Consider the following 54965-nt stretch of genomic DNA (forward strand, 5'->3'; position numbering starts at 1 on the left):
GCGGCCACCCCGTGAGGAGCGCTCCCGTCTGGGGGGGGGGGGCGGGGCCGCCCCCCCCCCAACCCCTGGGCCCCACCACACCCCGCGGCCCCCCGGCCCCCCCCCCCCCCCCCCGAGCCGGAAAGTTGAGATCGTGGACCGGGATAGCCGTCAGCTCACGCCGGCAAAAGTGCCTCGCATGAGCAGATCCGGCAGATAGCTTGCCGGCTTACCGCCAACCGCCTGCCCACCGGTCAGGCCGCCTTGTATTTCAGGGCCGAAGAACGAATACGGAAAGGGCGTGACCGGCCGGCTCACCGCATCGAGCCGTGCCCGAAGATCTTCGGGAATGTCGAAATCAAGCGCGCCGAGATTGTCCTTGAGCTGGTCAAGCCTGGTGGCGCCGACGATGACGGATGCAATGCCTGGCCTGTTTGCCGTCCAGTTCAAGGCGATCTGGGCCATGCTGCGGCCGAGCTGGCCGGCAACCCTCTCCAGTTCGGCGACGATTTGCCAGTTGCGATCGGTGAATTTCTGGAAACCGGGATTGGTCGAACCACGCATTGTCTCCAGCCGGCCACCATCCTCGACGATTGTATCGAAACGGTATTTTCCGCTGAGCAGGCCGCTGGCCAATGGACTCCAGACCATGATTCCGGCGCCATAGCGCGTGCCGAACGGCACGAACTCGTGCTCGATGTTGCGCTCGGCCAGCGAATATTCGAGCTGAAGCGCCGAAACCGGTTCATAGCCGCGATGCTCGGCGACGGCCTGCGCCCGGCTTGCGTACCAGGCCGGCACGTCGGACATACCGACATGCCGGATCTTTCCGGCGCGCACCAGATCGTCCAGCGTCCGCATCACCTCCTCCGGCGGCGTCAGCCTGTCCCAGGTATGGAGGATGTAGAGGTCGATGTAGTCGGTGCCGAGCCGCTTCAGCGAACCGTCTATCGCCCGCAGGATGTTCTTGCGGCCGTTGCCCCCGGCGTTCGGGTTGCCCGGTTCGGCGTTGTAGGTGAATTTGGTACTGATCACCGCCTTGTCGCGCAGCCCACGCTCGGCGATGAATTCGCCGAGCCAGGTTTCGGCCGTGCCACCGGTATAGAGATCGGCGGTATCGAAGAAATTGCCACCGGCTTCGACATAGGCATCAACCAAGGCGCGCGCGGTTTCCTTCTCCGCGCCCCAGCCCCATTCCGTGCCGAACGTCATGGTGCCGAGCGCCAGGCGGGTGACACGCAGCCCGCTGTTGCCGAGCGTGTAGTAGGACATGGTCATGGATTTCTCCTGAAGTTTGAAAAGCGGGATTGAGGTCTTGCCTGGGATACGCAGTCAGGCCTTGGCCAGCGCATCGACCACCACCTGGAAGCGGCGCGGATCGAAATAATCGTGGTAGGTGCTGATCAGACCGCTCTTGAAGTGGAAAATCGCGATATTGCTGTTGGTGTATTCAGTGCCGCCGATCAGCACCGCGCGGTTCTTGTACTCAACGACGATCGCGTCCGAATCCGCTGCCGGATAGATGGCTGTCAGCTGCGAATCGAAGGATTCGAAATTACCGAAGAGGCCTCGGAAGGCCGCCAGGATCGCGGCTTTACCATCGATGCTGTTTCCAAATCCTGCCGGCGGGTAGAAGACAAGTATACGGCCATCTTCAGCCCAAAGGTCGCCCCATGCCTCAATGTCCTTGCGGTGCATCAGATCAAAGAATTTACGCACGGTCTCGAGATTACGGGTTCGTTCGGAATCGAGGTCGGTCATTAGACGTCTCCTTGGCTGCTCGGCGATTGCCGTGTGATGCAGCCAAAGATGCGCCCTCCTTTCTCCGCCGATAAGATTGCATTATCCGAATGGACTATGCGATATCATGCATGAATGGACCGCGATCTGCTTAGCCACCTACCTGTAATCGTTGCCGTCGCGCGGCGTGGCGGCTTCGCGCCGGCAGCCGCCGAGCTCGGCATGAGCCCGTCAGCGGTCAGCCATGCGGTTCGGCTGGTAGAGGAGCGAATCGGCCAGCCGTTGTTTGCCCGCACCACGCGCAGCGTCTCGCTGACCGAGGCTGGCACCGCGCTTGTCGCTGCGGCGGAGCCGGCGCTGGAAGACATTGCCGACCGGATCGAACGTATCCGCTCTGTCAAAGGCCGGGCAAGCGGACTGCTCAGGATCAACGCGCCGCGTTTGGCGCTGCCTCTGGCGCTGATGCCCATCCTGACGGCGATGGCGGAACGTTACCCTGACGTGACGGTGGAGATCGTCACCGACGAACGTCTGAGCGATATCGTCGGCGAGGGTTTCGACGCCGGCATCCGGCTGGGCGAGATGATCGCCGAGGATATGGTGACGGTGCGACTGACAGGGCCTTTCCGCAGCATCATCGTTGCCTCGCCGGCCTATGTCGGCCGGCGCGGGCGGCCATGGGCGTTGGCCGATCTCGCCGCGCACAACTGCATCGGCTATCGGCTGTTGCGATCACGTGCGCTCTATCGCTGGGATCTGTCCGATCAGGGCAAGGATATCAGCGTCGAGACACGCGGCAGCGTGGTCGTCAGCGATCCGCTGTCGGCAAGGGAAATGGCGCTTGCCGGCATCGGCCTCGCCTATCTGTTCGAGCCGCTTGTCAAGCCCGACATCGAGGCAGGCCGGCTGGTCGAAGTCCTTGGCGAGGCATCGATCGAGGAACCGGGACTGTTCCTCTATTTCCCGCGCCGCGCCGCGATGGCCCCGAAGCTCCGCGCCTTCATCGACACCGCGCAAGAAATCGGCCGGGCATCCTCGCGGATACCCGGCCGAAAAAGCCTTTCAAACGAATAGTTACTTCTTGACCGCTGCCGCGACTTCCGCCGCGAAATCGGTCTCTTCCTTCTCGATGCCCTCACCGAGCGCGAAGCGCAGATAGGCAGCGATTTTGGCTGGCGCCCCGATTTCGCTTTCGGCATCCTTCAGCGCCTTCTCGACGGTAATGTCGGGATTGAGCACGAAAGCCTGCTTGAGCAGCACGACCTCTTCATAGAACTTGCGCAAACGGCCTTCGACCATCTTCTCGATGATCGCTTCCGGCTTGCCGGACTGGCGCGCCTGGTCGGCGAAGATCGCCTTCTCGCGTTCCACTGCGGCCGGATCGAGCTCTTCGGTGGTCAGGGCCATCGGATTGGTGGCAGCGACATGCATGGCAACCTGACGGGCGAAGGCGTTGGCGGCATGCGCGTTGCCTGTCGTCTCGATGGCCACTAGCACGCCGAGCTTGCCAAGGCCGTCGGCGACTGCATTGTGAACGTAGGTTGCGACAGCGCCGTGCTCGACGGTGAGCTTGGCCGAGCGGCGGAAGCCCAGATTCTCGCCGATGGTGCCGACAGCGTCCTTGATGGTCTCGGCGACCGACTTGCCCGAGCCCGGATAGGGAGCGGCGGCAACGGCCTCGGTCTTGCCGCCATAGGCAAGCGCGACCTTCGCGACATTGGCGACGATCTCCTGGAACGCAGCATTGCGGGCAACGAAGTCCGTCTCGGAATTGACCTCGACAATCGCTGCCTCGCGGACGCCGGAATCTACGCCGATCAGGCCTTCGGCAGCGGTACGGCCAGCCTTCTTGTCGGCCTTGGAAATGCCCTTCTTGCGCAGCCAGTCGATGGCTTCTTCCATATTGCCGTTGGTCTCGTTCAACGCCGCCTTGCAATCCATCATGCCCGCGCCGGTCAAGTCGCGGAGTTCTTTGACCTGTGCAGCCGAAATGCTCATTGTCGCCTCTTTGTCTAAATGCACTGACGCACCATCGATTTTCGATGATGCGCCTGGTGCCGGTAGCGCTTACCGCGCCAACATATTGGAAAGATGAAGGCCGCAGCCGGCCTTCGCTACTATGCTTCCGGGGTCTGGGCTGCCGGGCTCTCGGCGGCCGGGGTCTGATCGAGCGCCGGTTCGACCGGAGCCTCGACCGATGCGCCGATATCGACACCGAGCGCGCCCTGCTGACGGGCGATGCCGTCGATAGCTGCCTTGGCGATCAAATCGCAATACAGCTGGATGGCGCGGGCCGCGTCGTCATTGCCGGGGATCGGGAAGTCGATCTTGTCCGGGTCGCAGTTGGAATCGATGATGGCAACGACCGGGATGCCGAGACGCTTGGCCTCGAGAATGGCGATCGCTTCCTTGTTGGTGTCGATCACGAACATCAAATCGGGCGTCGAACCCATATCCTTGATGCCGCCCAGCGCCTTGTCGAGCTTCTCACGCTCGCGGTCGAGGTTGAGGCGCTCCTTCTTGGTCAGGCCCTGAGCCTCGCCGGCCAGCATTTCGTCGAGCTTGCGCAGGCGCTGGATGGAATTCGAGATCGTCTTCCAGTTGGTCAGCATGCCGCCGAGCCAGCGCGAGTTGACATAGTACTGGGCCGAGCGCTGCGCGGCATCGGCGACGATGTCGGAGGCCTGGCGCTTGGTGCCGACGAACAGCACGCGGCCGCCCTTGGCAACAGTGTCGGAAACCTGCTTCAGCGCCTGGTGCAGCAAAGGCACCGTCTGCGAGAGGTCGATGATGTGTATGTTGTTGCGGGCGCCGTAGATATAGGGCGCCATTTTCGGGTTCCAGCGGTGGGTCTGGTGGCCGAAGTGAATGCCAGCTTCCAATAGCTGGCGCATGCTGAAATCAGGCAGAGCCATTCTTATTTCCTTTCCGGTTAGCCTCCACGGACACAGGCATTTTTGGACTTTGTCCTCGAACGCCACCGGAGGTTTCAGCCGGATTTCTCCCGGGCAGACACCAAAGTCCGTGTGTGGAATGAGCGCGCATATAGAGGGGAAGCGCGACAAACGCAAGCGTTGTGGCGTCTTGTGGTTCAGCGTGCGGCGATCAGCGCACCGGTGTCATCGCCGCATCTTCCCCTTCGGCACCCGCACACGCCGGAAAACGGCGACGATCTCCTCGCGGCTGCATTCGATGGCGCCTAACCGCACTGCGCGGTCGCGCTCGAACCCGGTTATGTCATAATGCGGTGCCGATGTCTTCGGCGGTCCTTGGTAGGACGCGCGCTTGATGCCGAGCTGCCCGGCAAAGCGATGCAGCTCGTCGGTGTCGTCTGCCAGCAGATGGCACCAGCGGTGGCCGATCCATTTCCAGATCGCCGCATCGACATAGACCGCCATGAGATTTGCCGCACTCCTTCATCTTGCGCCGACCAACACGCCGCTAACGATGATAGAAGGGATTGGCATAGAAAATGAAGCCGCCGCCGGCCTCGAGTTGCGTCATCGTCCTGGTGACGGTCTCCTGCATCCGGTCGTGCAGTTCGGCGAGTGCCTCCTCGACGGAGCCTTGATAGGCGTGCAAGCCTAGCGGCTCCGGTACCCGGACATAGGCGCGGCGTGGGCCTGCCGGCTGCGGCACGAAACGGTTGATCGTATCGCGCAGCGTACCCTTGCAATAGTCGTTGCGGATCCGCTTCAAATGTTCGGCGATCTCCTCCTGCGTGATGCGCGGATTGGCTGAAGCCCACGGCCCGACACGCTGCAGGCGCTGGATTGTATCTGCCAGCGTTCGGACCTGCTTCTGGATTTCGGTGCCGTCCATGTTCTCCCCCAGCCAGCGCCGCGACCGGCGCAAAAGCTCGGCAGTGTCGAGCGTGCCGGCGTCGACCGAGACAAGTTCGGCAAGGCGACGGCCGAGTTCGGTCAGCAGGTCCTTTTGACGTGCGTCGTACGAAGCCCGCTCATCGGACCGCAGGCCATATGCAGCCTCATCGCGCGACAGCAAGGTCGCATAGATATGATGGATGCGCTCCGGCAGCGAATTGGCGGCACGGCGTTCGATCTTCAGGCTGTGCTCGACATAGGCGCATTCCTTTGCCAGCGCTGCCTCGACATTCCCCGTGAAAGCAAGCTTCCAGATCACGGGCGCGATCCAAACCTTGAAGTCCGGATCCGTCAGGCGGCCGCGCTTCAGCGCCTCGAACCCCATTTCGACCGCGCCCGGCAGCAGCGGGGCAATGATGTTGGCATGCCAGCCGACACCGCCTTCGGGATGCAGGAGCACGCCGTGCCCCTTCAGCGCCCAGGCCACCGAATGTTCCTTGGCGGCCGCGCTGTTGCCCGGGATTTGCGCGATCAGATTGTTGGCCAACCAGAATTTCTGCATGAGCCGGCCAAGCCCGTTGACGACGCCGTGCGTGGCCCAGGATGCCGCCAGCGGGCTTACCCGCGAGACGACCTCCTTGTCGATCATCCAGTCGGTAAAGAATTCGGGATGGTTGGGCGTGATGAACGTCGCCTTGCCCGCGCCGCAACAAGCCTTCAGCCTTTGCCGGTCATTCTCCGGAAAATCGATGTGGCGGACATTGGCGACGCCGCGCAAACCGGCCAGACGGTTGAATGGCAACAGGTCGCGAAACCCCGGAACGCCGTGCAGCATGACAATCCGGTTGACGAATGTCATAGCGTTGATCAGCGTCGCATTGGGCCGCGGCGCCACAAAAACGTCGATCCTGCTCAACCTGCTCCCCCGCGGCCCATACTGTCATAAGACGTTGATAGGCAATTGCGGCATGCTCAAGTCGATGCGACTTGCCCCGCAAGATTAAGCGCTACCATCCCGGATAGCGGCCGGCGGCTTGCCGTTCACTCGAGCTTATTTAGACGGGCAGGTCTTTGGCTGATCGAACAGCGACAGATTGACCAATTTGCCGGTCATTGAGAACTCGCCATAGTCCATGACGAGATCGCGCGTGATGCCGTTCTTGTGCAGCTTGAAGCTGATCCGGTATTCCGGCACCTCCTCGCCGCCTTTGTCGGCATCATCGAAATAGGCGATGTCGACCGGCCAGTATTTGTCGGTGGCGAGCTTGGCCAGCGCCGGCGCTTCCGGATCGGCATTGTCGGCATCGGCTTGCTTGCCGACGACGACGGTGGTGGTCACCACCTTGTTGGCATCCTCAGAGCCGTCGAACAGGTTGGTTTCGTAGAAACGCTCGCCCTTTTCCGCCTTGCCGATCATTTCGACCATTTGCTGGGTCGGGAACTGGGTCGGCGCGAGTTCCAGGCTGTTCTTCTCGGGCTTGTCGATATCGACCTTGAGACCGTTGGCTTCCTTCGTTGCGGTACCCTTGACCTCCTTGTCGAGGTTCTGGTCGACAAAGGATTTGTTCACGAAGGAGAAGGTCTTGCCCTCGGCATCCTCGAAGGTGGTCATCTGCTGGTCGGTCAGCCTGGTGTTGTCGCTGGTTACGATCTGGGTCACCAAACGGAACTTTACTGTATAGCCCTCGCAAGGCGAGCCGTTGAACTCGTAGACCATGCGGCCGGTGATGCCGGTAATACCGGAACGGTCTGAAGCCTTGTCGAGTGAAATGTCGTAAACAGCACGATGCGCCTGCAGCGCAGGCACCGCAAAAGCGGGAGCCGCCCAGGAAGCCGCTGTCAAGAGAACGGCGTTGAATGCGAGGCGCGTTGCGCGCATGGGGTGCTCCGATCATCGCGGCTAATGGCAGGCCGCATGGAAAGATGGTCCAGCTTAAAAAAAGTCGTGGCGGAAGCGAGGCAAAAATAGCAATTTCGGCCCGGCCTGCGCGGCACCTTCAAGCAATAGGGAAATAGCATGAGCGAAACAATCGAAAAGCGGCTAAGCGATCTCGGCGTGACGCTGCCGGCCGCCGCCGCGCCCGCCGCCAATTACGTGCCCTATTGCCGGACCGGCAATCTGCTGTTCACCGCCGGGCAGTTGCCGCTCAAGGACGGCAAGCTCCAGGCGAGCGGACTGCTTGGCCGCGATGTCGACACCGCGACCGGCAAGGAAGCCGCAAAATACTGTGCGATCAACATATTGGCCCAGGCTCAGGCGGCACTTGGCGATCTCGAGAAAATCCGTCGCTTGGTGAAGATCACCGTCTTCGTCGCCTCGGCACCGGATTTTGTCGAACAGCATCTGGTTGCCAACGGCGCCTCGGATTTTCTCGCCGCCGTGCTCGGCGATCGCGGCAAGCACGCTCGCTCCGCCGTCGGCACCGCCTCCCTGCCGCTTAATGCCGCAGTGGAAATCGAAGCGATCTTCGAAGTCGAATGACCGGGACTGCAACCATGACCGATCTTTCCTGGCTGACCGCCCGGCCCGTCGCCCATCGCGGCCTCCACGACATGAACAAGACGCGCTGGGAGAACACCCTTTCCGCCTTCGCTGCGGCGGCCGAGCGCGGCTACGCGATCGAATGCGATGTGCACCTATCATCCGACGGCGTCCCCGTCATCATCCACGATGGCGATCTGCGGCGGCTGACCGGCGAGGACGGCTTCGTCTGGCAGCGTACGGCTGCAGAGATCACGGCGCTGAAGGTCGGCGGCACCGCCGACCATTTGCCGACGCTGCAGCAGGCGCTTGATCTGGTCGACGGCCGTGTGCCGATGGTTGTCGAGCTGAAAGGTGCTGCCGGGCACGACGAAGGCCTGGTCGAAAGCGTCGGCAAGATGCTCAAGCATTACAAGGGCAAGACCGCGATCATGTCGTTCGACCATTGGCTGATCCGCGAGTTCCCGAAATATGCACCCGGCATACCCGGCGGGTTGACCGCCTACGGCAACGACAACCACCTGATCGAGGCGCATTTCGCCATGCTGGCGCATGACATCGCCTTCACCTCCTACGCTGCCGGCGACCTGCCGAACCGGTTCGTCTCCTTCGTGCGAGAGAGACTCGGTATGCCGGTGATCACCTGGACCGTGCACGACCAGCCTGCCGTCGACCTGACCTTCAAATATGCCGACCAGATGACATTCGAAGGATTCGAGCCCGATCTGGTACGGCTTGCCTGAGCGGGCTTGTATGGGTCCGCAGCGAGCTTAAGTAAGCCTCATGGATCAAGGGGACGACTGCGAAAGACAAACGGCGAATGCGGAGCTGTCGATCCGCATCGCCGCGGGCATCGGCGCCTTTACCAGCGCTGAATGGGACAGCCTCGGCGGCACTACACGCGGCGATGCAGAATACGGCTACAACCCGCTTGTTTCATTGGCCTTTTTGAGCGCGCTGGAAGATTCCGGCTGCGCTGTTCGGCGCACCGGCTGGCAAGGCCATCACCTCAGGCTGGAAACCGCGCGAGGCAAGTTGCTCGGAGCGGTCCCCTGCTATCTGAAGTCGCACAGCCAGGGCGAATATGTCTTCGACCATGGCTGGTCGGACGCGTTCGAACGCGCCGGCGGGCGCTACTATCCGAAGCTGCAATGCGCGGTGCCGTTCACACCCGTCACCGGCCCTCGCCTGCTGGTCGGCAGGGGCGAGGACAGCCCCACCGTCAAGGCCGGTCTTGCGGCCGGTCTGAAGGCGGTGACGGATAAGCTCGGCGTGTCTTCCGCGCATGTTACTTTCGCGCCGGAGGACGACGTCCAGATATTGGCGGCGGCCGGCTTCCTGCATCGCACCGACCAGCAGTTTCACTTCTTCAACGAAGGCTTCTCGAGCTACGACGATTTTCTCGCAACGTTAGCCTCGCGCAAGCGCAAGGCAATGAAGAAAGAGCGGCGCGAGGCCCTCGCCGACGGCATCTCGATCGACTGGCTGACCGGCAAGGATCTGACCGAAAAGGCCTGGGACGACTTTTTCGCGTTCTACATGGATACCGGCAGCAGGAAATGGGGCCGGCCCTACCTCAACCGCGATTTCTTCTCGCTGATCGGCGAGCGCATGGCCGACGACATCCTGCTGGTCATGGCCAAACGCAACGGGCGCTACATTGCAGGTGCCATCAACTTCATCGGCTCAGACGCGCTCTACGGCCGCAATTGGGGCTGCATCGAGGACCACCCATTCCTGCATTTCGAGGTCTGCTACCATCAGGCAATCGATTTCGCCATCTCGCGCAAGCTGAAGGTGGTTGAAGCCGGTGCGCAGGGCGAGCACAAGCTGGCGCGCGGCTACCGGCCCGTGACGATGCATTCGGCGCACTACATCGCCCATCCAGGTCTGCGCAATGCAGTGGCCGACTACCTCCAGCGCGAGCGGCGCGAAGTCGAGCGGATGAGCGAATATCTGGAAGAGCACACCCCGTTCCGCAAGGACATGGCGGAGTAGGGTAGCGAGCCCAATCGCTCAGCCGAGCGGGCCGGCACGGCCGATGTCGACCGATCGTCTTGCCCGCCCGGAACAGCTTCGCTACACGAGACAGCGAGCCAAGAACCGGAGCGCGCGCCATGGCCGAAGCAACCTATGACAGCAGCAACATCTTCGCCAAAATCCTGCGCGGAGAAATCCCTTCGCACCGCGTCTACGAAGATGACGCGGTCATCGTCTTCATGGATGTGATGCCGCAAGGGCAGGGTCACACGCTAGTGGTGCCGAAAGCGCCGTCGCGCAACCTGCTTGACGCGGATCCGGCGGCGCTTGGCCCGCTCTTCGCTCACGTCCAGAAAATTGCGCGGGCCGTAAAGAAGGCCTTCGATGCCGATGGCGTCACGGTTATGCAGTTCAACGAACCAGCTTCGGGGCAGACTGTCTTTCACCTTCACGTCCATGTCATTCCGCGCTTCGAGGGCATTCCCCTGAAACCGCACAGCGGACAGATGGAAAAGCCTGAAGTCCTGGCCGAGAACGCCGGCAAGATACGGATGGCGCTGGCAAGCTGAACCGGCGCAAACCGCTCCGGCGGGCGCCGGGTGCTTAATCGGAAGGTGTCACAAAAAAAGCCCCGTTTCCGGGGCTTTTTTTGACTTGCGGATTCGTCAGTTCTTACGCGGCAGTTGCGGCACAAGGCTGCGCTTGCCACCATCCTTGCCTTTCGGCTCCGGCTTCTGCGCCACCGCCTTTTTCGCGGCGGGCTTTTTCGCCACCGCCTTCTTGGCCTTCGGCGCGTCGTCCGGCTCTTCCTTCTTCGGCTTCACCGGCGCCTCGTCGGCGAGCGATTCGAGCTTCAGGCCGGTCTCGCCGGTTTCCTTCTTCTCGACAGTGACACGTACTGTGCCGCCCTTCTTGAGCTTGCCGAACAGCACCTCGTCGGCCAGCGGCTTCTTGATGTGCTCCTGGATGACACGGCCAAGCGGCCGGGCGCCCATGCGCTCGTCATAGCCCTTGTCGGCCAGCCATGCGATCGCCTCCTGCGACAGGTCGAATGTCACGCCGCGCTCGGAAAGCTGTGCTTCCAGCTGCATGACGAACTTCTGCACCACCTGATGGATGACCGGCACCGGCAGCGAGCCGAACGGAATGATCGCATCGAGACGGTTGCGGAACTCCGGCGTGAACAGCCGGTTGATCGCCTCGACATCGTCGCCTTCGCGCTTGGTCGAACCGAAACCGATGGCCGCGCGCTGCGCGTCGGACGCGCCCGCATTGGTGGTCATGATCAGGATGACATTGCGGAAGTCGATCTGCTTGCCGTTGTGGTCGGTCAGCTTGCCGTGATCCATGACCTGCAACAGGATGTTGAACAGATCCGGATGCGCCTTCTCCACTTCGTCCAGCAACAGCACGCAATGCGGATGCTGGTCGACGCCGTCGGTCAGAAGGCCGCCCTGGTCGAAGCCGACATAGCCGGGAGGCGCGCCGATCAGCCGTGAAACGGTGTGGCGTTCCATATATTCCGACATGTCGAAGCGGATCAGCTCCACGCCGAGCGAGGCGGCGAGCTGCTTGGCCACTTCCGTCTTGCCGACACCGGTCGGACCCGAGAACAGGTACGAGCCGATCGGCTTTTCCGGTTCCCGCAGGCCGGCCCGCGCCAGCTTGATGGCCGAAGTCAGCGCGGTGATCGCGGTGTCCTGGCCGTAGACGACGCGCTTCAACTCGATGTCGAGACCTTGCAGCACCTTCTCGTCGTCGGCGGAAACCGTCTTCGGCGGGATACGCGCCATCGTGGCGATCGTCGCTTCGATCTCCTTGATGCCGATGGTCTTCTTGCGCTTGGCTTCCGGCACCAGCATCTGCGAGGCGCCGGTCTCGTCGATCACGTCGATCGCCTTGTCCGGCAGCTTGCGGTCGTTGATGTAACGCGCCGAGAGCTCGACCGAAGCCTTGATCGCCTCGCTCGTGTAGCGAACCTTGTGGAACTCCTCGAAATAGGGCTTGAGGCCCTTCATGATCTCGATGGCGTCCTCGACGGTCGGCTCGTTGACGTCGATCTTCTGGAAGCGCCGCACCAGCGCGCGGTCCTTCTCGAAGAACTGACGGAACTCCTTGTAGGTGGTCGAGCCGATGCAGCGGATCGCGCCGGACGACAGCGCCGGCTTCAACAGGTTCGACGCATCCATGGCGCCGCCAGAGGTGGCCCCTGCCCCGATCACGGTGTGGATCTCATCAATGAACAGCACGGCGCCGGGATAATCCTCGAGCTCCTTGACGACCTGCTTCAGCCGCTCCTCGAAATCGCCGCGATAGCGGGTGCCGGCCAGTAGCGTGCCCATGTCGAGCGCGAAGATGGTGGCATTGTGCAGCACTTCGGGAACGTCGCCCTCGACGATACGCTTGGCGAGGCCTTCGGCGATTGCCGTCTTGCCGACGCCGGGATCACCGACATAGAGCGGGTTGTTCTTGGAGCGGCGGCACAGCACCTGGATGGTCCGGTTGATCTCGCTCTCGCGACCGATCAATGGATCGATCTTGCCGGCCTTGGCCTTGTTGTTCAGGTTGACGCAATAGGCAGTCAGCGCGTCCTGCTGCTGCTTCTTCTTGCCGCCTTCCTCTTGCGGCTCGGCCCCGCTCTGGCCGCCTTGCTCGTCGTCGGCGCCGCGCGGCGTCCGCGTCTCGGAAGCGCCGGGGCGCTTGGCGATGCCATGCGAGATATAGTTGACCGCGTCGTAGCGGGTCATCTGCTGTTCCTGCAGGAAGTAAGCGGCGTGGCTCTCGCGCTCAGCGAAGATGGCGACGAGCACGTTGGCGCCGGACACCTCCTCGCGACCTGACGACTGCACATGGATCACCGCGCGCTGGATGACGCGCTGGAAACCGGCAGTCGGCTTGGAATCTTCATCGTAGCCGGTGACGAGGTTGTCGAGCTCGGTGTCGATATAGGTGAGGACCGTATGCTTCAACTCGTCGAGATCGACGTTGCAGGCACGCATGACGGCCGCCGCCTCGGTGTCGTCGATCAGGGCGAGCAGCAAATGTTCAAGGGTTGCATATTCATGGTGCCGCTCATTGGCGAGCGTCAGCGCTTGGTGAAGCGCCTTTTCCAGGCCTTGGGAGAAAGCCGGCATGTTACCTCACTTCTTCTCCATCACGCATTGCAGCGGATGCTGATTCTGTCGGGCGAAATCCATGACCTGAGCCACTTTGGTCTCGGCCACCTCGAATGTATAGACCCCGCACTCGCCCACCCCATGATTGTGAACATGAAGCATTATGCGTGTGGCGGCTTCGCGGTCCTTCTGGAAAAAGCGCTCCAGCACGTGGACCACGAATTCCATGGGTGTGTAGTCGTCGTTAAGAATGAGGACCCGATACAGACTGGGCTTCTTGGTCTTGGTTTTTGTGCGCGTGATGACGGCCGTGCCGCGACCGGCCTCATTGCCGTTGCTGCCGTTCTGCATTCGCACCACGTAGCTCGTGGCAGTCAAACCTGTAGTCACGTAGTCCTGCCTCTTTCGAATCCTCATGCATGCTCGACATGTAGGTGTTCGATGGACGATTTTAAGCCCTTCTGTTTAGCTGACAATATGGCTAGGTGGCCAAACTTGACCGATTTTTCAAATCGTGAAGACCGCAGGCCCCCGATTTCGAGCTGGCATGAAAAAACCCGGCCGCGCGTTCGCGACCGGGTCTGTCTTTGCAAGCCCAGGGGCCGGCTCGGAATGTTCGTCGAATTTACTTCGCCTTGGCGACGATCGATTCGAACGGCTTGTAGGCTTCCTTGGCGAGTTCGGCATAGAGATCGCCAAGCTTGGTGGCTTCGGTGACGAAGCTCTCATAGGACTGCTTGGCATAGTCGGACTGGATATCGATCGCCTTGTCCAGCGACTTGGCGGAAAAGAGCTTCTCAACAGCGGCGCTGCCGGCTTCGAAGCTTTTCTTGGTGTACTCGCCCGCCTCGGCGGCGATAGCCTGCGCACCCTTGGACAGCGAGGCGAAGCTCTTCAATCCGGTGTCCGCAAATTCCTTGCCGTATTTGCTGAAATCTTCATAGGTCTGGGTCATTTCACGCATTCCCTTGAACGGTTGCCTTGGACGATAGACGCGGCTTGTCCGGGCCGCGTTGTGCAATGCGTGTAAATATATTGTGCAGTGCACAAAAGTCAAGATTCCCGCGGCAATGCGGATCGTGAGCTGCCGGCAATCGCTAAGATTCGAATAAAGAGAAGCTCAATCCCACAGAAAATGGTGAACGCGGCGGTTACCATAAACGGATTGGTAACGCTGCCCGCGTTAGCGTGGCCGGAGGTGAGGCAGGACCCTTTGCCGCCTCCAAGGCAACGGAAATTCAAAGGAACTATCAGTGCGTAAGGCGTTGTCGGGCTTCGTTTCCAAATCCGCGTCCCCCCTCAAAACGATCATGATCCTCGCCATGGCGATGAGCTTCGTCGTCGCGGACGCGGCCTCATCCATGGCGGCCAAGTCGGCGGCCATCGTCATCGATGCCAAGACCGGCAAGGTGCTTTATTCGTCGGACGCCGATGGCCGGCGCTATCCGGCGTCGCTTACCAAGATGATGACGCTCTATCTGACGTTCGAGGCGTTGGCGAAGGGCAGGATCAGCAAGAATTCCCCGGTCGTGTTCTCGGCCAATGCCGCTGCCGAACCGCCGACGAAGCTCGGCGTCAAGCGGGGCGGCTCGGTCACGGTCGAGACCGCGATCCTGTCGATGGTGACCAAATCGGCAAACGATTCCGCAACAGCGCTTGGCGAGATGCTCGGCGGCAACGAAGCCAATTTCGCCCGCATGATGACCGCCAAGGCGCGGGCGCTGGGCATGAGGGGAACCGTTTTCCGCAACGCCAACGGCTTGCCTGATCCCGGCCAGTTCACGACCGCGCGCGACATGGCGATGCTCGGCATCGCCCTGAGAGAGCATTTCCCGCAATATTACGGCTATTTCTCGCAGCGCTCCTTTCTTTACGGGCGGCAGCGCATCAACGGCCACAATCGTCTGCTCGGACGCATCAAGGGCGTCGACGGCATCAAGACCGGTTACACCCGCGCCTCCGGTTACAATCTGGTCTCCTCGGTCTCGGATGGCGATCGGCGCATCGTAGCGGTGGTCATGGGCGGCAGGTCCGGCGGCAGCCGCGACAGCCAGATGGCCGGGTTGATCAATGCCTACATGCCGCAGGCGTCGTCGCGCGGCGGCGGCGTGCTGGTTGCCAAGGCCGGCGGCAATCCGATTTCAGCCTTGGCCAAGGTGCTTCTACCGAAGCATGACGCGCCGACACCGGACAGTAAGCCGGACGACGATGCCGTTGCCTCTCTTGTCGAGGAAAATGCGCCCGTCGTTGAAGAGACCGCTCCGGTCGTTCAGGCCAAGAGGGTCAAGACGACGGCTGTGTCGACGGTGGACGACGTGGCGACAGCCCGGGTCGCCGCAGCCTATGCCGAACCGGCGGCAGAGGTCGATCCGGTCAGCACGGCGTCGGTGCCATCCGGCTGGGCAATACAGGTCGCCTCTTCGCCAAAACAGGCCGAAGCGAAGGCTTTCCTCGACAAGGCGACGAAGCAGGCGCCCTCCGTTCTGACCGATGCCTCCGGTTTCACCGTCGCCTTCGACAAGGACGGTGTCACCTACTACCGCGCCCGGTTCGGTGGTTTCGGTTCGAAGACGGCTGCCTGGAAAGCCTGCAACGCTTTGAAAAAGAAGAAGATCGAGTGCTACGCCGTCCAGCAGTAAGCGGCGCGCGAAACGATATCTTTCCCGAAGTTCTGCGTCGAAGGAGACTAGTTGTGATTGGAGAGCAAGACGTCCTTGGCTTCATTGATCCGCGCCGCCAGGAAAGACGTGCCACCGATATCGGGGTGCAGGCGCTGCATCAGGCGGCGGTGCGCCTTGCGGACATCCGCCGCGGCAGCCCCCGCTTCAAGACCAAGGATCTTGTAGGCCTCCTCCTTAGTCATGGCGCCAGAACCTGGCGCAACACCCAGCCCTTCGCCACCATTCGCATCAGCGTCTTTGCGCCAGATGGGAAATCTGCCGTCAAGATACGTCTCTAGCAATTGGCGGCTCTCCGGATCGCCGGAGAGTTCGCGATAGAGTTGCTGCAATTCGGCAAGCCCCATCGAGCCAAGCATCTTGCCTTCATGGCGCCCAGCCAGCACAAGGCCTTCGAGGCCGCCGGTATCGTGATCGAGTTCCATCTCAAGCGCCGCCGTACGAACTGTGGAACGCTTGCCTGGTGCCAGTTTTGCCGCCGGCCGATTCATGCGCATGGAGCCGTACCAGGCGAGCGCAGCCGACAGGATCAAGCCGCCGATGCCCTCGCGCCCGACCAGCAGCACGGCGACGCCGACCAGCCCGAGCAGCACAGGTCCAAGCGTCCTCATGCCGCCTGCAAGCTTCGCCGGATCGGCGCGCAGGAAGACAGTGACCGTGCCGAGAAACACCAGAAGCAATGCTACGAAAGCGATAATCGCGCCCATCAGTTTCCGCCGCCCCGCATATGCTCGATCATCAGCCGATCCTCCGGCCTGCCCCGGGCCTCCAGTGCTTTCAGCCCGCCGGTCGCAAACACGGCGACAGACGAAAGCAGGCCGGCCAACGTCGCGGCAGCCCGCCGATCGAACCGGAACCAGGCCCCTTTCGACAGCCGCGCAATTTCCTTGAACGCCTTTTCCGCAGCGGCATCATGGCCCTCCTGAAAGACGAAGACAGGAACGCCGTGCAGACCGAGGCTGCCGGCCTTTTCGGCCAGATCATCTATGTTTTCTTCCATCGCGTCGCCGATATAGACCAGCGCGTTGACCTTGGCCGCCGCCGTCTGTTTCAGCGCATGGGCGAGCACCTTGCCGATCTGGGTATGGCCGCTGCGGCAGTCGATGCGCGTCATCAGCTGTTTCAGAGCTTCGGTATCGGTGACGAATGCGGACGAGCGGCACTCGCCAAGGCCGCGAAAATAGACAAGTTGAACCTTGAGCGCCCCGGCCTTGCCGACGGCGTCGAACATCTCGGCCTGCAGCGCACAGGCGAGATCCCAGGTCGGCTGGCGGCTCATCGTCGCGTCGAGGGACAGGATCAGCCTACCTGAACCGGTGGCGGATGCAGCGAGCGTCCTTGCCTGACGGAGAAACGCGTCGATCTCGCCGGTGCTCGATTGAGACTCGACCGGCGCAGGATTGGCCTTTGCAGACACGGGCTGCTTCTTGTCGCTCATGACATTCAAGATGTGGCGTTGTTCCCCGGCTTGCAAGCCCAGATGAGGCGACCTGGAGGACCGGTGATGATGGCACCTGCGGACAACGCTTCGGCTGGTGGTCTTGGCGTTGCGTTTCTTGGCGTCAGAGCAGGCCGAGATCGGCAAGCTCACGCCTGAGCTTCGGCGGCATCTCGATCAGCCCGGCTTTGCCCTTGCCGAGATCGGCCGGCGCGTCCGCCGGCTTCAGGTAGCGCCACCCCTGGAATGCACGGCGCGGTTGCCAGTCAGTGCGCACGACCTCGGGATCGAGGATCAGATGGCAACGGCCGATGCCCTCGTCATCGGTGAAGGGCCGGATTTCGGTGATCAGCTGGCGGCATTGGACATTGCCCTTGATCACCCAGTAGAGCGAGCCGCCGCCGGTAATCTCGGCGCCACGCGTCGGCACCATGCGGGTGGTGTGGTAGTGCTCGGCCGGTTCGCCGGCGCGGCGCCGCTCGTCGAGACGGAAGGCAATCCACTCTTCCAGATCCTCGACGCTGTCACAGCCGACGCAAAGCTTTATGAGATTGAGAGACATCGTTTAAGGTTTAGTCCAACACGCGAACGCGTCAACGGCCTGATCGACTTCTCCACAGTGGTGGTCCATGCCGCCAGATTGGCGCTCAACACTCCACGACATTGACGGCCAATCCGCCAAGGCTGGTTTCCTTGTACTTTTCGTTCATGTCGAGACCGGTCTGGCGCATCGTCTCGATCGCGGCATCGAGCGGCACGAAATGAACGCCGTCGCCCTTGATGGCCAGCGAAGCGGCGGTCACCGCCTTGACGGCACCAAGCGCGTTGCGCTCGATACACGGCACCTGCACCAGGCCGCCGACCGGATCGCAGGTCATGCCGAGATGATGTTCCAGCGCGATCTCGGCAGCATTCTCGACCTGCTCGGGCGTGCCGCCCATGACGGCGCACAATCCCGCCGCAGCCATTGCCGAAGCCGAACCGACCTCGCCCTGGCAGCCGACTTCCGCCCCCGAGATCGAAGCATTGGTTTTGATGATGCCGCCGACCGCCGCCGCCGTCAGCAGGAAATCGCGGATGCTGGGCTGGTCGGCTTCGGGATGGAAATGCAACCAGTAGCGCAGCACTGCGGGCAGAGTGCCGGCCGCCCCATTGGTTGGCGCGGTGACGACACGGCCGCCGGCAGCGTTCTCCTCATTGACCGCCATCGCATAGATCGACAGCCAGTCGTTGGCGAGCAGCGGGTTGGGCCGGTTCTGCTGCCATTGCTCCTGCAGCTTGTCGTGCAGCATCCGGGCACGGCGGCGCACCTTGAGTCCGCCCGGCATGATGCCGTCTTGCGACAGGCCGCGCTCGATGCAGCCCTTCATGGCGCTCCAGATGCCGTCGAGGCCGGCGTCGAGCTCCCCGCGCGACATCTGCGTCTCCTCGTTGACGCGCTTCATCTCGGCAATGGAAAGCCCGCTTTTCGCTGCCATGGACAGCATTTCGACGGCGTTCTTGAACGGATATGGAACCTTCTTGCCTTCGGTTGTCGCCGAGCCCCTCGCCTTCATCCGCTGCAATTCTTCCTCAGAAACGACAAAGCCGCCGCCGATCGAATAGTAGACGCGCCTCAGCAGCAACCGGTCGCCGGCATCATAGGCAGAGAAGGCCATGCCGTTGGCGTGACCCGGCAGTGGCGTCTTGCGATCCAGCACAAGATCCGTTGCCGGGTCGAAACGGTAGGACGAATGGCCGCGCGGCGAAATCCGCTTCTCGGCGGCGATGCGAGCGACGATGCCGTCTGCTAGGTCGGGATCCACCGTCTGCGGCGTCTGGCCGGCGAGGCCGAGCACCACGGCACGATCGGAGCCATGGCCGATGCCGGTATAGGCGAGCGAGCCATGCAGGCTGGCCGCGATCCGGTCGACCTTGGCGCCGGCCGGGCGCGGCCAGTCGTCTCCCGCAATCTCGTCGAGAAACCGCCGCGCGGCCGTCATCGGCCCCATCGTGTGCGAACTCGATGGGCCGATGCCGATCTTGAACAAGTCGAAAACCGAAAGGAACACGTGGGCGTTTTCTCCTGGGACCCTGTTGAGGTCTACATATAGGAATTCCCATGATGTTTTCCGCTGTTTTAAGGACCGCGGCGCTGCACCTGCCGACCTTGTTTGCTCCGGCAGCGACATTCCAGCTTCGGCCATCGAAGCGTTACCGCCGCCTGTGGTAAAAGCAACGCATGAGCGATTCCTTTCACCTATCGACGTCCGACCTTGCGGCGCTGGGGTTCTTCCTTACCGCGTGGGTGCTGCATACGCTCGCCGCCGACGGAATGCTGGTCAGCCGCATGTCGCTGACGAGGGCTATGAACGCGCAGCGCGAGGCCTGGATGCGGACAATGGCCGAACGCGAGATCCGCATCGTCGACACCGCTATCATGAGCGGGCTGCAACAGGGGACCGCCTTCTTTGCCTCCAGTTCGCTGATTGCGATCGGCGGCTGTTTTGCCCTGCTCGGCGCCTCCGATCAGGTTCTGACCGTGCTGAGCGACCTGCCGTTTGGCGACACGTCCTCACGCGCGGCCTTCCAGACGAAGGTGTTCGGGCTGGTGCTGATCCTGGCCTTTTCCTTCTTCAAGTTCGGCTGGGCTTACCGGCTGTTCAACTATTGCTCGATCCTGATCGGCGCCGTGCCGATTCCACATGGCGAGGCGTCGCGCAATCCGGTCACCGAAACGGCGGTGTGGCGTGCCGCGCGCATGAACATGCTGGCCGGAAAGCATTTCAATTCGGGCCTGCGCGGCGTGTTCTTCTCGATCGGCTATCTTGGTTGGTTCGTCGATCCCACCGTCTTCGTGCTATCGACGCTGCTGCTTCTGGCGGTACTGGTGCGCCGCCAGTTTTTCTCGGCGGCGCGGCAGGCGGTGCTCGGTCAGCCGCCCGGTCCGGGGAAAGGCCGATCGATGCGGCCCGACAGCCAATAGGCGGTGAGCCCTATCCATTCGCGGATCGCAACAGTGGTGACCTCCAGCCAGTCGCCGGGATAAGGCAAGGTGCCGATGCTTTCCTTGCCGGAAGTGCGATAGTCGACCGGCCACGGAACGGTCGAAAAACCGGCTTTGTCGAACAGCGCCTTGGCGCGTGGCATGTGGAAGGCCGAGGTCACCAGCAACCAAGTCTCGCCCGGTTTCGGCGTCACCAGTTCCCTGGTAAAGACAGCGTTCTCGTAGGTGTTGCGGGATTTGTTCTCGAGGATCAGCCGATCGGCCGCCACGCCGAAAGCGGCAAAAAGACGCGGCGCGGTATCTGCATCGCCTTCGCCGCCGCGGAACGTTTCGATGCTGCCACCGGAGATAACGACTTTCGCTGTCGGGAACCGCCGCGCCAGCACGGCCGCCTCGACCATCCGGTCGCCGCTGGAGTTCATTTCATAGCCGCCACGCACCAGATTGACGGCGCCATCCAGACTGCCGCCAAGCACTATGATACCGTCAACCTTTTCCGGCAGCGGCGGCCTGGGGAAACGTTCCTCCAGCCGATTGAGCATCATGGGGCCGAGTGGGCTCCATATCGAAACCGCCAGAATGAGGAAGGCAAGAGCGCTGCCGGCGGTCGCCAACCGTCGCCGCCCGAACATCGCCGCGATCAGCCCCGCCAGCAGCAGGAAGATCGCGAGATTCAACGGCTCGACGAAGAACCCGAGAACCTTGGAGACATAGAAGAACATCCCTCACCCCCCTCAAGATGAGAAACGATCCTACCACCATTTTTCCGGCTGAAATGTGCCCGCCGCCTGTTCGATGACATGGGCGGTCTGGAACAGCGTTTCCTCGTCGAAGGGCCGGCCGATCAGCTGCAGGCCGAGCGGCAGCCCCTTGGCGTCGAGCCCGGCCGGAACCGCTATGCCGGGCAGGCCGGCCATGTTCACCGTCACCGTAAAGATGTCGTTGAGATACATCTTGACCGGGTCGGCGGCCATGTCCTCGTCGGCGATGCCGAAGGCGGCGGAAGGCGTTGCCGGCGTCAGGATGACGTCGACGCCTGCGGCAAACACATTTTCGAAGTCACGCTTGATCAGGGTTCGAACCTTCTGCGCCTGTAGATAGTAGGCATCGTAGTAGCCGGCGGAAAGCACATAGGTGCCGATCATGATACGGCGCTTGACCTCCCGCCCGAAGCCGGCGGCGCGGGTCTTTTCATACATATCGACAATGTCCTTGCCGGGCACGCGCAAGCCATAGCGGACGCCGTCGTAACGGGCGAGGTTGGACGAGGCTTCGGCCGGCGCCACGATGTAATAGGCCGGCAGCGCATATTTGGTGTGCGGCAGCGAGATATCGACGATCTCGGCACCAGCATCCCGCAGCCAGGCAATGCCTTTCTGCCACAGCGCCTCGATCTCCGCGGGCATGTCGTCGACACGATATTCCTTGGGAATGCCGACCTTCATGCCCCTGATCGGGCGGCCGATCGCCGCCTCGTAGTCCGGCACCGGCAGGTCGACGGACGTCGTGTCCTTCGGGTCGACCGAAGCCATCGACTTCAACAGGATCGCGGCGTCGCGTACGTCGCGCGCGATCGGCCCGGCCTGGTCGAGCGACGAGGCGAAGGCAACGATGCCCCAGCGCGAACAGCGGCCATAGGTCGGCTTGATGCCGACTGTGCCAGTGAAGGCGGCGGGCTGGCGGATCGAGCCGCCGGTATCGGTGGCGGTGGCGCCGGCGCACAGGAAGGCCGAGACCGCTGATGCGGAGCCACCGGACGAACCGCCCGGCACCAGTTGGGCATTGTCCAACGTGCGCGCGGTCTTGGTGCCGCCCGCCGAAACGAAGCCACCCTCGCCCTGATGCGTCGTCGGCATTACCACCGGGTCGAGGCGCGAACGCCGCCACGGGTTGATGACCGGCCCGTAATGCGAGGTCTCGTTGGACGAGCCCATGGCGAACTCGTCCATGTTGAGCTTGCCGAGCATTACGGCACCATCCGCCCACAGATTGGCGGTGACCGTCGATTCGTAGCGCGGCTTGAAGCCGTCCAGCACATGACTGCAGGCCTGGGTGTGGACGCCTTCGGTGCCGAACAAATCCTTGATGCCGAGCGGGATACCCTCGAGCGACCCGCCCTCGCCCTTGGCCAGTTTCGCGTCGGAGGCCTTGGCCATGTCGCGCGCCTTGTCGTCGGTGACCACGACGTAGGCATTGAGCGCCGGATTGGCTCGCTCGACCGACGATAGATAAGCCTCGGTGATTTCGGTGGCGGTGATCTCCCTGGAGCGCAATTTGGCGCGGGCCTGCGAAATCGTCAGCTGGGTAAGGTCGCTCATCAGGCAAGGCTCTTTTCGTAAAACACCGACCACTCGGAATCGGGATAATCCAGTACCGGGCCGCAACGCGAAAAACCGGCGCGTTCGTAGACGGTCCAGGCGGCGGGATGACGGTCGCCCGTCTCCAGCACCAGACGCTTAAGCCCTTCTTGGCGCGCCAGCGCCTCGATACGCTCGACAATCTTCGCGCCGATCTTGTGGCCGCGATGCGAAGGTCGCGTATACATGCGCTTGACCTCGCCTACGACAGCATCGTGGCGCTTCAGTGCGCCGCAACCGATGGCAAGGCCGTTGTCGCGGGCGATGAAGACGGTCGTGTCGCGGTCCGCCATCTGCTCGACCGTCAAATGGTAGCAATGCTCCGGCGGCGTCAGCTCCAGCAATGTGGCGTTGAGCTCCTCGACCAGCCCACGCACATCGTCCTGCAGCGGCGTCTCAGCCGCGATGTCGATTGCCATCGGCCTGCTACTCCACGACCTTCGGCACAAGGAAGAAATTCTCTTCGGTCGCCGGCGCGTTGGCGACGATGTCGGCTGCCTTGCCGCCGTCGGTGACGACGTCCTGGCGCTTTTTCATTGCCATCGGCGTGACCGAGGTCATCGGCTCGACGCCGGAAACATCGACCTCGTTCAACTGCTCGACAAAGCCCAAAATGGCGTTCAATTCGCCGGTCATGCGCTCTGCATCCTCCTCGCTCACCGCAATACGGGCAAGATGCGCGACGCGCTTCACGGTTTTTATATCAACGGACATGTTCGTGCCTCGGGGAAAACCAGCGCTATAGCGGCGCGGCGCGTGCCGCGCAACATGCATCGTGCCTTCAACTGCCCTATGGCATCGCCACGCCGTCGCAGAGGAAATAACTGCCGCCGTTGCCGCTCTGCTCGCCTTCGTCGGCGGCAGGCCGAACCGATACCAGGTCGATCTGCTTCGGGCTCATCTGTGTCAGTGAGAGAACATCGGGAAAGACGTAGCCCGGCTCCTGGCATATAGCGGTCACCGCCCAGCTTGGTGAGCGTGTCGCTTTGGTGATCTGCAGGAATTCACAATTATATTCGATGCTTTCCAGGCCATTTGCCGACAGCACGATATTGCCGCCCTCGATCACCGTCTGCAGCGTATCCTTTTTGGCCTGCGCGCAGAGGTCCTCCGATTGCAGATAGACGCCCTCGATGAAATTTTCCGCGGCCAGCGTCGGCGACGCGGCAACCAGCATGGAAAGGCAAAGAGAATTTCTCAAGCGCATCGTATCGTTCCGGACCGGCTTTCTTTACAGCGTAATCGTCTCGCCGATCTTCGGCAACGCAACTTTCACACCCGATCCATCCAGCCCGGCCACGAATTTGTCGGCGGTCTGATCGATCATCGGAAATGTGCCGAAGTGAGCGGGAACGACCGTCTCGAACTTGAAGAAACGCTGGCAGGCAAGGGCTGCTACCGCGCCACCCATGGTGAAGCGGTCGCCGATCGGCACGATGCCGATCTTCGGTTCGTGCAACTCGTTGATCAGCGCCATGTCGGAAAAAATATCGGTGTCGCCCATATGATAAAGCGTCTTGTCCTCGGGAAAGTGCAGGACGAACCCACCAGGATTGCCGAGATAGGTATTCTGGCCACCCTCGCCCGGAAAGGACGATGAATGCAGAGCCTGAACGAAGGTGGTGGTGAAGCCGCCGCAATCGACGGTGCCGCCGATATTGCCGGGATTGATCTGCTTGTCACCGACGCCCTTGCCGACCAGGTACATGCAAATCTCGAAATTGGCGACCAGCATCGCGCCGCTCTTCTTGAGCACTTCGATGGCGCCGCTGATGTGGTCGCTGTGGCCATGGGTGAGCAACACGTGCGTGATCCCTTCGGCCGGCCCTTCCCAGCCGCCCGTCCATGACGGATTGCCGACCAGATAGGGGTCGATGAGGATTTTCGCGCCTTCGATTTCGATTCGGAATGCCGAATGTCCGTACCAGGTCAGTTTCATCAATGCTTTCCTCGATTTTTGCTTCGGTAGAGGATAGAACGCCGACGGCGAAATTAAAGTGCCGCGCACGCTTTGCGCGTATAGGACGTGCGGCGTCGCGGTCAAAGGAAAAGCCGTTGGGCATCATCACCATCGAGGAGTTGCCGGCCCGGCTTGGCGGCGGCAAGACCCTGGCCGGTCTCGACCTCGGCGACAAGACAATCGGCGTGGCGGTTTCCGACCGCGGCTTGTCGTTCGCCCACCCGCGCCCTGTCATCATGCGCAGGAAATTCTCGCTCGATGCCGCAGTGCTGCTCGCTCTGCTACAGAAGGAAAATGCCGGCGCCGTGGTGATCGGCCTCCCCATCAACATGGACGGCTCCGAAGGCCCGCGCGCCCAAAAATCCCGCGCTTTCGTGCGCAACATGGCTGGATTGACCGATCTGCCCTTCCTCTTTTGGGACGAACGGCTGTCGACGGTGGCGGCCGAGCGGACGCTGATCGAGATGGATTTTTCCCGCAAGAAACGCGCCGGCAAGATCGATTCTGCGGCGGCCGCTTTTATGCTCCAAGGTGTTCTCGACCGGCTTCAGGCGCTCGGCGTCGATGCCTGGTCGAAATAGCGGTTGCGCATCGCCGTGATCCAGCCACCAATCGCCTTGCGGCGGCGAAATGCCCAGAACGCCACCAGCAGCAGCCCATCGAACACGCAAGCTTTCGCCACCATGCCCGGAATAAGCGCCGGATCAACGCCGAGCATCTGTCCATAGAGCTGGAAGACGAGATCGTGTAATTGGCGGCTCAGGATGACATAGCCGAAATTGATGTCGTTGAGCGACAGAAAGAACCAGCCCCAAAACAAGAGGAGCGGAGCCGCCCACAGCGCGAACAAGGTGCGCATCAGCGGTCATCCCTCGAATCCAGCCGGCCGGAAATGCGGGCAAGCGAGGAATTATGCGCCGCTGCCTTGGCCATGACATGCGCGGCCGCTCGGATTTCGCCGGTCCCTGGAACTGCCGCGGCAACGGTCGACCGCCGCTCCGCGAGCATCGCGACATAGGACGCCAGAAGTGCCGCCAATTGCACCGCGACAATCATGAACAGCCCATTGATGCCTTGCGCGGCGCCGCCGATGACGATCAGCGACAGCACGCCCAAGGCGGAAATGAAGGCGATTCGCATGACGCTATCGGCGGGATCCGGGTTGGTCGTGTCGCTGGTCAGTGCTTCAACAAAGGCCCAGCAGAACAGCACCGCGACGACAAGCAGTGCCACGGCGAGCGGCGCCACGACGACGGCGTTTTCGAGATCGGCAGATCGAGTGTTCTGGACGGGAACGCCCAGTACGCCAAGGGCCGTCGCCACGCCTCGATTCCCGTCGATGCAAATGAACGCCAGCAGGGCGAAAACGGTCGCCCAATGCAATGCCAGAAAAGAGCTCAGAATATGCCGCATGACGCTCCTGCTTCGCAGGGCAAAGCCGCTCAAGCTGAACAATCCTTGCCTTAACCATAACACTGGGCTTTGCCACCGGCCGCCGCAATGGAAACCATTCGTTAAGGTTAACGGCCATTCACAGGGTCGCGAGAGCGGCAGCGAATTGGGCGACGGCCCTTAGTTGATCGGCGGGTAGAGCGTATCGATGATCATGCGCGCATCATGGCGGGAATCGATCATGCCATAGGTATTGCGCCACTGGCCGGCGAGGCGCGTTTCGACGAAGGCGTCGGCGATCCGCCCTGCCCCCAGCCTGCGAAGCTCTGCCGCCGCCGCCGACAATGCCAATTGCTCGGTCAAGAGCCGCGCCGAGCCCTCGTCGGTTGCTGCGACCTGCATTGCTGCCTTGAGCACGCCGACGGTGCCGCGTCCGCCGGCGCCGAGATCGCGGTCGATGCCGGCCAGCACGTCGTCGAACAGGCCTGGCGCGCGGCCGAGCACGCGCAACACGTCGAGCGCCATGACGTTGCCTGAACCTTCCCAGATCGCGTTGACCGGAGCTTCGCGATAGTAGCGGGCGAGCGGCCCCTCCTCGACATAGCCATTGCCGCCGAGGCACTCCATCGCTTCATAGAGCAGCGGCGGCGCAATCTTGCAGACCCAGTATTTGACGACCGGCGTCATGGCGCGGGCGAAGGCCGCCTCGCCGCGGTCGCCGGCCGCCTCGTCGAAGGAGCGCGCCAGCCGGAACGACAGCGCGGTAGCGGCGGCAACGTCGAGCGCCATATCGGCCAGCACACGCTGCATCAGCGGCTGCTCGATCAGATTGGTTCCGAACACCTTGCGGTGGCGCGTGTGGTGGACAGCCTCGGCCAGTCCGGCCCGCATGATCGCTGACGAGGCGACGGCGCAGTCGAGCCGCGTCAGGGTCACCATGTCCATGATCGTCTTCACGCCCGCGCCGGGCTCGCCGACCATCTCGCCGATGGCATTGACGAATTCCACCTCCGACGAGGCATTGGATCGATTGCCGAGCTTGTCCTTCAGCCGTTGAAAACGGAAGCCGTTGCCGGATCCGTCGCCGAGCAAGCGGGGCACGAGAAAGCACGATAGTCCCTCCGGCACCTGTCCGAGCACCAGGAAGGCATCCGACATCGGCGCCGACATGAACCATTTGTGGCCGGTCAGGCGATAAAACCCGCTGCCGGCGCGCTCGGCGCTGGTGACGTTGGCACGGACATCGGTGCCGCCTTGCTTCTCGGTCATGCCCATGCCGAGCGTCAGCCCGGCTTTTTCGACCGGAGGCTTCTGGCTTTGATCGTATTTGCGCGTCGTCACCCGAGGCGCCCATTCGCGAAACAGCTTCGGGCTGGCCATCAGCGCTGCCAGCGAAGCGCTGGTCATGGTGATCGGGCAGAGATGTCCGGTCTCGAGCTCAGCCGTGAGGTAAAAGCGTGCAGCGCGCACCTGGTGGCGGCGGCCGATCTCGGCGTCGCCATTCTCCCAGACCGACGAATGCAGCCCGTTGGCAACAGAGCGGCGCATGAGCGCGTGATAGGCGGGATGGAACTCGACCTGGTCGATGCGCCGGCCCTGGCGGTCATGGGTCCTGAGCTTCGGCATCTCGACATTGGCAAGACGGGCCAGTTCCTGCGCCTCATGGGTCAGAACGAAACGGCCAAGCCCGTCGAGGTCCTTGCGCACCGGATCGGAAAAGCGCTCGGCAAGCTGGATCAGCAACGGATCGCCCCGCCAGGCGTTGCCGCCGGCCAGCGGCGGCGGCTGGTTGGTCACGTCGTCAGTCACGCTTCGTCCTTATCACCTGAAGGCTGCGAATCCAAAGCCAAGGCGGTTTATAGCCTATGGCCAGCGGCGCGCGACGAAAATACCGGGGAGAACCAATCCAATCCCAAGCCGGTGCTTGCAGCCGCGGAGCCTCCCCCCTATAGCAGCGACTTGAGATGACCGACGCATCGTCCCTGCCGCTTTATCCCCACCGCCATCTTCTGGGCATCCGCGATCTTTCCCCTGCCGACATCGAGCTTCTGCTCGACCGGGCGGACAGGGCCGTTGCCATCTCGCGGCAGTCGGACAAGAAGACATCGACGCTGCGCGGCCGCACCCAGATCAATCTCTTCTACGAAGCCTCGACCCGTACGCAATCGTCATTCGAGCTGGCCGGCAAACGGCTCGGCGCCGACGTCATGAACATGTCCGTAGCGAGTTCGTCGGTGAAAAAGGGCGAGACGCTGATCGATACGGCGATGACGCTGAATGCCATGCGTCCCGACATATTGATCATCCGCCATCAATCGGCCGGCGCGGCAGCACTTCTCGCCCAGAAAGTCGGCTGTTCGGTGGTCAATGCCGGCGACGGCGCCCATGAGCACCCTACCCAGGCGCTGCTCGACGCACTGACTATCCGCCGCGTCAAGGGTCCGTTGCCGAAGCTGATCGTGGCGATCTGCGGCGACATCCTGCATTCGCGCGTGGCCCGCTCCAACATCATCCTGCTCAACGCGCTTGGTGCCCAGGTCAGGGTCGTCGCCCCTTCGACGCTTTTGCCCGCCGGCATCGAGAAGATGGGCGTCATCGTCACCCGTTCCATGGCCGAGGGTCTGAAGGACGCCGACGTGGTGATGATGCTGCGCCTGCAGCGCGAACGCATGGAAGGCGCTTTCGTACCGTCGGTGCGCGAATATTTCCGCTATTTCGGCCTCGACGCGGAGAAGCTGAAGGCGGCCAAGGACGGTGCGCTGGTCATGCATCCCGGCCCGATGAACCGCGGCGTCGAGATCGCCTCCGAGATCGCCGACGGCCCGCAAAGCGTTATCCAGGAACAGGTTGAGATGGGCGTCGCCGTGCGCATGGCGGTTATGGAAGCGCTGCTCGACCCCCGTCGAAACCACGAGGGCCGCGCCTGATGAGCATAACGGTCTTCCGCCGGGCCCACATCGTCGACCCGTCGCGCGGCGTCGATGAGGTCGGCACCGTCATCGTCGAAGGCCGCAAAATCGTTGCCGCCGGCAAGGCGGCCTTGAACCAGGGCGCGCCCGACGGCGCCACCATCATCGACTGCGCCGGCAAGACTATCATCCCCGGATTGATCGACGCGCGCGTCTTCATCGGCGAACCCGGCGGTGAACACCGGGAGACCATTGCTTCGGCGAGCATCGCTGCGGCGGCCGGCGGCGTCACCTCAATCGTCATGATGCCCGATACCGACCCGGTGATCGACAATGTCGCACTGGTCGAGTTCGTGCTGCGCACCGCCAAGGACACCGCAATCGTCAACATCTTGCCGGCAGCAGCGATCACCAAGGGGCTGGAAGGCCGCGAGATGACCGAATTCGGCCTGCTGCGCGAGGCCGGCGCGGTCGCCTTCACCGATGGCCGGCATTCTATTGCCAGCGCGCTGGTGATGCGCCGCGCGCTGACCTATGCGCGCGATTTCGGTGGCGTCATCGCGCATGAAACCCAAGACGCCAACCTCGCTTCGGCCGGCGTGATGAACGAAGGCCTTTACGCAAGCTGGCTTGGCCTTGCCGGCATTCCGCGCGAAGCCGAATCGATCCCCCTGGAGCGCGATCTCGCGTTGGCTCGGCTGACCGGCGGCGCCTATCACGCTGCCAAGATTTCGACGGCTATGGCGGCAAGCGCGGTAGCACGCGCGAAAGCCGATGGCGCCAATGTCACATCAGGCGTGTCGATCCACAATCTGTCGCTCAACGAGAATGATGTCGGCGAGTACCGCACCTTCTTCCGGCTGACGCCGCCGCTGCGCGCGGAGGAAGACCGGCTGGCGATGATCGAAGCGATCAAGGACGGCACCATCGATCTCATCGTCTCCTCGCACGACCCGCAGGACGTCGACACCAAGCGCCTTCCCTTTGCCGATGCCGCGGCCGGCGCCATCGGCCTGGAAACGCTGCTAGGCGCAGCGCTGCGGCTCTATCACAATGGCGACGTGACGCTGCTCCGGCTGGTCGAGACACTGTCGACCGCGCCGGCAAGATTGTTCGGCCTGCCCGGCGGCACGCTGAAACCGGGGGCATTGGCCGACCTTTCGCTCGTCGATCTGGACGAGCCATGGGTCGTCAGCGAGAGCGGCATCCGCTCACGCTCGAAAAACACCTGTTTCGAAGGCGCACGACTGCAAGGCAAGGTCTTGCAAACGATGGTGGCGGGCCGCACAGTGTTTTCGGCCTAGGACGAAAACAGGCGTCACGGCTTAAAATCCGCTCAGCCAAGGAAAGTTCGGGGGAACAATGGCTTACAGTCCCGTCTTGGCATTGGTGTTCGGCTATCTTCTCGGCTCGATCCCGTTTGGCCTGCTGATCACCCGTGCCGCCGGCCTCGGCGACGTGCGCAACATCGGCTCCGGCAACATCGGCGCCACCAATGTGCTGCGCACCGGCAACAAGAGCTTGGCCGCGGCCACGCTTCTGCTCGACGCCCTTAAAGGCACCGCGGCGGTGCTGATCGCAGGCCGCTTTGCGCCCGAGCTCGGACTTTGGGCCGGCTTCGGCGCGTTTTTAGGTCATCTCTTTCCGGTCTGGCTCGGCTTCAAGGGGGGCAAGGGTGTCGCCACTTACCTTGGCGTGCTGATCGGCCTTGCCTGGCAGGCGGCGCTGATCTTCGCCGTCGTCTGGCTGGCGGTGGCCTTCCTGTTCCGCTTCTCCTCGCTTGCGGCACTGACGGCAGCAGTCGTGGTGCCCATGGCGCTGTATTTCCTGAGCACGCCGCAGATTGCCGGGCTTTTCGCGGCGATGAGCCTAATCGTCATCGTAAAGCACCGCGCCAACATTGCGCGGCTGCTTGCCGGCACCGAGGGTAAGATCGGGGCCAACGAGTGAGCGAGCCCGACGCCGGGCCGCGCCTCAGCGACCGGCAGCGGCTGAGCTGGCTTCGTCTGATCCGCACGCCGAATGTCGGCCCGGCTTCCTTTCGCGACCTGATCAACCGGTTCGGTTCGGCCGAAGCAGCGCTATCGATGCTGCCCGAGCTGATGATTTCGGGTGGCGCCAAAAAAATCGTCCGCATCCCGTCCATTGCCGAGACCGAGGCGGAGCTGGAGACCGCCCGGCGGGCTGGCGCCCGCTTCGTCGGCATCGGCGAGGCGGATTATCCGCCGCTGATGAAAAGCATGGATCATCCGCCGCCGCTGCTCGCGGTCAGGGGCAATAGCGCGGTGTTCCGCTTGCCAGCGGTCGCCATCGTCGGCGCTCGCAACGCATCGCTGGCCGGCATCAAAATGGCGCGGATGCTGGCGGCGGATCTCGGCCGCGACGGCTATGGCATCGTCTCCGGCCTGGCGCGCGGCATCGATACGGCCGCGCACCATGGCAGCCTTGCGACTGGCACAATCGGCGTGCTCGCCGGCGGCCTCGATTTGCCCTACCCGCCCGAAAATGCCGGCCTGTGCGACGAGATCGCCGAGTGCGGCGGCGCCATCATTTCCGAAATGCCGTTTGGCTGGCAGCCGCGCGCACAGGATTTTCCGCGCCGCAACCGGCTCGTCGCCGGTGCTGCATTGGGATTGGTGGTGGTCGAGGCCGCACAGCGCTCCGGCTCACTGATCAGCGCCCGGCTTGCCGGCGAGATGGGCCGGCTGGTCTTTGCCGTTCCCGGTTCGCCGCTCGATCCGCGCGCTGCCGGCGCCAATGGCCTGCTCAAGGACGGCGCAACCCTTGTCACCGAGGCCGCCGATATCACCAGTGCGATCGCCCCGCTGGTCGGCGCCTGGGCCCCAAGGACATCGCCGCTTGAGGAGCCGCCCGACTTTTCGGCAACGCCGCCGCCGCGCGAGGACGACCGCGACCGCGTCGTCGAGGCGCTCGGCCCGACGCCAGTGGCGGTAGACGAGATCATCCGCCACACCGGCCTGCATCCCGCCCAAGTGTTCATGGTGCTGCTGGAGCTCGACCTCGCCGGACGGCTCGAACGCCATCCCGGCGGCAACGTCTCACTGATCTGACCGAGAGCTTGCGCATGTCACGGCAAGCAATCCCGACGTGATCCCGATGGCCGATCCGAGCAACAAACCAAAGCAGACGCTGTTCACTCGTACGACGGCCCTCGTTTGGGCAGCGTTGAGCGTCATGCTGGCGCTGAAATGGTCGATGGATCTCGGCATGCTGGGTTTTCCCGACGGCTACATAACGCCCTTCGCAAGAGCGACCAGCACGCTTTTGGGCATTCTGACCGCAGCCTGCATGGCCCAGGGTCTCTACTTTTCTTGGCCGGTGTGTTGGGCAGGAAGGTAAGCACTGCCCGTCTCGGTGTACAAATCCTTGCCGCAGCAGTTCTCACCGTGGCGCCAGTGCTTATCGTGAAGGATTGTCCGCATTCACAGCTGTGCAGCAGAGCCTATGAGGCGCTCACCGGCACGATGATGGACGATGGAGCGGGCGGCTAAAGCCACTGCATGCGTTCGGCACGAGGTTGTCACCCATGTCTTAGGTACAAACTGTTACCCATGTCTCCGGGCCGTACAATCTTGATTTTGGTGAGCGCGATGGGATTCGAACCCATGACCTACTGATTAAAAGTCAGTTGCTCTACCGGCTGAGCTACGCGCTCCCGCGGGCTCAGAAAGGCCGCCCTCGAAATTGCGCGGAACATAGGGAGAGTGCCTCTGCCGGTCAACCAGAAAAAGACGGCTCGCACACCGGGCTTTCCAGCAGTGTCGTCATGCCTTGCGAAGCGCCTCGGCGTCGAGGGAACGGCCTCCCTCCCGCGCAAGGCCGAAGCTCGCGCTTTTGCGGGACAAGCGCAAGCAACGAATCGGAAGAACCTTTGCGGATCAGCAACTTGGGATTTTTGGCGGAACAATTTGCGCAGCCTGCCCGTTTCCCGCGATAAGGGACATGCGTTTCAAGGAGAAGACTATGAATAGGATCATGTCGGGCCTGCTGGCGACCACTCTTTCGATCTCATTCGCTGCCGCGGAGATCGTGCCAGTCAACGCTCAGCCCAGCTATGCGCCCCCGGCCCAGGGGCTCACCTCGAATGTCCAGACCGTCCAGTACGAGCCGTGGCGGAGGCACCGGAGTTTCAATCGCGATTTCTCGCGTCGCGATTTCTCCCGGCGCAGTTTTGCGCGTAACGACGGCATGTATTGGCGCGGCCATCGCGGCTATCGCGAATATCGTCGCGGCTATCGCCGTCACGGCGATTTCTGGTTCCCGCTGGCTGCGTTTGCTACCGGAGCGCTGATTACCGGCGCGATCGTCAACCAGAATCGTGTCTATCGTGGCGATGCCCACGTGCAGTGGTGCTATGACCGTTATCGGAGCTATCGCGCTTCTGACAACACTTACCAGCCCAACTACGGTCCGCGCCGGCAGTGCCGGTCGCCTTACTGAGTCCTAGATTAGAGGCTGCAAGCCCGCGCCCGAAACGGCGCGGGTTTTTCATTAGTGCGAATCCGGTGGCATCCCTGCCTGCGTACTTAGCGTCCTGCGCACAGCGTGGCGCCAACCTGCCAGCTTGGCGGCACGTGTCGAAGCATCCATGTCCGGCTTGAACCGGCGCTCGAGCGCCCAACTCCTGGCGAATTCCGCGGCCTTCGGCCAGACACCCGCCTTCGAGCCGGCCAGCCAAGCCGCACCGAGTGCTGTCGTCTCGAGAATTGTCGGCCGGTCGACCGGCGCATCGAGAATGTCGGCCAGCCGCTGCATGGTCCAGTCTGACGCCACCATGCCGCCATCGACCCTGAGCACGGTCTTGGCCGAGGCGCCCTTCCAGTCCTTGCGCATGGCATCAAGCAGGTCGCGCGTTTGGAACGCGACTGATTCCAGTGCCGCGCGGGCAAATTCCGCCGGCCCCGAATTGCGGGTCAGCCCGAAGATGGCGCCGCGCGCTTCGGCATCCCAATGGGGCGCGCCGAGCCCGACGAAAGCCGGCACCAGATAGACGTTCTGCGTCGGATCGGCTTCCGCTGCCAATTTGCCGCTATGCTCGGCCTTGCCGATTACCTTGATGCCGTCGCGCAGCCATTGCACGGCGGCGCCCGCGATAAAGATCGAGCCTTCCAGAGCGTAGGTGGTCTTGCCGTTCAGCCTGTAGGCGATGGTGGTCAAAAGCCGGTTCTTCGAACGAACCAGATCGCTGCCGGTGTTGAGCAGCGCGAAGCAACCGGTGCCGTAGGTGGATTTCATCATGCCTGGCTCGAAACAGGCTTGGCCGATCGCCGCCGCATGCTGGTCGCCGGCCACACCGAGGATTCTGATCTGTGCACCAAACAGGCTTTTGTCGGTGATTCCAAAATCATCGGCACAATCTTTCACCTGCGGCAGCATTCTTGCAGGTATGCCGAAAATGGCCAGCAGCTCGTCGTCCCAGGCGTTTTGTTCGATGTTGTAGACCAGTGTGCGCGAGGCATTGGTGGCGTCAGTGGCGTGGACCTTGCCGCCAGTCAGGCGCCAAATCAGGAAACTGTCGATGGTGCCAGCCAGCAGTTCGCCCTTCTCGGCGCGTTTTCTGGCGCCCTTCACCTTGTCCAGCATCCAGGCGATCTTGGTGCCGGAGAAATAGGGATCGAGCAGCAGGCCGGTCTTTTTCGTGAATTTCTTCTCCAGCCCCAGCTTCTTCAGTTTCTGGCATAGCGGCGCGGTGCGGCGGTCCTGCCAGACTATCGCGTTGTGGATCGGCTTGCCGGTCTCCTTGTCCCAGATGACGACGGTTTCGCGCTGGTTGGTGATGCCGATCGCCGCGACATCCGCCGCATTGCGGCCGGCTGTCTTCAGCGCAGCCTCTACCGTTTCCACGACACTCGACCAGATCTCCTCGGGATCGTGCTCGACCCAGCCGGAGGCCGGATAATATTGGGTGAATTCCTTTTGCCCGCTGCCGACGACCATCATCTTGTCGTCGAACAGGATCGCCCGGCTCGATGTCGTCCCCTGGTCGATTGCAAGGATATATCCGGTCATTCTCTCTCCCGTCGAAGCGAATTCAAGGTGCTACGATGTCTCGACGCCAGATGGCGCGGAGCCGTTCACGCAAACAGGGGAGACGGCAACATGCCGCCTCCCCTGAGCATGGCGATGCGGGCGCGGACGCCCGCATCAAACGGTCCTATTGCTGCCAGCTCTTCACCAGCTCGTCGTAGTTGATGGTGACCGGCTTTTCCTTCTCGTTCTCGATCTTGAGCTGAGGAGCGAGATTGCCCTTCTTGACCGCGTCCGCATTCCAGTAGGCGAGGTCATGCTCTTCGGCCATCTTCGGGCCAATATCGCCCTGGACGCCCGACTTCTCGATGCGGCTCATCACCTTTTCCTGCTCGCCGCAGAGCGAGTCCATTGCTTCCTGCGCGCTCTTGGCGCCCGAGGAAGCGTCGCCGATCGCCTGCCACCAGAGCTGCGCCAGCTTCGGATAGTCCGGCACGTTGGTGCCGGTCGGCGACCACTGGACGCGTGCCGGCGAGCGGTAGAACTCGATCAAGCCGCCGAGCTTTGGCGCACGTTCGGTGAAGCTCTTGTCGTGGATCGTGCTCTCGCGGATGAAGGTCAGGCCGACATGGCTCTTCTTCACGTCGACCGTCTTCGAGGTGACGAACTGCGCGTAGAGCCAGGCGGCCTTGGCGCGGTCGGTCGGCGTCGACTTCATCAGCGTCCAGGAACCGACGTCCTGATAGCCGAGCTTCATGCCGTCCTTCCAGTAGACGCCATGCGGCGACGGCGCCATGCGCCACTTCGGCGTGCCGTCGTCGTTCAGCACCGCCTTGGCGCTGGCGTCGACCATGCTGGCGGTGAAGGCGGTGTACCAGAAGATCTGCTGGGCAACCGCGCCCTGCGCCGGAACTGGCCCCGATTCGGAGAAGGTCATGCCTTGGGCTTCCGCCGGTGCATAGGCCTTCAGCCAATCGAGGTACTTCTGGATGGCATAGACGGAAGCCGGACCATTGGTGTCGCCGCCGCGCGCCGTGCAGGAACCGACCGGACGCGAATTCTCGTCGACCTTGATGCCCCATTCGTCGACGGGCAGACCGTTCGGAATGCCCTTGTCGCCATTGCCGGCCATCGACAGCCAGGCGTCGGTGAACCGCCAGCCGAGCGACGGGTCCTTCTTGCCATAGTCCATATGGCCATAGACCTTCTTGCCGTCGATCTCACGCCCGGTGAAGAACGCTGCAATGTCCTCATAGGCCGACCAGTTCACCGGCACCCCGAGGTCGTAGCCGTATTTGGCCTTGAAGTCCGCCTTGTTCTTCTCGTCGTTGAACCAGTCGTAACGGAACCAGTAGAGGTTGGCGAACTGCTGGTCGGGAAGTTGGTAGAGTTTCTTGTCGGGCGCGGTGGTGAACGAAGTGCCGATAAAATCCTTCAGGTCGAGATTCGGGTTGGTGACATCCTTGCCGTCGCCTGCCATCCAGTCGGTCAGGTTGCGCACTTGCTGGTAGCGCCAGTGCGTGCCGATCAGATCGGAATCGTTGACCCAGCCGTCATAGAGGTTCTGGCCGGTCTGCATCTGGGTCTGAATCTTCTCGACGACGTCGCCTTCCTGGATGACGTCATGCGTAACCTTGATGCCGGTGATGGCCGTAAAGGCCGGCGCCAGCACCTGCGATTCATACTGATGCGTGGCGATGGTTTCGGAAACCACCTTGATATCCATGCCGGCGAAAGGTTTCGCGGCATCGATGAACCATTGCATCTCGGCTTCCTGGTCGGCGCGCGAAAGCGTCGAAAGGGGCCCGATTTCCTTATCGAGGAAGGCCTTGGCCTCGTCCATTCCGGCATAGGCATTGCTTGCCCCGAGCAACAGGACAAGCGCAGTTGTTGATGTCAAGAATTGCCGTCGCATGTATTTCCTCCACTGTTAAAGTTCAAAGTGCGATCTGGATCGGCGGCCGGCACGCCGCCGTTCCAACAGTTTCCCCCTCTATACGTAGCGGAACACGCCGACGGCGTAGACCACGGAGAGAGCGAGAGCCCACCACAGATTGGGTCCGACTAGACCCAGCCAAGCGAGATGGATAAAGGCGCTGCCAAGCAGCGACAGGAACAGGCGGTCGCCACGCGTCGTTTCGAACCGCAGCACGCCGACGCGCGGATTGCCGCCCGGCGAGACGTATTCCCACACCGCCATGCCGCAAAGCAGCAGAAAGATGGTTCCAAAGAAGGCCGCGGTCGGCCACGTCCAGGCCATCCACGAAAAATCGAGGTTGGACGAGAGGTTAAATCCCCACAGGCGGATATTAGCCGGATCGCTGAAGCCTACCGTTATTGCCACGAAATCGATTTGAAGTGCCACCCAGGCCACGACGACCAGGGCGAGAAGCAGCACGGCCCACCACCATGGGCTTCTGTCGACCTGCTCCATCATACCCTCCCCAGGGCAAAGCCCTTGGCGATGTAGTTGCGCACAAACCAGATGACGAGCGCGCCGGGAATCAGCGTCAGCACGCCGGCTGCGGCGAGCAGCCCCCAATCCATGCCGGCGGCCGAAACGGTGCGGGTCATGGTCGCGGCGATCGGCTTGGCATCGGTTGTCGTCAGCGTACGGGCGATCAAGAGCTCCACCCACGAGAACATGAAGCAGAAGAAGCACGCGACGCCGATGCCGCTCGCAATCAGCGGCATGAAGATCTTGATGAAGAAGCGCGGGAACGAATAGCCGTCGATATAGGCGGTCTCGTCGATCTCCTTGGGTACGCCCGACATGAAGCCTTCGAGGATCCACACCGCCAGCGGCACGTTGAACAGGCAATGCGCCAGAGCCACGGCGATGTGGGTGTCGATAAGGCCGAAGGCCGAATAAAGCTGGAAGAATGGCAGCGCGAACACCGCCGGCGGCGCCATGCGGTTGGTCAGCAGCCAGAAGAACAGATGCTTGTCGCCGAGGAAGCGATAGCGCGAAAAGGCATAGGCAGCAGGCAGTGCCGCAGCCACCGAAATCACCATGTTCATAACCACATAGGTGATCGAGTTGATGTAGCCAGAGTACCAGGACGCGTCGGTGAAGATGGTGCGGTAATTCGCCAATGTCGGTGCGTGCGGGTAGAGCGTCAGCGACGAGACGATCTCGCCGTTGGTCTTGAAGCTCATATTGATGAGCCAGTAGATCGGCAAAAGCAGAACGATGATGTAGAGCGTCGGCACGATCCACCACCAGCGCGACTCCTCGCCGCGACGGCGCATCAGCCGTGCGATCTCGTCCTGCCGTAGCGTGCTGGCAAGCCCTTCCGAAGCTGTCGTCTCGCTCACTCTGTCGGCTCTTTCGTCAGCGCGGCTCATCTCAGCGCTCCGCGTCGTAATTGGTCATCACGGTGTAGAACACCCATGACAACAACAGGACGATAAGGAAGTAGACCAGCGACATCGCCGCCGCCGGGCCGAGGTCGAACTGGCCGAGCGCCGTCTTGACGAGATCGATCGAAAGAAAGGTCGTCGAGTTGCCGGGTCCGCCGCCGGTCACCACGAACGGTTCGGTGTAGATCATGAAGCTATCCATAAAGCGCAGCAGCACGGCGATCAGCAGCACGCGGTTCATCTTCGGCAGCTGGATGTAACGGAACACCGCCCATCGCGAGGCACCGTCGATCTTGGCCGCCTGATAAAAGGCATCCGGGATCGAGACCAGGCCGGCATAGCAGAGCAGAACGACGAGGCTGGTCCAATGCCAGACGTCCATGATGATGACCGTGACCCAGGCGTCATATGGGTCTTGCACATAATTATAGTCGATGCCGAGCGCGTTGACATAATAGCCGAGCAGGCCAATGTCGTTGCGCCCGAACACCTGCCAGATGGTGCCGACGACGTTCCACGGGATCAGCAGCGGCAACGCCATCAAAACAAGGCAAACAGGCACGCCCCAACCCTTCTTCGGCATATTGAGCGCAATGAAGATGCCGAGCGGCACTTCGATCGCCAGGATGATGAAGGAGAAGACAAGGTTGCGGATCATCGCCTGCCAGAAGCGGCTGGAGGAAAGCAGTTCCTCGAACCATTCCGTGCCGGCCCAGAAGAAGACGTTATTGCCGAAAGTGTCCTGCACCGAATAATTGACGACCGTCATCAGCGGTATGACCGCCGAGAACGCCACCAGCAGCAGCACCGGCAGCACCAGGAACCAGGCTCTGTTGTTCCAGGTCTTTTCCACTTCAGGCTCCCATCTCGACGCGCCAGGAATCGGCATAGATGTTGATGCCGGCCGGGTCGAACCGCACCTTCGGATCAGCCGGAACTGTTTCGTCCTCGCCGATGACGGCGGCGATCTCGCGTCCTTCGAGATTGGCACGGACCACCTTGTGGCGGCCGACGTCCTCGACCTTGCTGACCCGGACGGCCATGCCCTGGCTGCCCAGGCGCACATATTCGGGACGAATGCCGAGCTCGATGGCGCCGCCGCCCGCCTTGGGCACGCCCGGCAGTTCGATCTGCTGCGAGCCCAGCTTGGCTGTCTTGCCGTCGATCGCCACCGGCATGACATTCATGCCGGGCGAGCCGATGAAATAGCCAACAAAGGTGTGGCGCGGGCGCTCGAACAGCTCCGCCGGTGTGCCGATCTGCACGATTTCGCCGTCATACATGACGACTACCCTGTCGGCGAAGGTCAACGCCTCGGTCTGGTCGTGCGTGACATAGACCATGGTGTAGCCGAAGCGGCGGTGAAGCTGCTTCAACTGCGAGCGCAGCACCCATTTCATATGCGGGTCGATGACGGTCAAAGGCTCGTCGAACAGGATAGCATTGACGTCGGAGCGCACCAGCCCGCGTCCGAGCGAGATTTTCTGCTTCTGGTCGGCGGTCAGTCCGCGCGCCTTTCGTTTGGCCATATCGGCCAGCCCGGTCATCTCCAGCGTCTCGCGCACCTTGCGGTCGACGTCGGCCTCCGGCACGCCGCGATTGCGCAGCGGGAATGCCAGATTGTCGTAGACGGTCATCGTGTCGTAGATCACCGGGAACTGGAAGACCTGGGCAATGTTGCGCTCTTGGGTCGACAGATTGGTCACGTCCCTGCCGTTGAACAGCAGCTGGCCATGCGACGGATGCAGCAATCCCGAAATGATGTTGAGCAGCGTGGTCTTGCCGCAGCCGGATGGGCCGAGCAGCGCATAAGCGCCGCCATCCTCGAACGTGTGGTGCACTTCCTTCAGCGCGAAATCGGCATCCGTGCGCGGGTTCTGCAGATAGGAGTGGCGGATATGATTGACATCGATGCGCGCCATCGCTTCCTCCTAAGCCGCCAGCTTCGGCGCGGCCACGGCGCGGCCGTGCTCGTCGAAGACCATGATGTGGCGCGGGTCGATGAACACCTCGACCTCCTCGTCCGGCTCGAAGTCGCGAATGCCGTGGGTCAGCATGACCCAGCGCGCATCGGCAAAATCGAGATGGATGAAGCTTTCCGATCCGGTGATCTCAGTGATCGTCACCTTTGCGCGCACCGGCACTGCGGCGGCGTTGGGCCGATCGAGGGACAGATGATGCGGCTGGAAGCCGATCGTATAGATCGCATCGGCAATGCCGAAGAGTTCCGCCGGCACCGGCAATTTCACGCCGCCCTCGAGCAGGAAATCCAGGCCCTTCTTGGCAAGCACGATGGTGTTGAGCGGCGGATCGGCGAAGGTTCTCGCCGTCACCAGATCGACCGGTTTGCGGAACACTTCGATGGTCGGCCCGAACTGGGTGATGCTGCCCTCGGAAAGCGTTGCCGTGTTGCCGCCGAGCAGCAAGGCCTCGTGCGGCTCGGTCGTGGCATAAACAAAGATTGTACCGGCGGCCGCGAAGACTTTCGGCAGTTCCGCGCGTAATTCTTCACGCAGCTTGTAGTCGAGATTGGCGAGCGGCTCGTCGAGCAGCACGAGGCTGGCATTCTTGACGATGGCGCGGGCCAGCGCGGTGCGCTGCTGCTGGCCGCCCGACAGACTGAGAGGCGTCCGGTCGAGATAGGGCGTTAGTTTGAGAAGGGCGGCAGCATTGCGCACCCCCCTGTCGATCGTTGCCTGATCCGTGCCGGCCACCCGCAGCGGTGAGGCGATGTTTTCGTAGACCGTCATCGCCGGATAATTGATGAATTGCTGGTAGACCATGGCGACGTTGCGCCTTTGCACCGGCATGCCGGTGACATCCTTGCCATCGAACCAGACCGAGCCCGAGGTCGGCACGTCGAGGCCCGCCATCAGCCGCATCAGGCTGGTCTTGCCGGAGAGCGTCGGCCCGAGCAGGACGTTGAGCGAGCCGTGCTGAAGCGTCAGCGAGACGTCGCGGATATGTTCCGCCGCACCCACCGTCTTCGTCACGTTTCTCAGTTCAAGCATGATGCCTCCTCCCAGGCTTTCTGCATCAGTCGGCCGTTCCTATTCGGCAGCCGCTACGTGCTGCCGGCTTATTCCGCGCATGAACTCGTCGAGCACTGCCGCCTGCTCACGGCTGAGACGCAGGCCGCGCTTGGTCCGGCGCCACAATACATCCTCGGCAGTCATCGCCCATTCGTTTTCGACTAGGTAGCGCACCTCGGCTTCGTAGAGATCGGCGCCGAAGTTGCGGCCAAGATCGACGTTCGACTTGGCGAGGCCCAGCAGCTTCCTTGCGCGGGTGCCGTAGAGCCGGGTCAACCGGCGGGCCAGCCGGGCGTCGAGGAACGGGTACGCCGTTTTCAGTTTCGCCACCTCGGCATCGAAGCCGGTGACGGGAAAGTCACCGCCGGGCAGCGGCGCGTTTGCCGTCCATGGTTTGCCGCGCTTGCCGAGAAAACCCTCGATCTTCTCGAGCATCGATTCCGACAATCGGCGGTAGGTCGTGATCTTGCCGCCAAAGGCGTTGACGATCGGGGCGGCACCCTCGCCTCCATCGGCCTTCAGCACATAGTCTCGGGTGGCTTCCTGCGCCTTTGAGGCGCCATCGTCGTAGAGCGGTCGCACCGCGGAATAGGTCCAGACGATATCCGACGGCTTGACCGGCTGCGCGAAATATTCGCTTGCCGCAGCGCAGAGATAGTCGATCTCGGCGTCATTGATCCTGACGTTGTGCGGATCGCCGGGATAGTCACGGTCGGTCGTGCCGATGAGCGTGAATTCGTCCTCGTAAGGGATGGCGAAAATGATGCGCCCGTCCTTGTTCTGAAAGAAATAGGCGCGTGGGTCGTCGAATTTCTTGCCCACGACGATATGGCTGCCTTGTACGAGGCGGACATTGTGCACGTCGTTCAAACCGACGGTGGCCGACAGCACCTGATCGACCCACGGGCCGGCGGCATTGACCAGCAGCCGCGCCTTGACCTCCTCGGTATCGCCGGTCCGCACATTTTCAAGCCTGACCGTCCAGAAATTGCCTTCGCGGCGTGCGCTGACGACCTTTGTTCGGGTTCGAATGGTTGCGCCGCGCTCGGCAGCGTCGCGGGCGTTCAACACAACCAGCCGGGCATCGTTGACCCAACCGTCCGAATATTCGAACGCCTTTCGAAACAGCGGCTTCAGCGGCTTGCCGGCCGGATCCTTGGCCATGTCCAGCGTTTTCGTCGGCGGCAGCAATTTGCGCCCGCCAATATGGTCGTAGAGGAAAAGCCCGAGCCGGATGAGCCAGGCCGGACGCAGTCCCTTGGCGTATGGCAGCACGAAGCGCATCGGCCAGATGATATGCGGCGCGTTCTTCCACAGGACCTCGCGTTCCATCAACGCTTCGCGCACCAGACGGAATTCGTAGAATTCGAGATACCGCAAGCCGCCGTGGATCAGTTTGGTCGAGCCGGAAGAGGTCCCGCTGGCCAGATCGCTCATCTCGGCAAGAAAAACCGAAAAGCCACGTCCAACGGCATCGCGGGCGATGCCGCAGCCATTGATGCCGCCACCGATGACGAAAATGTCATGAATCGGTGATGCGCTCAAAGAATCCTCCCTCGATTTCGCATTGCAGCATTTTTGGGTTCTTGCGAAACCGTCGAGGAATTATTTCGAAATGATAACGAATGTCAAACGAAATATGATAGGCGGAAGATGCCGCTACGGCATCTCTAGGAGAGCGACGTTTCGATCAGCTGAACTTCTGCCTCCTGGCAGATCTTACGCACCGACGGGATGTCGCAACGATCGGTAATAAAGGTGTTGACCTGCGACAGATGGCCGATGCGGACGGGCGCGGTGCGCTCGAATTTGGTCTGGTCCGACACCAGGATCACATGTCGGGCGTTGGCGATGATCGCCTGAGCCACCTTCACCTCGCGAAAATCGAAGTCGAGCAGTGCGCCGTCATGGTCGATGGCCGAGGCGCCGATCACCGCAAAATCGACCTTGAACTGCCTGATGAAATCGACCGCGGCCTCGCCGACCACACCACCGTCGGAACCGCGCACGACACCGCCGGCGATCACCACCTCGATCGAAGGATATATGCGCATCCTGTTGGCAACATTGATGTTATTGGTGATGACCATCAGGCCGCTGTGATCGAGCAGCGACTTGCTGACAGCTTCCGTCGTTGTCCCGATATTGATGAACAGAGACGCGTTGTCGGGGATCAGCCGGGCTGCTGCGCGGCCGATCGCCTCCTTCTCCTCGGCGGCGATCTTGCGCCGAGCCTCATATTCCATGTTCTCGATGCCGGAGGGGAACAATGCCCCGCCATGGATGCGGGACAAAAGCCGCTGGTCGCAGAGATCGTTGAGATCCTTGCGGATCGTCTGCGGCGTCACGTTGAAATGCGTCGCCAGCTCCTCGACCAGTACGCGGCCATGGTCCTTGGCCATCTGGATGATTTCGGAATGACGCGGCGACAGATACATCTAGCAAACCTCTCATTTTCGTTTTTCTCGTCTATAGCTGAAAACGAAAGCCATGAACAGGTATGGGCCGGCTAATGAAAATCGGGCGACTGCAGAGAGAAAAGCTCCGGCGCAATCTCGACGAGGCTATCAACTCAGCCCCCGCGCGATCTCAGTGATGACCTCGAAAGCAGTATCGACGTCCGCCGCAGTCGTTTCGAACTGCCCGACCTGAAAGCGGATCGCCACCTGCCCGTCCACCCGGGTCTGCGTCAGGTAGATGCGGCCGTCATCGTTGATCGCGCTGACCAGCCGCAAATTGTGCTCGTCAGAGTCGATGGCCGCAGCCGCGAGATGGCGGAATGAGAATAGCGACAGCATCGGTTCCGTGACGATCTCGAAATCCGGTTCCCGAGCCAGCCGCGCGGCGAGGCTCTCGCTCCAGGCGACATGGTTGCGGATCATGTTCCGCAGATTTTCCAAGCCATGCGCACGCAGCAGGAACCAAAGTTTCAGCGCGCGGAACCTCCGTCCGAGCGGCACCGACCATTCGGAGTAGTTGATGACCCCGTCGCGGCCATGCGTCTTGAGGAATTCGGGCTTGATCGCCAGCGTGCGGACCAGGTCTTCCGGCTGGCGGATGAACTGCATCGAGCAATCGAACTGTGCCCCCAACCATTTATGCGGGTTGAAGACGATGGAATCGGCATTTTCGGCGCCGGTCCAGAAATGCCGGAACTCGGGGCAGATCATGGCGGAGCCGGCCCATGCGGCATCGACATGCAGGTAGAGCCCGTGCCGCTTCGCCACCTCGGCAACAGCCGCCACATTGTCGGTGCCGCCGGTACTTGTGCCGCCGACGCTGGCGATGATGCCCGCCGGCAGCATGCCGTTTTCGCGGTCGGTAACGATCGCGGCTTTCAGAGCCGCCGTCTGCATGGCGCGGAAGGGTCCGGCGACCGGAATGCGCACGAGGTTCGCCTCGCCGATGCCCGACACCCAGATCGCCCGGTCGATGGAAGTATGGACCTGGTCGGAAGAATAGACCCTCACGACCGGCTGCCCTTGCAAGCCGTTCTTGTTGCCTTGCCAGTCGAGCGCGCGCTCGCGCATGGTCAGCACGGCGGCAAGCGTCGCCGACGAAGCCGAATCCTGCATGACGCCGGAGAATCCCTCCGGCAAACCAAGCGCCTGCCGCATCCAGTCGACGACACGCGTCTCGAGCTCGGTTGCCGCCGGCGAGGTCTGCCAGAGCATGCATTGCGCGGCCATCGCGGAAACCAGATACTCGGCCACGACGGAGACCGGTGCCGCATTGGCCGGGAAATAGGCGAAGAAACGCGGATGCTGCCAGTGCGTCATGCCAGGCAGGATCTTTTGTTCGAAATCGGCGAAGATTGCCTGCATCGTTTCACCGTCTTCCGGCGGCGCGGCATCGACGCTTTTGAAGATTTCGCCCGGCTCGACAAGCGGCCGCACCGGTCTCTCGCGAAGGCTGTTTCTGTAGTCGACGCCCCATTCAGCCGCTCGCAGCGACCACTCGCGGAATTCGTTGCTATTCATCTTCGCCTCCGTGGCGCCTCATCGAGCCGCGATCAAAGAGCACGAAAAACGAAGGTTTTCATTCGGGAAAATCAGGCAGACTGGCAAAGGCGGTCTTCAGCGCGTTCGACCAGCTATCCGAGATCGTACGATAATATTGATCGTCCTGGGTTATTCGCTTTTTGAGGCCGACCTTGAAAGTGTCCTTTTCATAGAACAGCAGGTCGAGCGGCAGGCCGACCGACAGGTTCGACTTCAGCGTCGAGTCGAACGACACCAGCAGCAATTTCACCGTCTCGGCGAAACTCATCGTCCTTTCATAAGCGCGGATAATGATCGGCTTGCCGTATTTGGTCTCACCGATCTGGAAGAACGGCGTGTCGTCGGTCGATTCGATGAAATTGCCTTCCGGATAGATCATGAACAGGCGCGGCGCGCTGCCCTTGATCTGACCGCCGAGGATGAAGGAGGCGTTGAAGTAGGAATCCGCCTTTTCGCCCGCCGGCGACGAACTGGCGATGACCTCCTTGACGGTGTCTCCGACCAACCGGACTGTCTGGTACATGGAGGGCGTTTCGAGCAGCGTGGCACGGCGCTCCGCCACTGCCTTGGTGCGTTCGTCGAGCAGGCTGACCACGGCCTGCGTCGTCGCCAGATTGCCGGCCGACATCAAAACGATGACGCGCTCGCCCGGCTCTTCCCAGACATGCATCTTCCTGAAGGTCGAAATCGAATCCATGCCGGCGTTGGTGCGCGTGTCCGACATGAACACGAGCCCGCGATCGATCTTCAGGCCGACGCAATAGGTCATCGAATCTCTTTGGCAACAATCTTGCCGGGGATTACTGCTCCACGGTGACGGTGACCGCAAGCTGTTCTTCCGCCTGTCCCAGCCGAATTCCAGATACCGGCGTGGCGTCGCGATAATCGCGGCCGGTCGCCACCTTCACATAACGCTCGTCCGGAGAAATGCCGTTGGCGACATCGAAGGCGACCCAGCCGAGGCCCGAGACATGCGCCTCGGCCCAAGCGTGGCTTGCCGCCTGCTCGATGGCCGCATCCATCATCAGGTAGCCGCTGATATAGCGGGCCGGAAAATCCATGGCACGCGCCGCGGCAACGAAGATGTGGCTGTGGTCCTGGCAAACGCCGGTCTTGAGCGCCAGGGCCTCTTCGGCCGGCGTCGTCACGTTGGTGGTGTCCGGCGTATAAGCGACGCGCTCGCCGATCACCGCCATCAACCGGTGCAGCCTTTCGATGTCGGTACCCTTGCCGACGGAGGCAGCAAGCTCGCGAATGCCGCTGCCGATCGTCGTCAGCGGCGTTTCCTGGCCGAACAGCCAGAGCGGCGCGAAACCCTGGTGCGGTCCGCAGACGCCAGCGGTGTCGCGCGTCACCACTTCGCCGGCTGCTTCGACGGTGATGAAGTCGCGCTCGCCCTCGACGCTCAACAGCCGGGTATCATTGCCGAAATGGTCGGTGAAGCGCACTTCCTCGCGTGCGCCTTCGATCTTCAGCGCCCAGGACAGTACCGTCTGGGTGCGCCCGTTCACCGGGAGCAGCCGCAAACGCTGCAACAGATAGTGCACCGGCGCATCGTAGCGGTATTCGGTTCGGTGGGTGATCTTCAGCCGCATCGCTCTCGTCCCTGGAGCATGAGCTTTTCCGAAAACCGATCTCCGCTTTTTTGGATCATGCTCAATAGAACCTGTAATCCTCCGCGATCTCGTCGCCGAGCCTGGTGTTGTCGCGGATGAAATTGGCCAGGAATTCGTGCAGGCCGGCGTCGAAAATATCCTTGATCGACCCGGCCGTCAGCATGGCCTGAGTCTTGGAAGCCGTTGCATGACAGGCGTGGCGCTCCCCATAGTCGTCACCCAGGAATTTGAGATGCTCCGTCAGGAAGCGGTAGCAAAAGGTCAGCGAGCGCGGCATGCGGACGTTGAGGATCAGATAATCGGCGATGTTGCTCGGCTTGTAGTCGGCATCATAGACCCAGCGATAGGAACGGTGCGCCGACACCGAGCGCAGGATCGATTCCCACTGGTAGTTGTCGAGCGTCGAGCCGACCCAGGAGATCGACGGCAACAGCACGTAGTATTTCACATCCAGGATACGCGCGGTGTTGTCGGCGCGTTCGACATAAGTGCCGAGCTGCGAGAAATCGAAAATCTCGTTGCGCAGCATCGTGCCGTAGAACGAGCCGCGGATCAGCGCCGTCTCGCGCTTGATTGCGTCGAGTGCGTTGGGCAGGTCGCGCTCGTCGATCGGCTTGGCCAGCATCCGCTTCAGCGACATCCAGGCTTCGTTGATGCTTTCCCAGGTTTCACGCGTCAGTGCCGTGCGCACCATGCGGGCATTGTTACGGGCCGTTTCGATAGACGACATCGTGCTCGACGGGTTCGATGTGTCGCGCAGCAGATAGTCGGCGACATTGGCGGCGGTGTAGTCGGAATATTTCTGCGTGAAGCTGGCGTCTGAACCGGCGCTGAGCAGCACCGAATTCCACTCCTCCGAAGCGTTCTGGGTACGAGTCAGCGCCATGCGCAGGCCGGCATCCACCAATCGCGCCATGTTTTCCGCCCGCTCGATGTAGCGGTTCATCCAGTAGAGCCCGTTGGCGGTGCGGCCGAGAAGCATGTCAGGCGGTCCTGTGGTGAATAGTGAAAGGTGAATGGTGAATGGTGACTATCCAGATTCCAGGGCACGATTCCGCGCGCTTCACTTCAGGGCATTTCACCAACATCAACGACCCCATATCCTTATCTATTCACTATTCACTATTCACTATTCACTATTCGCTATTCGCTATTCGCTATTCGCTATTCGCTACTCGCTACTTCCACTCTAATCATCCAACACCCACGTATCCTTCGTGCCCCCGCCTTGCGAGGAATTGACGACCAGCGAGCCTTCCTTGAGCGCTACTCGGGTCAGCCCGCCGGGCACGATCTGGATACGGTCGGAAACCAGCACATAGGGGCGCAGATCGACATGGCGCGGCGCCAGCCCCTTGTCCGTCAGGATCGGACAGGTCGACAGCGCCAGCGTCGGCTGAGCAATGTAGTTCGACGGTTTCGCCGCGAGCTTTTTGGAAAAATCCTCGCATTCCTTCTTGGTCGCCGCCGGACCGACCAGCATGCCGTAACCGCCGGACCCGTGGACCTCCTTGATAACCAATTCATCGATGTGCTCGAGCACGTATTTCAGGCTGTCCGGCTCCGAGCAGCGCCAGGTCGGGATGTTGCCGAGCATCGCCTTGCGGCCGGTGTAGAATTCGACGATCTCGGGCATGTACGAATAGATCGCCTTGTCGTCGGCGATGCCGGTTCCCGGCGCATTGGCGATCGTGATGTTGCCGGCGCGGTAGACGTCCATAATGCCCGGTACGCCAAGTGCCGAGTCGGGGCGGAAGGTCAGCGGATCGAGGAACGAGTCGTCGACACGACGGTAAAGCACGTCGATCTGCTTGTAGCCCTCGGTGGTGCGCATCGCGACATGGCCATCGACGACGCGCAGATCCTGCCCCTCGACAAGCTGCACGCCCATCTGGTCGGCAAGGAAAGCATGTTCGAAATAGGCTGAGTTGAAGCTGCCCGGCGTCAGCACGGCAATGGTCGGCGCGCCCTTGGTGCTTTGCGGCCGCACTGCCGCCAGCGACTGGCGCAAGAGCTGCGGGTAATTCTCAACCGGCCGCACCTTGATCTGCTGGAACAGCTCGGGGAAGAGCTGCATCATCGTCTCGCGATTCTCCAGCATGTAGGAGACGCCGGACGGCGTGCGCGCGTTGTCCTCCAGCACGTAGAACTCGTTCTCGCTGATGCGTACGATGTCGACGCCGATGATGTGGGTATAGACGCCGGCCGGCGGCCGCACCCCGATCATCTCGGGCAGGAACGCCTCGTTCTTGGCGATCAACTCCTTCGGCACCCGGCCGGCGCGCAAGATCTCCTGGCGGTGGTAGATGTCGTCGAGAAAGGCGTTCAGCGCCTGGACGCGCTGCTCGATGCCTTGCGTCAGCCGTCGCCATTCATTGCCCGAAATGATGCGCGGAACGATATCGAAGGGTATCAGCCGCTCCGATGCTTCCTGCTCGCCGTAGACGGCGAAAGTGATGCCTGTCTTGCGAAAGACGCGTTCGGCGTCCTGCATCTTCTCGGTAAGTCTGGCCGGGTCCTGTTCCTTCAGCCAGCGATCGTAAGCCGAATACGGTTTTCTCAGCCCGGAAACTTCCGGAAGCATTTCATCGAACGCTGCCAATCGCATACTCCCCTGTGGCGCCATTTCACTGGCCTCGCTGGAGAAAATCAAGCGCAATCGGTGATTTGTTGGGCGCCGGCGATCAGTATATCGCACTTGCCTAAAATTAAGGCAGCACCAATAGGGCCTTGATCAGGCTTTGCCTGGTGTCCGGGCAGATGCCGGATGCGGATCAAAACGCGCGAAAGGTGACGACCGTGAACGTGTCCTTGATGCCCGGGAGAATCTGCACTTTCTCGTTGACGAAGTGGCCGATGTCTTCCTCGTCGTCGACATAGAATTTGGCGAGCAGGTCGTAGTTTCCGGCTGTCGAGTAGATTTCCGAAGCAATCTCGGCATCGGCCAGGGCGCTGGCAACGTCGTAGGCCTTGCCCAGATCGCACTTTATCTGCACGAAAAATGCCTTCATTGCCTGGTCCTGCTCACATCGCACGCTCTAGGTATAATCGAGCGGCCCTTGTGGCAGACTGCCGTTCGCCTTTCAAGCATCGGCAATCGCTCAGGCTGTTCTCGCCTCGACAATGCTTTCTCGGCTCGGACACGGACTGCCACGCCGAATGTTTGCGCTCGGCTGAAACCCTGAAGCACTGCAAAGCGTATGGTATCATGTACCTTCAGGCAGCGATTTCTCAGGGACAACGGAGACAGGCCATGCGCCGCGCGTTTTTCGCATTCGCAGTCGTTCCATTCATTTTCGCATCCCAGGCCTTTGCTGGCGACGCCGAAGTCAAAGCGGCGCAGACGGTCATCGATGGGCAGTTGAGGGCCTTCATCGCCAATGACGGAATGACGGCCTACAGCTTTGCCGCACCGAATGTGAAACGCATCTTTCCGACCGTCGATACCTTCATGAACATGGTGACAAAAGGCTATCCGCCGGTGCGCCAACCGCAGACCTACTCCTTCGGCAAGGTTCGCGAGACGAGCCCGACGTCGATCATCCAGCAAGTGCTGATCGTCGGCCCGGATGGCAAGGACTACGAGGCGGTCTACACGCTCGAACTACAGCCTGACGGCAGCTTTCGGATCACCGGCTGCAGCCTGCGTGCGTCCACGTCGCTCAGCACCTGAGGGGCGCTTGAGGAGGGGCAGAGCTGTTTCAATCCTGTCGCCGGTAGAGCGTCCAGCTCAGGCCTGAAAACCCCCAATGCCTCGACGCATCGGCCCGTTCATACGCCAGAGCGCATGCGGCCGTCGGTTCGACATGTTCGGCTTGTTTGTCCATGTCCCCCTCGAGGACCAGCCAGGCGGGCCGTTCGATGCACATCCCGTCGTCTGGAACCAGCAATGCCCGACGATCCATTCGCGCCGCAAAATAGTTGACGACAATGGGGGTGCGGAAATTACCGTCGCTGGCATAGGTGGTTGCGCCGTTCCTGGTCATTTCATCGACGATAGCGGCGTAGGAGCCGCGTCCATATTGATAGAACTGAAGCAGCGACGAAATGCTGCCACTCACCACGATCACCAGCGCTCCCATCGCAAGCAGCCTGGCAGTCCCGCGAGCATCCAGGCCGCGGCCAATCATCTCGCCGGCCCAGAGCAGCAGCAATGTTCCGCTGATGATGAAATAGCGCGGGAACTCAAGGTTGGGCAGATGCGCCGCCGCCATGAGCAAAGGCAGTCCGATAATCCCGATCGCATAAAGGCTGGCTCGACGACCGCGCCAGACACCGGCGGAGAGGCCGACAAGACAGCAGGCGGCAACGATGTAGGGCCCGTCGCCGAACCAGGGTGGCAGCCCGAACAGAGAGCGGATCATCCCGCCATAGCCCTGCGCGAAGGCGGCAATCGAGAACGGCGAAACACCACCGACACTGAAGCCGAACAGCCTGCCGCCGACAAACACGCCGACAGCCAGCGGCAGCACGGCAAGCAAGCCCGGCAGGAAGATCGACGCCAGGTCCGCAACGACACGGCCGACCTTCGCCGTACGCTGCCAGGCGAGCCAGGCGGTCCATATTGCGAGGACCGCCACCATTCCGATCATGGTGAGGTGGCACAGGAAGCCGAAAAGGATCGCCGCTGCCAAGGCCACGCCAGACCACCGTCTACTGTCGAGCCGGCGCTCCAGAAAAACGACCGACAGCAGCGTGAACAGCACAAGGCCGGCATAGCCGCGCGCCTCCGAGCCGTAATGGATCATTGGGTAGCTCACGGCAAACAACAGGCTTGTGGCAATCATCGCCTGTCGTCCGCGCGATGCGGCGCTCACTGCCGCCGCACCGATCGTGGCAACACCTAATGCTATCGACAGACCTCGCTGGATCAGCGGCGAAGCATCGGGGCCAATGAGATAGAGATAGACCGAGTTGAGGAAATGATTGTTGTCGTGATTGACGCGCCAGAATATCTGGTCGATCGAGGTCAGCGGCTCGATCAGCGCAAAGCTCCAGATCTCGTCCAGCCAAAGGTCGCCGCGCGCGCCAAGCAAGCGCAAGACCAGGCCGGTCACTGCGATCGCCAGAATCGCAAGCAACGACCCAGCCGTCCATCGCTGAACCGCGATGGGGGTCGAAGGCGAAAGCTCGGCGATGCCGTTCGTCCGCACCGTCGTGCCAGGAACTGAAACTTGCCCCGAAACGAACAGGTTCTTGATCCTCGCCCGATGTCGTCCGGCAATGCTTATTAGGCAGTCGTTTCAAAACAGTTCATGGCAGGGGCAACTCTTCCCTGGAGCCGGATTCCTGGCGAGCATGCCTACCGGACGGCGAGGTCACCGTTTGCCCATTGCTGCGTGATGATCTCGGCTTGTTCGGCGAACCTGCCAGCCTCGATCGCTTCACGAATGTCGCGCATCAGCTGCTGGTAATAGGACAGATTGTTCCAGGTCAGGAGCATCGCCCCAAGCGCCTCTTGCGAGCGCACCAGATGGTGCAGATAGGCCCGCGAATAGTCGCGTGCGGCCGGGCAGTCGCTTTCCTCATCGAGCGGACGCGGATCGTCGGCATGGCGGGCGTTGCGCAGATTGACCTTGCCGCGCCGTGTGTATGCAAGGCCGTGGCGCCCTGCCCGCGTCGGCATCACGCAGTCGAACATGTCGATGCCGCGCGCCACCGACTTCAAAATGTCGTCCGGGGTGCCGACGCCCATCAGGTAGCGCGGCCGGTCAGCCGGCAGCTCCGGGCAAGTGATGTCGAGCATCTCCAGCATCACCGCTTGCGGCTCGCCGACAGCCAGCCCGCCGATAGCATAGCCCTTCAGCTCCATTGCCTTCAGCGCCTGCGCCGAGCGCAGCCGCAGATCCGGCACGTCGCCGCCTTGCACAATGCCGAACATCGCCTTGCCGGGCTGCTCGCCGAATGCCGTCTTGCAACGCTCGGCCCAGCGCAACGACAACTCCGTGGCGCGCTCGATCTCGTTCTGCTTGGCCGGCAGCGCCGTGCATTCGTCGAGCTGCATCTGGATGTCGGAATCGAGCAGCCCCTGGATCTCTATCGAACGCTCCGGCGACATCTCGTAGGCGCCGCCGTCGATATGCGAACGGAAGGTCACGCCGTTCTCGGTCAGTTTCCGCAGCTTCGACAGCGACATCACCTGGAAGCCGCCGCTGTCGGTCAGGATTGGATGCTGCCAGCGGGCGAATTCATGCAGGCCGCCGAGCCGCGCCACGCGCTCGGCGCCGGGTCTTAGCATCAGGTGGTAGGTGTTGCCGAGGATAATGTCCGAGCCGACGCCGCGCACCTGATCCATATACATGGCCTTCACCGTGCCGCCGGTACCGACCGGCATGAAGGCAGGCGTGCGGATTTCCCCGCGCGGCATGGTGATTGCACCACGCCGCGCCCTGCCGTCGGTCGCCAGCACCTTGAAGGTGAATGCGTCAGTCATTGAATTCCCTAACCATCGAACTCCTTGTCGAATACCGGCGCGTCCGGGGCCTGCTTGTCGAGCGATTGCCGGTAGCGGATGCAGCCGCGCATGAATTTCGGCCACGGCGGCACGGCAATCGCCGGCTCGGTCTTTTCGGGCAAAAGTGACCAGAGGTCGGGATGATGCCAGCACAGATCATGGCCGGTGGCGTCGCGGTGTTGGCGGATTCCGGCGCGCAGTTTCCTGACCTCGGCAATCAAGGCTTCGCGGCCGAAGGTTTCCAGGTCATCGTCCATCGGTATCCTCCCTGAACAGAAGACTTGCGTCTCCATAGGAATAAAACCTGTAGCGGTTCTCGATCGCATGCGCATAGGCCGCGCGCATCGTCTGCAAACCGCAGAAGGCCGAAACCAGCATGAACAGAGTCGAACGCGGCAGATGGAAATTGGTCATCAGCATGTCTGCGGTCTTGAAGCGATAGCCGGGCGTGATGAAGATGTCTGTCGGGCCTGACCATGCGGCCAGCCTGCCGTCCTCGCCGGCCGCGCTCTCCAACAAGCGCAGCGATGCCGTGCCGACGGCGATAATGCGCCCTCCTTTTGCCTTCGCCGCATTCAGCGCTTCGGCGGTTTCCGGGCTGACCGAACCGGTTTCGGCGTGCATCTTGTGGTCGGCGGTGTCGTCCGCCTTCACCGGCAGGAACGTACCGGCGCCGACATGCAGCGTGACGAAACGGCGCTCTATGCCCTTGGCGTCGAGCGTCGCAAACAGCTCCGGCGTGAAATGCAGCCCTGCCGTCGGCGCGGCCACGGCGCCCTCCTCCTTGGCATAAATGGTCTGGTAATCGCTGCGGTCGCGTTCGTCGTCGTCACGCTTGGAAGCGATGTAGGGCGGCAGCGGGATGTGGCCGACGGCATGCAGCGCCTCGTCGAGGAACGGACCTGACAGGTCGAAGCCGAGCAGCACCTCGCCACCTTCTCCCTTCTCGATCACGGTCGCATCGAGTTGGCCGAGAAAGCAGGAATTGGCGTCATGACCGAAATGGATGCGATCGCCGGCGGCGATGCGCTTGCCCGGACGCATGAAGGCGAGCCAGCGGTCGGGCGCCATCCGCATATGCAGCGTGGCTTCGACCTGCGCCGCCGCCTCGCCGCGCCGCCTGATGCCCTTCAATTGTGCCGGAATGACCTTGGTGTCGTTGAAGACCAGCAGATCACCGGCCTTGAGCAGGGCCGGCAGGTCGCGCACTGTCCGGTCCTCGAGCCCCTCACCCGGCCTGACCACCAGCATCCTGGCACTGTCGCGCGGCTCGGCTGGGCGAAGCGCGATGCGCTCCTCCGGCAGATCGAAGTCGAAAAGGTCGACGCGCAAGAGATCCCCGCCTCAAGGTTCCGGGCAGGTCACCGCCCAGGCGCCAACACCGTCTATGCTCAATGTGCCGCCCATCGCGAAACTGGACTGCTCGCTGGCCTTGACCAGTCGCAATCTGGCGACGATCGAGCTGATGCCTTCGTCGGTGAGGTCGATAAGCATGCGCTCGTCGTCTTCGAATGCCTGTCCAACGATGACTTTCGTTGAGCCTGGCTGTCCGTCCGTGGTCCATGTCTTGCCGCCGGCATCCAGCCACACACGCGCGACCGCAATGACGGCCGTGTGTCCCATCAAAACGTCAATCGATGCCGCGCCGCCGTCGGCGCTGCAGACGATCG

General features: G+C 62.0%; 58 protein-coding genes and 1 tRNA gene (1 of these 59 running past the window's edge). 15 read left to right on the top strand and 44 right to left on the bottom strand.

What is annotated here, in order from left to right; genetic code table 11:
• Nucleotides 1–150: 150 nt before the first annotated feature.
• Complete coding sequence (locus NKI54_RS20360; protein WP_023674933.1) at nucleotides 151–1257, bottom strand: aldo/keto reductase; 1107 nt, start codon at nucleotides 1255–1257, stop codon at nucleotides 151–153.
• 54 nt (nucleotides 1258–1311) lie between these two features.
• The gene (locus tag NKI54_RS20365) at nucleotides 1312–1740 is read right to left on the bottom strand and encodes a nuclear transport factor 2 family protein (RefSeq protein ID WP_023674932.1); all 429 of its coding nucleotides are present in this window, start codon (nucleotides 1738–1740) and stop codon (nucleotides 1312–1314) included.
• A 114-nt stretch (nucleotides 1741–1854) separates the two neighbouring features.
• On the opposite strand from NKI54_RS20365, the gene NKI54_RS20370 reads away from it, so the two are divergent.
• A complete protein-coding gene (locus NKI54_RS20370) occupies nucleotides 1855–2793 on the top strand; it encodes a LysR family transcriptional regulator (RefSeq protein ID WP_023674931.1) in 939 nt (312 codons plus the stop codon).
• Here the strand turns inward: NKI54_RS20370 and tsf are convergent, their stop codons facing one another.
• The 5 genes from tsf to NKI54_RS20395 form a co-directional block, all read right to left on the bottom strand.
• Nucleotides 2794–3717 carry a translation elongation factor Ts gene (tsf, locus tag NKI54_RS20375; RefSeq protein ID WP_352471655.1) on the bottom strand — a complete coding sequence of 308 codons (924 nt, stop codon included), beginning with the start codon at nucleotides 3715–3717 and terminating at the stop codon, nucleotides 2794–2796.
• Nucleotides 3718–3836: 119 nt separating this feature from the next.
• Entirely contained in the window at nucleotides 3837–4634 is a 798-nt protein-coding gene (gene rpsB / locus NKI54_RS20380) for a 30S ribosomal protein S2 (RefSeq protein WP_031211288.1), read from the bottom strand.
• 204 nt (nucleotides 4635–4838) lie between these two features.
• The gene (locus NKI54_RS20385) at nucleotides 4839–5117 is read right to left on the bottom strand and encodes a DUF4031 domain-containing protein (protein ID WP_352455747.1); all 279 of its coding nucleotides are present in this window, start codon (nucleotides 5115–5117) and stop codon (nucleotides 4839–4841) included.
• A gap of 43 nt (nucleotides 5118–5160) precedes the next feature.
• Complete coding sequence (locus NKI54_RS20390; RefSeq protein WP_352593433.1) at nucleotides 5161–6459, bottom strand: lysophospholipid acyltransferase family protein; 1299 nt, start codon at nucleotides 6457–6459, stop codon at nucleotides 5161–5163.
• Between the two features lie 135 nt (nucleotides 6460–6594).
• A complete protein-coding gene (locus tag NKI54_RS20395) occupies nucleotides 6595–7422 on the bottom strand; it encodes a cell envelope integrity EipB family protein (RefSeq protein WP_023674927.1) in 828 nt (275 codons plus the stop codon).
• Nucleotides 7423–7560: 138 nt separating this feature from the next.
• Here NKI54_RS20395 and NKI54_RS20400 point away from each other — a divergent pair, with 138 nt between their 5' ends.
• From NKI54_RS20400 to NKI54_RS20415, 4 genes are all read left to right on the top strand, one after another.
• On the top strand, nucleotides 7561–8025 hold the full coding sequence (locus NKI54_RS20400; RefSeq protein ID WP_352593436.1) for a RidA family protein: 465 nt from the start codon (nucleotides 7561–7563) through the stop codon (nucleotides 8023–8025).
• 14 nt (nucleotides 8026–8039) lie between these two features.
• Nucleotides 8040–8768, top strand: a complete 729-nt coding sequence (locus NKI54_RS20405; RefSeq protein WP_023674925.1) for a glycerophosphodiester phosphodiesterase — start codon at nucleotides 8040–8042, stop codon at nucleotides 8766–8768.
• A 40-nt stretch (nucleotides 8769–8808) separates the two neighbouring features.
• Nucleotides 8809–10023, top strand: coding sequence for a GNAT family N-acetyltransferase (locus NKI54_RS20410; RefSeq protein WP_352636757.1), 1215 nt, complete (start codon nucleotides 8809–8811; stop codon nucleotides 10021–10023).
• Between the two features lie 119 nt (nucleotides 10024–10142).
• On the top strand, nucleotides 10143–10574 hold the full coding sequence (locus NKI54_RS20415; RefSeq protein ID WP_352593442.1) for an HIT family protein: 432 nt from the start codon (nucleotides 10143–10145) through the stop codon (nucleotides 10572–10574).
• A gap of 96 nt (nucleotides 10575–10670) precedes the next feature.
• Here NKI54_RS20415 and clpA read toward each other — a convergent pair whose 3' ends face one another.
• The 3 genes from clpA to NKI54_RS20430 form a co-directional block, all read right to left on the bottom strand.
• A complete protein-coding gene (gene clpA / locus NKI54_RS20420; protein WP_352593445.1) occupies nucleotides 10671–13139 on the bottom strand; it encodes an ATP-dependent Clp protease ATP-binding subunit ClpA in 2469 nt (822 codons plus the stop codon).
• A 6-nt stretch (nucleotides 13140–13145) separates the two neighbouring features.
• A complete protein-coding gene (clpS, locus tag NKI54_RS20425) occupies nucleotides 13146–13472 on the bottom strand; it encodes an ATP-dependent Clp protease adapter ClpS (protein WP_023674921.1) in 327 nt (108 codons plus the stop codon).
• 274 nt (nucleotides 13473–13746) lie between these two features.
• On the bottom strand, nucleotides 13747–14076 hold the full coding sequence (locus NKI54_RS20430; RefSeq protein WP_352471661.1) for a phasin family protein: 330 nt from the start codon (nucleotides 14074–14076) through the stop codon (nucleotides 13747–13749).
• Between the two features lie 298 nt (nucleotides 14077–14374).
• Here NKI54_RS20430 and NKI54_RS20435 point away from each other — a divergent pair, with 298 nt between their 5' ends.
• Nucleotides 14375–15760 carry a D-alanyl-D-alanine carboxypeptidase gene (locus NKI54_RS20435; RefSeq protein WP_352593448.1) on the top strand — a complete coding sequence of 462 codons (1386 nt, stop codon included), beginning with the start codon at nucleotides 14375–14377 and terminating at the stop codon, nucleotides 15758–15760.
• Nucleotides 15761–15807: 47 nt separating this feature from the next.
• Here the strand turns inward: NKI54_RS20435 and NKI54_RS20440 are convergent, their stop codons facing one another.
• The 4 genes from NKI54_RS20440 to NKI54_RS20455 form a co-directional block, all read right to left on the bottom strand.
• The gene (locus tag NKI54_RS20440) at nucleotides 15808–16506 is read right to left on the bottom strand and encodes a DnaJ domain-containing protein (RefSeq protein ID WP_352593451.1); all 699 of its coding nucleotides are present in this window, start codon (nucleotides 16504–16506) and stop codon (nucleotides 15808–15810) included.
• Nucleotides 16506–17237 carry a vWA domain-containing protein gene (locus NKI54_RS20445; RefSeq protein WP_352593453.1) on the bottom strand — a complete coding sequence of 244 codons (732 nt, stop codon included), beginning with the start codon at nucleotides 17235–17237 and terminating at the stop codon, nucleotides 16506–16508. The genes NKI54_RS20440 and NKI54_RS20445 overlap by 1 nt, the downstream gene beginning before the upstream one ends.
• A 124-nt stretch (nucleotides 17238–17361) precedes the next feature.
• Nucleotides 17362–17799 (bottom strand): DUF1489 family protein, encoded by a 438-nt coding sequence (locus tag NKI54_RS20450; protein WP_023674916.1) that lies wholly within the window; start codon nucleotides 17797–17799, stop codon nucleotides 17362–17364.
• A gap of 85 nt (nucleotides 17800–17884) precedes the next feature.
• On the bottom strand, nucleotides 17885–19288 hold the full coding sequence (locus NKI54_RS20455; protein ID WP_352624899.1) for an L-serine ammonia-lyase: 1404 nt from the start codon (nucleotides 19286–19288) through the stop codon (nucleotides 17885–17887).
• A 170-nt stretch (nucleotides 19289–19458) separates the two neighbouring features.
• Here NKI54_RS20455 and NKI54_RS20460 point away from each other — a divergent pair, with 170 nt between their 5' ends.
• Nucleotides 19459–20202, top strand: coding sequence for a DUF599 domain-containing protein (locus tag NKI54_RS20460; protein WP_352636758.1), 744 nt, complete (start codon nucleotides 19459–19461; stop codon nucleotides 20200–20202).
• Here NKI54_RS20460 and NKI54_RS20465 read toward each other — a convergent pair.
• The 6 genes from NKI54_RS20465 to NKI54_RS20490 all read right to left on the bottom strand — a co-directional run bounded on the left by NKI54_RS20465 (nucleotide 20151) and on the right by NKI54_RS20490 (nucleotide 24519).
• Nucleotides 20151–20945 carry a YdcF family protein gene (locus tag NKI54_RS20465; protein WP_352455738.1) on the bottom strand — a complete coding sequence of 265 codons (795 nt, stop codon included), beginning with the start codon at nucleotides 20943–20945 and terminating at the stop codon, nucleotides 20151–20153. The two genes, NKI54_RS20460 and NKI54_RS20465, sit on opposite strands and share 52 nt — an antisense overlap.
• A 30-nt stretch (nucleotides 20946–20975) precedes the next feature.
• Nucleotides 20976–22541, bottom strand: a complete 1566-nt coding sequence (locus tag NKI54_RS20470) for an amidase (protein ID WP_352636759.1) — start codon at nucleotides 22539–22541, stop codon at nucleotides 20976–20978.
• A complete protein-coding gene (locus tag NKI54_RS20475) occupies nucleotides 22541–22999 on the bottom strand; it encodes a GNAT family N-acetyltransferase (protein WP_352448798.1) in 459 nt (152 codons plus the stop codon). Before NKI54_RS20475 ends, NKI54_RS20470 begins: the two co-directional genes overlap by 1 nt.
• A gap of 7 nt (nucleotides 23000–23006) precedes the next feature.
• Nucleotides 23007–23294: an Asp-tRNA(Asn)/Glu-tRNA(Gln) amidotransferase subunit GatC gene (gatC, locus tag NKI54_RS20480; RefSeq protein WP_023674910.1), complete on the bottom strand. Its 288-nt coding sequence runs from the start codon at nucleotides 23292–23294 to the stop codon at nucleotides 23007–23009.
• A 76-nt stretch (nucleotides 23295–23370) separates the two neighbouring features.
• Nucleotides 23371–23787: a hypothetical protein gene (locus NKI54_RS20485; protein WP_352636760.1), complete on the bottom strand. Its 417-nt coding sequence runs from the start codon at nucleotides 23785–23787 to the stop codon at nucleotides 23371–23373.
• Between the two features lie 24 nt (nucleotides 23788–23811).
• Nucleotides 23812–24519: a metal-dependent hydrolase gene (locus NKI54_RS20490; protein ID WP_352692303.1), complete on the bottom strand. Its 708-nt coding sequence runs from the start codon at nucleotides 24517–24519 to the stop codon at nucleotides 23812–23814.
• A 116-nt stretch (nucleotides 24520–24635) separates the two neighbouring features.
• On the opposite strand from NKI54_RS20490, the gene ruvX reads away from it, so the two are divergent.
• Nucleotides 24636–25121, top strand: coding sequence for a Holliday junction resolvase RuvX (gene ruvX, locus NKI54_RS20495; protein ID WP_352692304.1), 486 nt, complete (start codon nucleotides 24636–24638; stop codon nucleotides 25119–25121).
• Here the strand turns inward: ruvX and NKI54_RS20500 are convergent.
• From NKI54_RS20500 to NKI54_RS20510, 3 genes are all read right to left on the bottom strand, one after another.
• On the bottom strand, nucleotides 25088–25399 hold the full coding sequence (locus tag NKI54_RS20500; RefSeq protein ID WP_352448794.1) for a DUF6105 family protein: 312 nt from the start codon (nucleotides 25397–25399) through the stop codon (nucleotides 25088–25090). The two genes, ruvX and NKI54_RS20500, sit on opposite strands and share 34 nt — an antisense overlap.
• A complete protein-coding gene (locus NKI54_RS20505) occupies nucleotides 25399–25953 on the bottom strand; it encodes a hypothetical protein (protein WP_352636762.1) in 555 nt (184 codons plus the stop codon). The genes NKI54_RS20500 and NKI54_RS20505 overlap by 1 nt, the downstream gene beginning before the upstream one ends.
• A gap of 159 nt (nucleotides 25954–26112) precedes the next feature.
• On the bottom strand, nucleotides 26113–27741 hold the full coding sequence (locus NKI54_RS20510; RefSeq protein WP_023674904.1) for a DNA alkylation response protein: 1629 nt from the start codon (nucleotides 27739–27741) through the stop codon (nucleotides 26113–26115).
• Nucleotides 27742–27896: 155 nt separating this feature from the next.
• Between NKI54_RS20510 and NKI54_RS20515 the strand changes: the two genes are divergently transcribed.
• The 5 genes from NKI54_RS20515 to NKI54_RS20535 are packed head-to-tail and all read left to right on the top strand — an operon-like array spanning nucleotide 27897 to nucleotide 32201.
• The gene (locus NKI54_RS20515; RefSeq protein ID WP_023674903.1) at nucleotides 27897–28859 is read left to right on the top strand and encodes an aspartate carbamoyltransferase catalytic subunit; all 963 of its coding nucleotides are present in this window, start codon (nucleotides 27897–27899) and stop codon (nucleotides 28857–28859) included.
• Nucleotides 28859–30145 carry a dihydroorotase gene (locus NKI54_RS20520; RefSeq protein ID WP_352692305.1) on the top strand — a complete coding sequence of 429 codons (1287 nt, stop codon included), beginning with the start codon at nucleotides 28859–28861 and terminating at the stop codon, nucleotides 30143–30145. The genes NKI54_RS20515 and NKI54_RS20520 overlap by 1 nt, the downstream gene beginning before the upstream one ends.
• A gap of 58 nt (nucleotides 30146–30203) precedes the next feature.
• On the top strand, nucleotides 30204–30791 hold the full coding sequence (gene plsY, locus NKI54_RS20525; protein WP_023674901.1) for a glycerol-3-phosphate 1-O-acyltransferase PlsY: 588 nt from the start codon (nucleotides 30204–30206) through the stop codon (nucleotides 30789–30791).
• Nucleotides 30788–31912, top strand: coding sequence for a DNA-processing protein DprA (gene dprA, locus NKI54_RS20530; RefSeq protein WP_352636763.1), 1125 nt, complete (start codon nucleotides 30788–30790; stop codon nucleotides 31910–31912). Before plsY ends, dprA begins: the two co-directional genes overlap by 4 nt.
• 46 nt (nucleotides 31913–31958) lie before the next feature.
• On the top strand, nucleotides 31959–32201 hold the full coding sequence (locus NKI54_RS20535; protein ID WP_352692306.1) for a hypothetical protein: 243 nt from the start codon (nucleotides 31959–31961) through the stop codon (nucleotides 32199–32201).
• 240 nt (nucleotides 32202–32441) lie between these two features.
• Here the strand turns inward: NKI54_RS20535 and NKI54_RS20540 are convergent.
• A tRNA-Lys gene (locus NKI54_RS20540) sits at nucleotides 32442–32517 on the bottom strand.
• A gap of 308 nt (nucleotides 32518–32825) precedes the next feature.
• On the opposite strand from NKI54_RS20540, the gene NKI54_RS20545 reads away from it, so the two are divergent.
• Nucleotides 32826–33302 (top strand): BA14K family protein, encoded by a 477-nt coding sequence (locus tag NKI54_RS20545; RefSeq protein WP_352568814.1) that lies wholly within the window; start codon nucleotides 32826–32828, stop codon nucleotides 33300–33302.
• A 51-nt stretch (nucleotides 33303–33353) separates the two neighbouring features.
• Here NKI54_RS20545 and glpK read toward each other — a convergent pair whose 3' ends face one another.
• The 15 genes from glpK to NKI54_RS20620 form a co-directional block, all read right to left on the bottom strand.
• Nucleotides 33354–34871, bottom strand: a complete 1518-nt coding sequence (gene glpK / locus NKI54_RS20550) for a glycerol kinase GlpK (RefSeq protein WP_352636765.1) — start codon at nucleotides 34869–34871, stop codon at nucleotides 33354–33356.
• A gap of 145 nt (nucleotides 34872–35016) precedes the next feature.
• Nucleotides 35017–36744 carry an ABC transporter substrate-binding protein gene (locus NKI54_RS20555; protein ID WP_352540584.1) on the bottom strand — a complete coding sequence of 576 codons (1728 nt, stop codon included), beginning with the start codon at nucleotides 36742–36744 and terminating at the stop codon, nucleotides 35017–35019.
• 78 nt (nucleotides 36745–36822) lie between these two features.
• Complete coding sequence (locus NKI54_RS20560) at nucleotides 36823–37089, bottom strand: DUF2160 domain-containing protein (RefSeq protein WP_031193610.1); 267 nt, start codon at nucleotides 37087–37089, stop codon at nucleotides 36823–36825.
• Nucleotides 37090–37262: 173 nt separating this feature from the next.
• Nucleotides 37263–38177, bottom strand: coding sequence for a carbohydrate ABC transporter permease (locus NKI54_RS20565; RefSeq protein WP_352523506.1), 915 nt, complete (start codon nucleotides 38175–38177; stop codon nucleotides 37263–37265).
• Between the two features lies 1 nt (nucleotide 38178).
• On the bottom strand, nucleotides 38179–39045 hold the full coding sequence (locus tag NKI54_RS20570) for a carbohydrate ABC transporter permease (protein WP_023674893.1): 867 nt from the start codon (nucleotides 39043–39045) through the stop codon (nucleotides 38179–38181).
• A 1-nt stretch (nucleotide 39046) separates the two neighbouring features.
• Nucleotides 39047–40114, bottom strand: a complete 1068-nt coding sequence (locus NKI54_RS20575) for an ABC transporter ATP-binding protein (protein WP_352455722.1) — start codon at nucleotides 40112–40114, stop codon at nucleotides 39047–39049.
• A gap of 9 nt (nucleotides 40115–40123) precedes the next feature.
• Nucleotides 40124–41203 (bottom strand): ABC transporter ATP-binding protein, encoded by a 1080-nt coding sequence (locus tag NKI54_RS20580; protein ID WP_352636766.1) that lies wholly within the window; start codon nucleotides 41201–41203, stop codon nucleotides 40124–40126.
• 39 nt (nucleotides 41204–41242) lie between these two features.
• Complete coding sequence (glpD, locus tag NKI54_RS20585; RefSeq protein WP_352636767.1) at nucleotides 41243–42769, bottom strand: glycerol-3-phosphate dehydrogenase; 1527 nt, start codon at nucleotides 42767–42769, stop codon at nucleotides 41243–41245.
• A 125-nt stretch (nucleotides 42770–42894) separates the two neighbouring features.
• Nucleotides 42895–43662 (bottom strand): DeoR/GlpR family DNA-binding transcription regulator, encoded by a 768-nt coding sequence (locus tag NKI54_RS20590; RefSeq protein WP_023674889.1) that lies wholly within the window; start codon nucleotides 43660–43662, stop codon nucleotides 42895–42897.
• A gap of 129 nt (nucleotides 43663–43791) precedes the next feature.
• Nucleotides 43792–45204: a pyridoxal phosphate-dependent decarboxylase family protein gene (locus tag NKI54_RS20595; protein WP_352692307.1), complete on the bottom strand. Its 1413-nt coding sequence runs from the start codon at nucleotides 45202–45204 to the stop codon at nucleotides 43792–43794.
• Between the two features lie 58 nt (nucleotides 45205–45262).
• On the bottom strand, nucleotides 45263–45994 hold the full coding sequence (locus NKI54_RS20600) for a proteasome-type protease (protein WP_254817354.1): 732 nt from the start codon (nucleotides 45992–45994) through the stop codon (nucleotides 45263–45265).
• Nucleotides 45995–46025: 31 nt separating this feature from the next.
• Complete coding sequence (locus NKI54_RS20605; RefSeq protein ID WP_352455718.1) at nucleotides 46026–46820, bottom strand: transglutaminase family protein; 795 nt, start codon at nucleotides 46818–46820, stop codon at nucleotides 46026–46028.
• Between the two features lie 61 nt (nucleotides 46821–46881).
• The gene (locus NKI54_RS20610) at nucleotides 46882–47823 is read right to left on the bottom strand and encodes an alpha-E domain-containing protein (RefSeq protein WP_352692308.1); all 942 of its coding nucleotides are present in this window, start codon (nucleotides 47821–47823) and stop codon (nucleotides 46882–46884) included.
• A 207-nt stretch (nucleotides 47824–48030) separates the two neighbouring features.
• Nucleotides 48031–49443, bottom strand: coding sequence for a circularly permuted type 2 ATP-grasp protein (locus NKI54_RS20615; protein ID WP_352448777.1), 1413 nt, complete (start codon nucleotides 49441–49443; stop codon nucleotides 48031–48033).
• Between the two features lie 172 nt (nucleotides 49444–49615).
• Nucleotides 49616–49852 (bottom strand): Lrp/AsnC ligand binding domain-containing protein, encoded by a 237-nt coding sequence (locus tag NKI54_RS20620; protein ID WP_023674883.1) that lies wholly within the window; start codon nucleotides 49850–49852, stop codon nucleotides 49616–49618.
• A 242-nt stretch (nucleotides 49853–50094) separates the two neighbouring features.
• On the opposite strand from NKI54_RS20620, the gene NKI54_RS20625 reads away from it, so the two are divergent.
• Nucleotides 50095–50514 (top strand): DUF4864 domain-containing protein, encoded by a 420-nt coding sequence (locus tag NKI54_RS20625; protein WP_352455762.1) that lies wholly within the window; start codon nucleotides 50095–50097, stop codon nucleotides 50512–50514.
• 28 nt (nucleotides 50515–50542) lie between these two features.
• Here NKI54_RS20625 and NKI54_RS20630 read toward each other — a convergent pair whose 3' ends face one another.
• The 5 genes from NKI54_RS20630 to NKI54_RS20650 form a co-directional block, all read right to left on the bottom strand.
• Entirely contained in the window at nucleotides 50543–51922 is a 1380-nt protein-coding gene (locus tag NKI54_RS20630) for a glycosyltransferase family protein (protein WP_352636769.1), read from the bottom strand.
• A 221-nt stretch (nucleotides 51923–52143) separates the two neighbouring features.
• On the bottom strand, nucleotides 52144–53274 hold the full coding sequence (gene tgt / locus NKI54_RS20635) for a tRNA guanosine(34) transglycosylase Tgt (protein WP_352636770.1): 1131 nt from the start codon (nucleotides 53272–53274) through the stop codon (nucleotides 52144–52146).
• 8 nt (nucleotides 53275–53282) lie between these two features.
• Complete coding sequence (locus tag NKI54_RS20640; RefSeq protein WP_023674879.1) at nucleotides 53283–53552, bottom strand: hypothetical protein; 270 nt, start codon at nucleotides 53550–53552, stop codon at nucleotides 53283–53285.
• Nucleotides 53542–54627 carry a tRNA preQ1(34) S-adenosylmethionine ribosyltransferase-isomerase QueA gene (queA, locus tag NKI54_RS20645; RefSeq protein ID WP_352692309.1) on the bottom strand — a complete coding sequence of 362 codons (1086 nt, stop codon included), beginning with the start codon at nucleotides 54625–54627 and terminating at the stop codon, nucleotides 53542–53544. Before queA ends, NKI54_RS20640 begins: the two co-directional genes overlap by 11 nt.
• A 12-nt stretch (nucleotides 54628–54639) precedes the next feature.
• Nucleotides 54640–54965, bottom strand: partial view of a hypothetical protein gene (locus NKI54_RS20650; protein ID WP_352455713.1) — the 3' portion only. Its footprint extends 73 nt past the window's final position; the window shows 326 of its 399 coding nt (coding positions 74–399); its start codon lies off the right edge, out of view; its stop codon occupies nucleotides 54640–54642.

The sequence above is a fragment of the Mesorhizobium sp. M0663 genome (genome assembly GCF_040320585.1).
In the GTDB taxonomy this organism is placed as follows: Bacteria; Pseudomonadota; Alphaproteobacteria; order Rhizobiales; family Rhizobiaceae; genus Mesorhizobium.

Excerpts from the sequence above, each read along its gene's own strand:
- NKI54_RS20430 (WP_352471661.1), bottom strand. The coding sequence starts at position 14,076 with ATGACCCAGACCTATGAAGATTTCAGCAAATACGGCAAGGAATTTGCG.
- NKI54_RS20600 (WP_254817354.1), bottom strand. The coding sequence starts at position 45,994 with ATGACCTATTGCGTCGGCCTGAAGATCGATCGCGGGCTCGTGTTCATG.
- NKI54_RS20555 (WP_352540584.1), bottom strand. The coding sequence starts at position 36,744 with ATGCGACGGCAATTCTTGACATCAACAACTGCGCTTGTCCTGTTGCTC.
- NKI54_RS20410 (WP_352636757.1), top strand. The coding sequence starts at position 8,809 with ATGGATCAAGGGGACGACTGCGAAAGACAAACGGCGAATGCGGAGCTG.
- NKI54_RS20520 (WP_352692305.1), top strand. The coding sequence starts at position 28,859 with ATGAGCATAACGGTCTTCCGCCGGGCCCACATCGTCGACCCGTCGCGC.
- NKI54_RS20590 (WP_023674889.1), bottom strand. The coding sequence starts at position 43,662 with ATGTATCTGTCGCCGCGTCATTCCGAAATCATCCAGATGGCCAAGGAC.
- NKI54_RS20400 (WP_352593436.1), top strand. The coding sequence starts at position 7,561 with ATGAGCGAAACAATCGAAAAGCGGCTAAGCGATCTCGGCGTGACGCTG.
- NKI54_RS20595 (WP_352692307.1), bottom strand. The coding sequence starts at position 45,204 with ATGAATAGCAACGAATTCCGCGAGTGGTCGCTGCGAGCGGCTGAATGG.
- rpsB (WP_031211288.1), bottom strand. The coding sequence starts at position 4,634 with ATGGCTCTGCCTGATTTCAGCATGCGCCAGCTATTGGAAGCTGGCATT.
- tgt (WP_352636770.1), bottom strand. The coding sequence starts at position 53,274 with ATGACTGACGCATTCACCTTCAAGGTGCTGGCGACCGACGGCAGGGCG.
- NKI54_RS20370 (WP_023674931.1), top strand. The coding sequence starts at position 1,855 with ATGGACCGCGATCTGCTTAGCCACCTACCTGTAATCGTTGCCGTCGCG.
- NKI54_RS20445 (WP_352593453.1), bottom strand. The coding sequence starts at position 17,237 with ATGAGCGACAAGAAGCAGCCCGTGTCTGCAAAGGCCAATCCTGCGCCG.
- glpK (WP_352636765.1), bottom strand. The coding sequence starts at position 34,871 with ATGACCGGATATATCCTTGCAATCGACCAGGGGACGACATCGAGCCGG.
- gatC (WP_023674910.1), bottom strand. The coding sequence starts at position 23,294 with ATGTCCGTTGATATAAAAACCGTGAAGCGCGTCGCGCATCTTGCCCGT.
- plsY (WP_023674901.1), top strand. The coding sequence starts at position 30,204 with ATGGCTTACAGTCCCGTCTTGGCATTGGTGTTCGGCTATCTTCTCGGC.
- NKI54_RS20450 (WP_023674916.1), bottom strand. The coding sequence starts at position 17,799 with ATGTCTCTCAATCTCATAAAGCTTTGCGTCGGCTGTGACAGCGTCGAG.
- tsf (WP_352471655.1), bottom strand. The coding sequence starts at position 3,717 with ATGAGCATTTCGGCTGCACAGGTCAAAGAACTCCGCGACTTGACCGGC.
- NKI54_RS20360 (WP_023674933.1), bottom strand. The coding sequence starts at position 1,257 with ATGACCATGTCCTACTACACGCTCGGCAACAGCGGGCTGCGTGTCACC.
- NKI54_RS20560 (WP_031193610.1), bottom strand. The coding sequence starts at position 37,089 with ATGGCCTGGACGTGGCCGACCGCGGCCTTCTTTGGAACCATCTTTCTG.
- NKI54_RS20440 (WP_352593451.1), bottom strand. The coding sequence starts at position 16,506 with ATGGGCGCGATTATCGCTTTCGTAGCATTGCTTCTGGTGTTTCTCGGC.
- NKI54_RS20465 (WP_352455738.1), bottom strand. The coding sequence starts at position 20,945 with ATGTTCTTCTATGTCTCCAAGGTTCTCGGGTTCTTCGTCGAGCCGTTG.
- NKI54_RS20625 (WP_352455762.1), top strand. The coding sequence starts at position 50,095 with ATGCGCCGCGCGTTTTTCGCATTCGCAGTCGTTCCATTCATTTTCGCA.
- NKI54_RS20385 (WP_352455747.1), bottom strand. The coding sequence starts at position 5,117 with ATGGCGGTCTATGTCGATGCGGCGATCTGGAAATGGATCGGCCACCGC.
- NKI54_RS20485 (WP_352636760.1), bottom strand. The coding sequence starts at position 23,787 with ATGCGCTTGAGAAATTCTCTTTGCCTTTCCATGCTGGTTGCCGCGTCG.
- NKI54_RS20490 (WP_352692303.1), bottom strand. The coding sequence starts at position 24,519 with ATGAAACTGACCTGGTACGGACATTCGGCATTCCGAATCGAAATCGAA.
- NKI54_RS20605 (WP_352455718.1), bottom strand. The coding sequence starts at position 46,820 with ATGCGGCTGAAGATCACCCACCGAACCGAATACCGCTACGATGCGCCG.
- NKI54_RS20575 (WP_352455722.1), bottom strand. The coding sequence starts at position 40,114 with ATGGCGCGCATCGATGTCAATCATATCCGCCACTCCTATCTGCAGAAC.
- NKI54_RS20460 (WP_352636758.1), top strand. The coding sequence starts at position 19,459 with ATGAGCGATTCCTTTCACCTATCGACGTCCGACCTTGCGGCGCTGGGG.
- NKI54_RS20470 (WP_352636759.1), bottom strand. The coding sequence starts at position 22,541 with ATGAGCGACCTTACCCAGCTGACGATTTCGCAGGCCCGCGCCAAATTG.
- NKI54_RS20500 (WP_352448794.1), bottom strand. The coding sequence starts at position 25,399 with ATGCGCACCTTGTTCGCGCTGTGGGCGGCTCCGCTCCTCTTGTTTTGG.
- NKI54_RS20640 (WP_023674879.1), bottom strand. The coding sequence starts at position 53,552 with ATGGACGATGACCTGGAAACCTTCGGCCGCGAAGCCTTGATTGCCGAG.
- NKI54_RS20515 (WP_023674903.1), top strand. The coding sequence starts at position 27,897 with ATGACCGACGCATCGTCCCTGCCGCTTTATCCCCACCGCCATCTTCTG.
- NKI54_RS20610 (WP_352692308.1), bottom strand. The coding sequence starts at position 47,823 with ATGCTTCTCGGCCGCACCGCCAACGGGCTCTACTGGATGAACCGCTAC.
- NKI54_RS20580 (WP_352636766.1), bottom strand. The coding sequence starts at position 41,203 with ATGCTTGAACTGAGAAACGTGACGAAGACGGTGGGTGCGGCGGAACAT.
- NKI54_RS20405 (WP_023674925.1), top strand. The coding sequence starts at position 8,040 with ATGACCGATCTTTCCTGGCTGACCGCCCGGCCCGTCGCCCATCGCGGC.
- NKI54_RS20475 (WP_352448798.1), bottom strand. The coding sequence starts at position 22,999 with ATGGCAATCGACATCGCGGCTGAGACGCCGCTGCAGGACGATGTGCGT.
- NKI54_RS20365 (WP_023674932.1), bottom strand. The coding sequence starts at position 1,740 with ATGACCGACCTCGATTCCGAACGAACCCGTAATCTCGAGACCGTGCGT.
- NKI54_RS20620 (WP_023674883.1), bottom strand. The coding sequence starts at position 49,852 with ATGAAGGCATTTTTCGTGCAGATAAAGTGCGATCTGGGCAAGGCCTAC.
- NKI54_RS20505 (WP_352636762.1), bottom strand. The coding sequence starts at position 25,953 with ATGCGGCATATTCTGAGCTCTTTTCTGGCATTGCATTGGGCGACCGTT.
- NKI54_RS20415 (WP_352593442.1), top strand. The coding sequence starts at position 10,143 with ATGGCCGAAGCAACCTATGACAGCAGCAACATCTTCGCCAAAATCCTG.
- clpA (WP_352593445.1), bottom strand. The coding sequence starts at position 13,139 with ATGCCGGCTTTCTCCCAAGGCCTGGAAAAGGCGCTTCACCAAGCGCTG.
- NKI54_RS20535 (WP_352692306.1), top strand. The coding sequence starts at position 31,959 with ATGGCCGATCCGAGCAACAAACCAAAGCAGACGCTGTTCACTCGTACG.
- clpS (WP_023674921.1), bottom strand. The coding sequence starts at position 13,472 with ATGCAGAACGGCAGCAACGGCAATGAGGCCGGTCGCGGCACGGCCGTC.
- NKI54_RS20545 (WP_352568814.1), top strand. The coding sequence starts at position 32,826 with ATGAATAGGATCATGTCGGGCCTGCTGGCGACCACTCTTTCGATCTCA.
- NKI54_RS20565 (WP_352523506.1), bottom strand. The coding sequence starts at position 38,177 with ATGAGCCGCGCTGACGAAAGAGCCGACAGAGTGAGCGAGACGACAGCT.
- NKI54_RS20395 (WP_023674927.1), bottom strand. The coding sequence starts at position 7,422 with ATGCGCGCAACGCGCCTCGCATTCAACGCCGTTCTCTTGACAGCGGCT.